The sequence below is a fragment of the Aquimarina sp. TRL1 genome, assembly GCF_013365535.1.
Classification (GTDB): Bacteria; Bacteroidota; Bacteroidia; order Flavobacteriales; family Flavobacteriaceae; genus Aquimarina; species Aquimarina hainanensis.
The window spans coordinates 4075116-4132786 of the sequence record NZ_CP053590.1 but is presented as its reverse complement, the minus strand read 5'-3'; the positions used below and the strand labels follow the sequence as shown (position 1 = coordinate 4132786).

Here is a 57671-nt window from a genome sequence, read left to right as displayed (position 1 = left end):
TTCTACTCCTGGAACCAAACAACATATTCCCCGAACAATAATATCAATTTTTACACCTGCATTACTTGCTTCGTATAGCTTATCAATCATATCATAATCACTCAAGCTATTTAATTTGAGCTTTATCCCTGCTTTTTTTCCTTCTCTGGCGTGTCTGATTTCTTTATTGATCAGCTTATATAAGGAAGATCTCGTGTAATGGGGAGAAACTAAAATGTGTTTATATCTATTTACTTTGTAATTAATTTCAAAAAACTTGAAAACTTTATTGACATCCTTCAGGATACCTTCATGTGCTGTAAATAACGTATAATCAGTATAGAGTTTAGCAGTAGATTCATTAAAGTTTCCTGTACTTATAAATCCATATCGTTTTAATTTTCCTTTCTCTTCTCTTTCTATAATACATACTTTGCAATGTACTTTTAATCCTTTTATACCAAATATAATATCTACTCCTGCCCGTTGCATTTGCTCTGCGTATCTGATATTAGCTTCTTCATCAAACCGAGCCTGTAATTCTATTTGAACAATGACATTTTTCCCATTTTTTGCAGCATTAATCAAAGCACTGGCTATATGTGATATATTAGCTAATCGATAAATGGTAATCTTAATTGTTTTAACCTTGGGGTCAATTGCTGACTCCCGTAAGAATTTAATCGTGTAAAAAAAGGTGTGATATGGTGTATATTGTAAATAGTCTTTTTTTGCAATTTTATCCAGTAAACTTCCTTGCAAACTTAGTCCGGGGATTTCTATCGGAGGTAATTTTTTATAGAGTAATTCTTGCTTATTCAAATCCGGAAAACTCATATAATCACGCCGGTTGTGATATCTTCCTCCCGGAATGATACTATCTGTACTCCCAATCCCCATTTTATTCATTAGAAATTGCAACGTGTCTTTATCTATATTTTTATCATAGACAAAACGAACCGGTTCCCCATCTAACCGGGATTTAACACTACTGGATATTTTCTGAATAAAACTTTTTCTAAGATCATTATCAAAATCCAATTGAGCATCTCTGGTTATTTTGATCATATGAGAAGTAGCTTTGCTATAATCGAAGATACTAAAGTTTATATGCAGACAATATCGGATCAAATCATCGAGCATGATAATATACTGTTTCCCATCTTTTTCAGGAAAAACCACAAAGCGATCTATATTCTTAGGGATTTCTATAAGTGCATATATTTTCTCCTGTGTTTTTTGGTTAAGGATTTTAGAAATCTTCCCTTCTTTAGGTATTTTTTCTTTAAGAACAAGTTTTACTGCCAAATAAGCCACACTATCTTTGAGATGAGGAAATTCATCCAGATCATTCAAAATATATGTTACTAATGCGGGGCTTACCGTATTGACAAAATAATGACGGATATATCCATCTTGTCCCGCAGCTACTTCATTTTCATTAATGATATAAATATTATGCGCCTTAAGCTTTTCTTTAATTATTTCAATAGTACGAAGGCTTTCTGCCTGTTGTTTTATTACTCGTTTTGTTATTTGATCTAACAGTTCTTTTGCTGTTATTCCTTTTAATACATTTTTACCATCTTTTCCTGCCTGGTCAATTCTTTTTATTGTAGCGTATCGAACTTTAAAAAACTCATCAAGATTATTAGAAAAGATACCTATAAACCGTAATCGTTCAATCAAAGGGACACTCTCATCTGCTGCTTCCTGAAGTACTCTGGCGTTAAATTGCAACCAACTTAATTCTCTATTTATGTATTGATTCTCGATATTTTCTTGCATTATTTGCGTATTTGAGGTATTATCTTAAGTGTTTTGGAAAAACAGAAAGTAAGGTGTTTCCTACATCAATTTTTCCCCATTGGTCGACATCAAACTCTATTCCCACAACCCCTGCTGTTGGCAGGTTATCAATCATTTGACTTCCAAGAAGGTTAACAAGCGAGGTTAATGCATGATTATGTCCAAAGATAATTAATGAAGTTACCTCATTATCACATTCCTTAATTACTTTCATCACTTGTGCTCCATTAAAATCATATAACTCCGGAACAAAATGCACTTGTTCATCTTTAATTTTTAGGTAAGGAGTTATAATTTCTGCAGTTTGTTTTGCTCTCGTCGCTGTGCTACAAAGTACTCTATCTACCATTTTTACTGTAGTTTCCAGCTTTTCTCCAATACGTTTAGCATCTTTAAGCCCTCTACTGTTTAATGGTCTTTTGTGATCCTCCAAGTCAAATTCCCAAGAAGATTTTGCATGTCTTATCAAATATAAGGTTTTCATCACTCCACATATTTAAAATTACTTCTTTTACTCTTATTAACTACAAGTTTAATAATTAGGAATTACAATTCTTAGTTTTAATTGACAAAAAATTATTTTTTGCTATTTCTTTTCTCTTATAAAAGATTATAACTGTTTTAACAAAAAACTGATAAAGAAATCAAAAATAAATCATAAAAAACTGATTGTAAGACACCTAAACACCTAAATCCTTTCATCGATTAAAAACAATAGTACATCGAAAAACTTACTTTTTCTTATAAATATCGCTCTTTTAGGTCTAAATTTGAATATGGTTTTCCCTTATAACAAAGGATGTTTACCCCAGTAGAAATTTCACATGCTCACGTTGTAGATCTTAGGGTAGCGAATGTAAAACAGGAAAAAGAGGAAAAGATGTCAAAAATTACGATTCCCCAAAATACGATAACCTACTTCATATATCCCCTTATATGCGTATTGTGCTGTAATCAGGTTTTTTCTCAGGTGGAAGTTCCTTTGGAAAAAAGAACTGAATTTACACTAAAAGGAGATATGACCTTTGTTTCTAATACAATTCTTGGTAAGGTTTCCAATGATAATGGTTCTGGAGTTTTTAACCCTAATAAAAGTTACAATAACGGAGGATTAAACAATCAATTCCGAATGGGGTTTATAGATATTGATAATGATGCCTCTACTTTTAATTCCAGTAGTGCTGATCTTATTTTAAGTTCTGAATGTGCTAAAATCAAACATGTTGGTTTATACTGGACTGCTGCATACGCTGATAAAAACAGAGAACACGATATTTCTTCTATAAAAATAAAATACCCGGGACATACGGCGTATAGCACGGTCTCCAACGGACAGATCATCTATGATTATTACCAAGATGAAAAATCTATCTTCAAACAGTATTCTTGTTATAAAGATATTACTAAAGAGGTTTTATCCTTACAAAACCCTATTGGGACATATACTGTAGCTAATATTCCTGCTACAACTACCGAAAAAAATAATGACAAGGCTTTAGGAAATGGTCTTGCTGGTGGGTGGACTATGATTGTTATTTATGAAGATAATTCAAAACAAAGAAAGCGTTTCTATATATATGATGGTTTTGTGAATATTGACGCCAAAGCAAAACCTGTTTCTTTTTCTTTTGATAATTTCCAAACAATCCCAAAAGGAGCCGTTAACAGCCGTATAGGTGTGATTTCTTATGAAGGAGACAAAGGAATAAAAGGAGATCGTTTCCAGGTTCTTTCACACGCGACTGGTAAATATAAGAGTTTGGTAGATGGAAGCAATCCTATGAATAACTTCTTTAATGCGAATATTACTGAAAATGGAAAAAATATAAAAAGCAGAGTCCCTGCCAGCGAAAACACTCTGGGATACGATGCTGATATTTTTGATATAAAAAATTCAAAAAACAGTATTATTGGTAATAATCAATCCAAAGCTGGTTTTAGACTTCTTACTGATAATGACGGGTATTCTGTTATGGCTGTTGCATTTAGTATAGAAATCTACGAACCTGCCATCCATATGGTAAAAAGATCTCGACACACTGCCAGTAATGAATTTATTTATCCAACAGATGAGTTATCTCCCAATCAAGAAATTACATATAGTCTAACGATTCATAATGATGGAAATGACAATGCTAAGAATACAATCATTAAAGATATTCTTCCAGAGAATGTTTCTTTTGTAAAAGGATCTCTTACATTACCTTCTAAAAGAATTAAATTTTCCTATAATGATGTTTCCAAAAATCTTACCTTCAGAGTACCTGATAAGATGCTAAAAATGACCAGTGATCCATTTGAGATCACTTATAAAGTAAGATTGAACACGGATTGTAGTAATCTAATTTCTATTGATGATCTGACAGTAACTGATCAACCTGTTATTGCAGAGTTTAATGGCTCTTTAAATGATACGAAACGATATTCTAAAGGATACAACTATATAAATAAGTGTAATCTTCCTGATTATTATCAATTTAATCTAGCTATTGATATTAGAGATCTAAATTGTCCTAACGCTATATCTCTGGCGAATCTGCCTAAGAAAAATATTCAAAAGAATTATGCTGCTATCACCGGTGGCTCCAGCGATCAGTCAAATAACACCTCTGACATCACCGAAAATTCAGGAGATGGTTTGGACGAAAAAGATATTACTAACGATAGTAATACTTCTTCCATTGCATTGAAATCACCTGTAAAATACGCTCAAAACTCTAAAACAATCAATGAACTAATTGATTTAAAAGAGATTTATTTTGATTTTGATAAGTGGGACATTACTGAAAAAGCTGCTACAGAATTAGACAGGATAGTTACCGTAATGACGAAACGATTCCCTGATATGGTTATCAAAATAGAGACTCATTCTGACAGTAGAGGAAACAAAGACTATAATCTTATTCTCTCTCAAAAAAGAGCCGAATCAATCTATAATTATTTGATCAATACGGAAATTTCTAAAGATCGTATTATTTCTTACAGAGGATATGGAGAAAATAAGCCTACCAATAATTGTGGAGACGGACAGCATTGCTCTGAGGAAGAGTATCAAAAAAACAGAAGGTCTGAATTCGTTATCGTAGAAAATATTGATAAAACAAACAAAGGAATATCAGGGAGATAATCTATCAATTTTCCAATCATTACCATCTTTTGAAAACAAAATTCGATCGTGCAATCTATTTGGTCTTCCCTGCCAAAATTCATAAGATACAGGCATAACACAATACCCACCCCAATAAGGTGGCTTAGGTAATTCTTCAACACCATCAAATTGTTTTTCGAATTCCCGCAGCTTTTTCTCCAGGTAGTCACCGGATTTAATCTTATCACTTTGGTCAGATGCCCAGGCTCCTAATTGACTTCCCCTTGGTCTGCTTCTATAGTACGCTGTACTTTTTTCTTCTGTAGTCTTTTGCACAACTCCCTTGATAATTACCTGTCGTTCTAAATTTGGCCAAAAAAAGGATAAACATACCTGATTGTTTTTAGCCATCGCTTTTCCTTTTTCAGAATTGTAATTTGTATAAAAGACAAACCCTTCTTCATCATACTGTTTTAACAAAACAATTCTTGCCTTAGGAAAACCGTCCAGACCAATAGTTGTTATCGTCATAGCATTTGCTTCTTCTACTCCACCTGCCGATTCAACCTCTTTAAACCATTGTTCAAAAAGTAATAATGGAGTGTCTGGAATATCTTTCTCTAAAAGGTATCCTTTTTCATAAGATCGACGATAGTTAGTTAAATCTCTGTTCATATCAGTTACAGCTTACTGTCTTTACATTAATAGTTAACGAATCAAAACTCAAACTCTTTTCCATCTTCAGCCACTTCTACATTTTCAAATATCTCCTTAGCTTCTTCTTTAAAAAGTTCTACTGAATCATATCGAGTAGAGTAATGTCCTAATATTAACGTCCCTATTGACGCTTTTTTTGCAATAGTCGCTGCTTCCTTAGCAGAACTATGCCCGGTTCTCTCACACAGATGCTTATGCTTTTCTAAAAAAGTAGATTCGTGATATAAAGCAGTCACCTGATTGAGTAATGGAACTTTCTTTTCATCATACTTCGTATCACTACAGAACGCATAACTCTTTATAGGAGTCGGATCTGTCGTCAACTCTTCATTAGCTATCACCCTGCCATCATCCATTACAACATCTTTTCCTTTTTTTATGGAATTATAATAGGCTTTATCAATATCGTAATTAAGCACTTTACTCAAAATCAATTTTCGATCTCCCGGTTTTTCTTTAAACAAAAAACCATTACAGTATACCCGATGTTGTAATGGTATTGTAGAAACTTCAATCCGTTCATCTTCCATAATCAATTCCGATTCAAGACTGGATAATTCATGAAAATGCAATGGGTAATCTGTCCATGAATCTGACAGCTTTAATTGCAATGTAATAATCTCTTTTATCCCTTTCGGACCATAAATATGCAGAGGAGCTTCTCTTCCAAGCATTTTGAATGTCGATACAAGACCTACCAATCCATAAAAGTGGTCTCCATGCAAATGAGAAATAAAAACATGTTTAATCCTGGAGAACTTAATTTTCTTTTTACGTAATTCTACCTGAGTTCCTTCGCCACAATCAATAAGAAAGATATGATTTCCTATTTCCAACACCTGAGATGTCGGGTTCGAAAATGTTCTTGGGGTGGCTGAATAACAACCAAGTATTGTCAGTTTCAATGGTTAAGTTCTTATGTATTTATAATTACTCGGTATTATATAGAACTTATTCTTCAAAGGAGGCTAATAAATTCATATATCGTTCTACCGATGTTTTTCTATATCCTGTAACACCTAAAACATTTCCTTCTTCATTCAACACCAACATAACAGGAAATCGCATTCGTTTGTTATATCGCTCTGCCAGTTTAAAATTTTTTTCTTCTTGTTTTTCTGATAATCGATTTTTTTTCTTTTTTGGGAAATCTGCCTTCACCATTATAAAATGTTTATCTGCAAACGTCAAAAAATTTTCATCACTAAGCACACGTCTCTCCAACTTAATACATGGGGGACACCAATCTGATCCCGTAAAGAGAAGAAAGATTTTCTTGTTATTTTCTTTCGCCAGATCTTTTGCTTGTTCTATATCATAATACCATTCTTGAGCTATTGTGGTGGAATAGCCAAAGAAAAGCAAGCTTAAGAGAAATACTATTTTTTTCATAGTAAATAAGACGATAAATACTCAAGAACATTACAAATATTAGAAATCCAAATCTCTTTCTATTTCTTCCATTTCTATCAAATCATGTGCTTCTTGCACTGTAGGAACAACCGTTATCTCTTCAGGAACCTCATTATAAGACACCTTATCTGTAACAATAACAAACGATCGATTAGATGCTCTGTGCTTATTAGAAATTCTTAAAAACTCTGTAATATCAGCCAATGATATTTCATTTATAGAAAATAGGTTAATGATTACATTGTCATTTTTAAAAGAATCATATTTTTTCTCTACTCCCTCTACAAACTCGACTACTTTTAATTTTTCCTGAGTTATTATTGTGGTAGTACCATTTTTATCAAAAATCATACTTTACTGTTTAATCTTAGACGCTAATAGATAAATCACAGCCATTCTCACTGCAACTCCATTCTGTACCTGATCCAATATAATGGCCTGATCCGAATCAGCAACATCAGTCGTGATTTCTACTCCACGATTGATGGGTCCTGGGTGCATTATTACAATCTCTTTATCCAGACTATTCAGGAGTTCTTTTGTTACTCCGAATTGCTGTGTATATTCTCTGGTTGACGGGAAATAACTAATTTCCATTCGTTCATTTTGTACACGTAGCATATTAGCCACATCACACCATTCCAGTGCTTTTCTAAGGTCTGTTTCTACTGTTACCCCTAATTTTTCAATATATTTCGGGATTAATGTCTTAGGACCACATACTTTCACTTCTGCACCTTGAAGTTTTAAAGCAAAAATATTAGAAAGTGCTACTCTCGAGTGCAAAATATCTCCTACAATTACCACTTTTTTACCTCCTACTCCTCCTAATTTCTCCCGAATGGAGTAAGAGTCTAACAATGCTTGTGTAGGATGTTCATGTGCTCCATCTCCTGCATTCACAATACTAGCATTCACATGTTTTGATAAAAATATTCCCGCCCCAGGATTTGGATGTCTCATGACCACCATATCCACTTTCATTGATAAAATATTATTAACGGTATCAATTAAGGTTTCTCCTTTTTTTACAGAAGAAGAAGCTGCGGAAAAATTAATCACATCTGCCGATAATCTCTTTTCTGCTAATTCAAAAGATAATCTGGTTCTTGTACTATTCTCAAAAAATAAATTTGCAATAGTTATATCTCGTAGTGAGGGAACTTTTTTAATAGGACGATTTATAACTTCCTTGAAATGATCTGCTGTTTTGAAGATCAGTTCTATATCTTCCTTAGTTATGTATTTTATTCCCAGTAAGTGATCTACACTTAATTCACTCATTTTCTTTTATTGTTTTCGACAATAAATGATATTATTCATTCATTATCACTTATAAAAATAACCTTTTTCTTTCTTTAATTCAACAATAACTTTCTATTAACAAAGAAGCTATCATTTATTCATTAACCAGATAAACGGCATCTTCTTCTTTATCTTCTCCCCAAAAAACCTTTACTTTTTCCTGGTTAATGGCATCGACTTGTCTACCTCTATAATTAGGTTGTATTGGTAAATGTCGGCTAAATCTCCTGTCAATAAGTGTCAGTAGTTCTATCTCTTCTGGTCTCCCAAAAGACTGTATTGCTGTTAATGCAGCTCGTATACTACGACCTGTGTACAATACATCATCTATAAACACTACCTGTTTTCCTTCTACTACAAAACTTATATCTGTTTTATTTGCTTCCAGCGGTTTTTCTCCTCTTCTAAAATCATCGCGATAAAAGGTAATATCCAGGTACCCTAATTTCACATCAGGTACCTTGTACTCTTCTTTTAGAATATTTTTAATCCTATTGGCCAGAAAAGATCCTCTAGGCTGAATTCCTATTAAAACAGTATTTGAGAAGTTCGTATGGTTTTCGATTAATTGACAAGCCAATCGATGTAGAATGATGTCTACCTCTTTTGCACTAAGTAGTAGTTTTTGACTCATAATCTCCAAATAGATATTTGGTATACAAAAGTAAGGAAAATTTAGGATTAAACGACCCTGAGAAGTTGTTTTAGTCTCATATATTTCCTAGTTAACTGATTATAAAATCATTCAATAAAAAAAGGTCACTCTTACGAGTGACCTTTTGGTATCTATAAAGAAAACTAAGATTAGTTTCCTCCTTTTTCCATTTTTGCTTTAAGATCTGCTAACGCATCGATATCTCCAAGTGTAGTCTTCTCAGAAGCACTACTTGCTGCTTTCTTCGCTGCTTGTTTAACGATCTTCGCTTCTTCTGCCTTAAATAAAGCTGTGTGAGATGCTACCACTCTCTTGAATTCTTTGCTGAATTCAATGATTTGGAATTCTGCTTCTTCACCTTTAACAAGTTTGCTTCCATCTTCTTTTTCTAAGTGACGAGAAGGCACAAAAGCAACGATGTTATCGTTAAAGTCAATTGTAGCTCCTTTATCAACGATGTCTGCAATCTTAGCAGTATGCTTAGTTCCTACAGCAAATTCCGCTTCGTACTGATCCCATGGGTTATCCTCTACTTGCTTATGCCCAAGGCTCAACTTACGTCCTTCAACATCTAACTCAAGAACAACAACCTCTAACTTATCTCCAACATTCGTGAAGTCTGATGGGTGCTTGATTTTCTTAGTCCAAGAAAGATCAGAGATATAGATTAATCCGTCAATTCCTTCTTCTAATTCTACAAATACTCCAAAGTTAGTAAAGTTACGAACCACTCCTGTATGCTTAGATCCCACAGGATACTTAGCAGTAATATCAGTCCATGGATCTGGAGTTAACTGCTTAATTCCAAGAGACATTTTTCTTTCGTCTCTATCTAATGTAAGTACTACAGCTTCTACTTCATCTCCTACTTTTACAAAGTCCTGAGCTGAACGCAGGTGTGTAGACCAAGACATTTCTGATACGTGGATCAATCCTTCTACTCCTTCTTCTACTTCGATAAATGCACCGTAATCTGCGATTACTACTACTTTACCTTTTACTTTATTTCCGATAGTAAGATCTTTATCTAACGCTTCCCATGGGTGCGCTTTCAATTGCTTAAGACCTAACTGAATACGTGTCTTAGCCTCATCAAAGTCTAAGATTACTACGTTTAATTTCTGATCTAATTCAACGATCTCATTAGGGTGATTAATTCTTGACCAAGAAAGATCTGTGATATGAATAAGTCCATCAACTCCTCCAAGATCAACAAATACACCGTAAGAAGTTACGTTTTTCACAACTCCTTCTAATACCTGACCTTTTTCTAATTGACCGATAATTTCTTTCTTTTGCTCTTCGATATCCGCTTCGATCAATGCTTTATGAGATACAACTACGTTTTTAAATTCGTGGTTGATTTTCACAACTTTGAATTCCATAGTTTTTCCTACATATGCATCATAATCACGGATAGGCTTTACATCAATCTGAGAACCTGGTAAGAATGCTTCGATTCCGAATACATCAACGATCATTCCTCCTTTTGTTCTACACTTCACAAAACCATTAACGATTTCACCTGTATCATGTGCATTATTTACTCGTTCCCAAGCCTTAATTACACGTGCTTTACGGTGAGATAATATCAACTGACCTGTAGCGTCTTCACGTACATCAATTAATACTTCTACTTTATCCCCAACTTTAAGATCAGGGTTGTAACGGAATTCGTTTAGTGAAATTACTCCTTCACTTTTTGCATTAATATCAATAATAGCATCACGATCTGTAATGTTGATTACAGTTCCTTCTACTACTTCATCATTTAATGTATCAACGAAGTTCTCTGCTACTAATTTCTCAAACTCTTCAAGCTCAGCAGTATCTACTACATCGATTCCTTCTTTGTAGTTATGCCAATCAAATTCTTTTAAAAATTGCTCTGGGTTTGATTCTTTTAGAGATACTACAGGTGCATCAGCATTCTGTGCATCTACATTTTTTGTTTCTTCAGACATTGAAGATTAAATTTGTATTCTGTACATACCTGAGAATTAACACGGAAGCTATACAGAAGCGTTATTAAAATAAATTAGTACCTTTTTAGAATTCTCTTAACCGCCTAAAAGGAGTGCAAAAGTACAATATAATTTATTACAAAGCAAAAGATTAGCTACGAACCCATCAACTCGATCTAGTATTTTACAATTTCAAATTCACTTCGCCTGTTTACCTGATGCTCTTCTTCTGAGCAATCTCCTCCACAATCAATTAATGGTTGTGATTCTCCCATTCCTAAAAACTTCATTCTTCTGGCATTGACATATCCCTCTAATGCCAAATAGTTTCTGGTAGATTCTGCTCTTTTTTCTGATAACACCTGATTATAGGAATCACTTCCTCTATTATCTGTATGAGAAATAATTTTGATGTATACACTTTTGTACTTATCTAGTTTTTTTGCAAAATCATCCAGTACTTTTTTAGAATCTTGTCTGATATTCCACTTGTTATAATCAAAATATATAGGCGGTAAGTCGAAATACAATTTCCCGTTTCGTTCTACAACCGGAGGTCCTGTCTTATCTTTTAATAACTTCTCTCTGATATCCCCTCCTTTTGGAGCTGTTTTTTTAGGAGGGATCTCTTTTTTAGGAATTGACATAGCAATCTCCTCCTCTTTTTTCTTTGGTTCCTTTCTTATTTTATCCAGATAGATCACATATATCTCTTCATTTTTTTCTTTTATAGAAAATGTTTTTTGTCTAGGTTCATACCCTTCTGAAGAAGCAGACAAATCGTATTTCCCCGGAAGGATTTTTCTAAAAAAAGTAGCGACTGAATCCAATTGATTTTCATAGATCTTATTTCCCCGGTCATCTTCTAATTTTACATCAGCATTTGGGATATATTCTTCTGTAGCAAAATCCCTTACTTCGAACTGAGCAATATACTCCCTGAGAAAAATTTCTCCTGTTTGAACAAACTCATATATATCATCTCCTGTCTTTTTTCTATTAGAAGCAAAAAAACCTTCAGTTTCATTGTAATAAGTAATTGAAAAATCATCATAACTCGAATTCAATGGAGCTCCCAGATTCACAGGCTGCACAAATCCATCTTTTTTCTTTTCACAAACAAAAATATCCAGCATTCCTAATCCCAAATGTCCATCAGAAGAAAAGAATAGATTCCCTTTACGATCGATAAAAGGAAACTGATCCCTATGGGCTGTATTTATTTTTGATCCTAAATTAATCGGAGGACCATAATCTCCACCTGGGTTAATCTCTACATAGTAAATATCAAACCCTCCAAACCCTCCGGGCATATTAGATGAAAAATACAACCGATTCTCCTCCTGATTCAATGCCGGGTGCTCTATAGAATAACTTACATCATTAAACAACAACTTTTTAGGAGCACTCCATTCTCCATCTTCCTGAAGTTCTGCTTTATATAAATGAACCGCATTATTATTAAGACTGTCGAATTTTTTCTTTCCTTTTTCAGAATTGCTTTTAGAAAAATACAGTGTTTTCATATCCCTGGAGAACGTAAAATTACCTTCGTGTAATTTAGTATTAATCACATCTGATATCCCCACTGCTTCTTCTATTGGCTGTTTGTTTTCATCCAGTTTAATCTTATAAATATCCAAAAAGGACCGGTGTGTCCACAAAAATTTTCGATCTCCGATGTTACTTGGTTTTCTGTCCGAAGTAAAGTAAATTAAGCTATCTATCTTCACTGCTCCAAACTCAGAAGCATCTGAATTAAATGTCACAGGTTCTACTGTATAATCATCTTCTTTCAATTTGAAATTCTCAATTATTTCTATCGCATCATTCTTATTAAACTTTTCTTCCTTATTCTTCTTATACAATGTCAAAAAAGTTACTGCTTTTTCATATTTCCCCATCGCTGATAATACCTGATACATCATAAAATTATACTTGTTGTCATAATTTTTATCTGCATTATAAAACCGCCCTGTGACAAGATTTTTCAGATAACGATATGCTTTTTTGAACTGAAATATATTATAGTATGAGGTCGAAATATTTCCTAACACCTCTTTGGAATAACCTTCTTTATTTAATTCTTCTTCATACTGAATTGCAGCATTGATAAAATCTCCTTTTTCAAAAAAGCGATCCGCTCTTGTTTTCTTTTGCGAAAAAGAAAAACCGGAAATCAATAATAATAGTATGAGTATTTTTTTGCTTTTCATCTGTTTGTTTTTTTGTTTAAGAGAATCAGATGGTATGACATGATTATCTCTTTTATATGTGATAAAACCTTTAATCATGTTTTTATTTTTTGATTTAGAAAAACCTTGGTGACGTATATTTATTACTAAAATTAAGAAGGTCAAAATTATACAATAAGATGATCTCGTGACTCCCATTATTATAACCACTTAAATCACTTGTACTAAAATCGTATGAATATCCTACTTTAAGACTTTCCGTCAAGTTAAACCCTGCAAGGGCAATAAACGAATCATTATACCGGTATGAGATTCCTAATTCTAATTTGTTATATAGTAACGAATTTGCAGACACATCAAATGTCATAGGGGAATCCAATACTTGTTTTATCACTACAGATGGCTTTAAACGAACATCACTAGACACATCAAATACATATCCTCCTACTGCATAGATATGTGCTTTGGACTTGGACACACTTATATCTCCTACGCTAACATTATTAGGTAATAAATTAGGGGAAGAAATTCCTGCATAAAAATTGGAATCAAATACAAATAATCCAGCTCCAATCGTTAATTCTAATTCTCCTTGATTTCCTGAAAATGCAGGATCAGAAATCACATCAGACCTGGATGGATCTATCTTAAAGCTATTAATTCCTGCTTTTAACCCATAAGATAACTTTACAGTTTCGGATAATTGAGTTATATACGCAAAATCAGCATTAAAGAAATTATTATTAATCCGTATAGCATCTCCTACTCTATCATTTACATAATTAATACTTATTTCTATTTTTGAAGTTAATGGTATATGACCAAAAACATTTGCTGTTTGAGGAGATCCTTCTATTCCTGTCCATTGTTTTCTATACAATAGTCCGGTAGATATCAGACCAGCCTGATTTGTTACATATGCCGGGTTCACTGTGCTCATGTTATACATATACTGAGAATACTGTGGCTCTTGCTGTCCATGTATCACCATCGTATATGCCACCGCTATAAAAAAGATTACTATTTTATACTTCATCATATTATCGGCTTAAATAAAAGCTTCCTTGAATTGGAAAATTATTTTCAAAATTGGGAGTAAAAATGTAGAAATAGGTTCCAGAAGGCAGATCATCTCCTAATCGCAAAGAGATATTACTTTCTCCTCTGAATTCTTCTGTATCTGCATTTCCTTCATATACCATAGAACCGTATCTGTTGAATATTTTCAGATCAAAATCAGGAAATGCTTCCGGAATATTATAAACATCTTCAATGACCAGATCAAAAGTGTCATTGATTACATCATTGTTAGGTGAGACCCCGTCTTGAAAATCCAGTGTACACAACTCTCCCTGAGCGGAGCGCTCTCCAATATTAAGAATATTAATTCTTACTTCTACGCGTTCTGATTCGCAGTTATTAGCATCGACATTTGCGATATAAAATACCTGTTCGTCCAACAAAATTGGATTGGTAATAATTGGAATCGTCCCTTCTAAGGTTTCATACCAATTATAATTCAATACATCAACAACTATATCTTCTAACCTGGCAGCGTCTAGTATACAAAACTCTTGGTCTCCTACCTGAGGTTCCGGTAAATCTACTATCTGAATAGCAACATTCAATGACGACTCTTCACATGGAGCTGTATTACTAATAATATATCTAAAATTATAAATCCCATTGGTCAGGGTTTCAAACTCAACCACTCCTTCTGAATTCAATGCTCCCGTATCATCAGTATCCTCAAAAGTTCCAGTTCTCACTGTATTTCGATCCAATAAGGAAAACAGATTAACTCTTCCATCTATTTTACAAAATGTTTCTGCCCGATCATTTCCTATGTTTTCTGGCTCTATAATAATAACATCGACAAAGGAAGCATCACTATCCAAACACCCTGCATTTCCAGGAACTTCATATCTGAATCTTCCTGCCCCCAGAATTGGCAATGTATCATCATTCTGATCAAATCTTCCCAAATGATCTGTAGAGGTATACCCATTTGGTCCTGTCCATATCCCTGTAGTATCTGGATTTCCTTCCAAATGATCAAACAAAGTCACTGTGAGGTTATCAGAGCACACCGAAGCTGTACCATCTTCTCCTGCTACAGGCAATGGATGTATAGTAAACTCCAGTGTAGCTGCATCTATACACCCCATATCACTTGTTGCTGTATAGGTAAACCTAAATGCTTCTGGAGAACTTATCTCAGGAAAGACAAAAGTATTATCAATTTCTTCTCCTGCTTCATTAGTCCACACTCCTGTATCAACAATGGTGTTTCCTCCTTCTATTTTTAGTAAACTTCTTAAATCTATTTGATTTTCTGAAATACATATATTTATTCCGTCAGTGTCTTCTCCTGCGTAGTCAAATTCTAAAACTCTTATGGTTACCTGAGTTGTCAATACACCACAAGGGAATTCGCAATGTCCTTCTTCTCCTTCTGCGGCAAAAGGATCACAAAAAGCTTCTCCTCCCGGGCAATTTATTTTCGGACTTACTCCAAATTCGAATACATACGTTCCGGATGCTGCTCCCAATGTTTGAACAGTACCTTTATGATCCTCAGATAATGGCAAATCAGAAGGACCTGAAACCATTCGCCATTTTACATACGCATCATCATTATATATAAAGTCAATACCATTTTCATTGGTAAACTCCAATAAATCAAATAAATCTATGCTTCCAGGTTCTTCATTAGCACAAACTTCCGGAATCTCTCCTGCCTGATTAAAAGGTCTTAATTGTTCAAAAAAAGTAAAAAACACAGTCTCATCATCATCTTCGCACACTGCTGAGCGTTTTTTGACACTATATGTAAACCCAAAGTCAACACATCCAAATCTAAGATTGTTTCCTCCATTAATCACATTATCATATATCTCTCTGAGGTTTATAACCGAATCTTGTTCATCTGATATTTGGTTGGTCGGATCAGCTCCCTGTGAAGACCATGTTCCTCCTACATCTTCATCTCTCAGAAACTGATCATCTCTAAGATCGATATCTGCATCATGAAGTCCTGCCAGAATATCACCTTCACAGATTAATCCTGCTTCCATAATTCCAGCACTTACTTGTCGTACTACTGAAACCCGTACCCTTGTTTCTTCACTAGTTGCACACGGAGTCATTCCGGGGACCACATATCGCAATTCAAAGATTTCCCGATTGATTGGTGGTATTGTAATTTCATATGGGATATCCGCAGAGAAAGAATGATCGTTTAATGTAAATGTACCTGTAAAAGCTGCTCCTGAGCTATTACTGATAAACTCCCATGTTCCATTGAGATGTGGTGCAGGAATTGATTCATTAGATGTTAATGCTTCGAATAAGTTTAAAGTATCTGTATCACATATTTCAATGTTTGCATTATTCGCCCCTAATGGTAATGCCACCCCTGAAAAAGGTCCCAGAATCATTGTAAAAATCACAGCAGGAGTATCCCCACAGGCAGGCGTATTAAACTCAAAAACATATTCTTCTAATGTATCCGTCACCGTAGAGTTAGGAAATGCCCATACATTTACCTCTCCGGTTACGGGGTTCAAATTACTGGCATATTTAGGAACAATGGACCAGGTTCCTCCGGTAAGGGATTGCCCTGTTACATTTTGAAATTCATCAAACAGATTAATAATTCCATCGGGAGTGCCGTTAGTATCGTGGTCTACAGTTTCCATATCGCAAACGGAAAAAGTCTCTTCCACCTCGCATTGAGCAGACACAAATTTGGGGTATAGCAACCCCAAAAAAACAATAAGTAGGTAAGTAGTTTTTTTCAAAATCAGTTATTTAGCTTAGTTTGGGAGTCCTACAAAAATATCTTTTTTTTGCAAAAAACTACTTTCTTTTCCTATTTTATTCAAAATAATTTAACTCCTTGATTTTAAAACACCTACAACATCATCTATCGTATACCCCTTTGCCTGCAACAAAATCAAATAATGAAATAACAGATCTGCTCCTTCACTTAAAAATAATTCATCATTATTATCTTTTGCTTCAATAACCACCTCTACAGCTTCTTCTCCTACTTTTTGTGCTATTTTATTCATTCCTTTATGAAACAATGATGCAACATAGGATCCTTCCGGGTTTTCACTATTCTTTCGATGCTTAATAACCTCTTCTAATTCTGAGATAAAACCATATGTCATAGTATTAGTTTCTCCCCAACAGCTGTCTGTTCCTTTATGACAGGTCGGACCAGCTGGTAATACTTTTACTAATAATGTATCCCGATCACAATCAACCAGAATATCGACCAGATTCAAAAAATTACCACTCTCTTCTCCTTTGGTCCATAGCCGCTGCTTGCTTCTGCTATAAAAAGTCACTTTTTTAGTTTTTAGGGTTTTTTGATACGCTTCTTCATTCATATACCCCAACATCAATACATTTTTAGTTGTTGCATCCTGAATGATAGCTGGCACTAAACCATCTTTATTTTTTGTGAATTCTACATCCATTTCGTTTATATCTTTTTTATATCCGTACAGGGATATCATTTTTTTTCAATGTTTCTTTTAGTGTTTTAATTGTTATTTCTTTGAAATGAAATACACTAGCTGCTAGTGCGGCATCTGCTTTGCCATAACGAAAACAATCTGTAAAGTGAGGAATTGCCCCTGCTCCTCCTGAGGCAATAAGTGGAATATTCACCGTAGTAGATAATTGCGCTAAGACTTCATTAGCAAATCCATTTTTTGTCCCATCATGATCCATAGAAGTAAACAGAATCTCACCTGCTCCTCTTTTTTCTACTTCTACAGCCCAGTCTAACAATTTCAGATCTGTTGGAACCTTTCCTCCTACTAAATGTACACACCACTGATTATGTATCTTTTTTGCATCAATTGCCACTGTAATACACTGACTTCCGAATTTATCAGATAATTCATTGATCAAATCCGGACGCTTGACTGCCGAGGAATTTATCGAGACTTTATCCGCTCCATTTTTTAGCAGGATTTCTACATCAGACACACTTGATATTCCTCCTCCTACTGTAAAGGGAATATTAATTCTTTCTGCTATTTTTAATACTAAATCTGCAAGTGTTCTCCTTCTTTCTTCTGTTGCTGATATATCCAAAAACACCAGCTCGTCTGCTCCAGATTCTGCGTACAAAGCTGCCAACGCTACCGGATCTCCCGCATCTATTAAATTTTTGAAATTTACTCCTTTTACTGTTCGTCCATTTTTAATATCCAAACAGGGTATAATACGTTTTGTAAGCATCTTTTTTATACATTAGAAATAATAAAGTCTTCCACTTCTTTCAGGGTTATTTTATTTTCATAAATAGCTTTCCCTACAATTGCTCCTTCGCATCCGATTGCTGACAATTCTCGCAAATCCTGAATTGTTGTTACCCCTCCCGATGCAATTAATTTTACTCCTTCGATTTGATTGATTATTTTTTTATACAGATCTACAGAAGGTCCTTCCAACATTCCATCTTTACTGATATCAGTACATATTACATATGTTATTTTCTTGGCTACATAAGCTCCAATAAAAGGCAATAAGGCCTCAGAACTTTCTTCCTGCCACCCATTAATCGCAACTTTTTCCTTTATAGCATCTGCTCCTAGAATGATTTTTTCTGCTCCAAAACGCTTAATCCACGAGCTGAATAACTCTTTATTTGTAACTGCAATACTTCCACCTGTTATCTGCTCGGCTCCACTCTCAAAAGCAATTCGTATATCTTCATCGCTCTTTATCCCTCCTCCAAAATCAACTTTTAATCTTGTTCTGGTCGCTATAGTTTCCAGGATTTTATAATTCACAATATGTTTTGATTTTGCCCCATCCAAATCCACTAAATGCAGGTATGTCACTCCACTATCTTCAAAAGACTTTGCTACTTCTAAAGGGTCTTCATTATATATTTTCTTGGTTGTATAATCGCCTTTGGATAATCGGACGCATTTTCCATCTATGATGTCAATTGCCGGTATTATTCTCATGATTTCTTTTTTTATAGTTTTAAAAAATTATCTAGTATTAGTGCTCCTGTATCACTACTTTTTTCCGGATGAAATTGAGTTCCGAAAAAGTTATTATACTGTAGCGCTGTTGTATACTCTTGTCCATACACAGTTTTAGCTATTGTCTCCTCTGTTAAAGAAGCATAATACCCATGTACCAAATAAACATAAGCCCGTTCATCAACCCCAGCAAATAAAGGGGATTGCAAATCATAAATCTGATTCCAGCCTATCTGAGGAACTTTTACCGTATTTTGAAACTTCTTTACTTCCGTATTAAAAATCCCTAAACCTTCTGTATTTCCCTCTTCTGTCTTATTACACATCAATTGCATCCCCAGACAAATTCCTAAAACTGGTTGTTCTAGTCCTGGAATTATCTGATCCAGTTCTGTTTCTCTTAATTTCTTCATAGCGGTTCCTGCTTCTCCAACTCCCGGAAAAATAACCTTATCCGCGTTGATTATCTTTTTTTTATCATTGGTTAGTTCTGCTGTATACCCCAGTCTTTGTATTGCAAACATCACTGATTGTATGTTTCCTGCCCCGTAATCTATAATTGTAATTTTCATATAATAATTTCATTAAACAGCAAGCTATAAAACGCCTTTAGTACTCGGTAGGATCATTTTTTCTACATCTCTTTTTACTGCCATTTTTATTGCTTTTGCAAAGGCTTTGAAAATGGCTTCAATCTTATGGTGCTCATTTATTCCTTCTGCTTTGATATTAAGATTAGCCTTAGCACCATCGGTAAAGGATTTAAAGAAATGAAAGAACATTTCAGTAGGCATCTCTCCTATCTTTTCTCTCTTAAATTCCGCTTCCCATACAATCCAGTTTCTCCCTCCAAAATCAATTGCTACTTGCGCTAAACAATCATCCATAGGAAGGCAAAACCCGTAGCGTTCCACTCCTAATTTATTTCCCAAAGCTTCCGAAAAAGCAGTTCCCAAAGCAATTGCTGTATCTTCTATTGTATGATGCTCATCTACTTCCAAATCTCCCTTAACATCAATTACTAAATCCATCTGCCCGTGTCTGGCTAATTGATCGAGCATATGATCAAAAAACGCCAAGCCTGTATTAATACTACTAACTCCTGTACCATCCAGATTGATATCAATTGCAATAGCTGTCTCATGAGTTTTTCTGGTGATAGTCGCTGTCCGGTTTTTAAGCTTTAGGAATTCATATATTTTTTGCCAATCATTACTTTCTAAGGCGATAACAGCATTTAATTCCTCTTTTTTTACGGTTATTTCACCTGTTCCTAAGTGAGTATCATCATTAATAAAGATTCCTTTGGCTCCTAAGTTCTTTGCCAATTCCACATCTGTTAAGCGATCTCCTATCACAAAAGAATTCTCCAGATCATATTCTTCTGAAAAATAAGACGTGAGCAATCCAGTTCCAGGTTTCCTTGTATTGGCATTTTCATGAGGAAATGTTCTATCCAGGAACACCTTATCAAAATATACTCCTTCATTTTCGAAAGAGGTAATGATGAAATTATGTACAGGCCAAAAGGTCTCTTCGGGAAATGCTTCAGTACCCAATCCGTCTTGATTGGTTATCATGACTAATTCATAATCAAGTTCTTTAGCTATTTTTCCTAAGTATGTAAACGCTTTTGGATAAAAAATCATTTTTTCAAATGCATCTATTTGCTCGTCTGCTGTTTCTTTAATAATGGTACCATCTCTATCAATAAACAGTACTTTCTTTTTTAATATATCAGCCATCGTTTTTACAATGTTTTTAATGTGGTTATCAAGGTATTATTTTCTTCTTTGGTTCCTATTGTAAATCGCAAGGTATTCTCACATAAAGCTTGATTGGTACGATTGCGAATTACAATCCCTCTATCCAGTAGTTCTTCATATCGCTGATTAGCATTGTCTACCTGAACTAATAAAAAGTTGGTTTCTGAAGGGTATACATGCTTTACAAACGATAATTCCTCTAAAGCTCGGGCTACTCGCTTTCTTTCTAATAGGAGTTCTTTAATTTCTTCTTCTACCGTATTTTGATCTGAAAGACGTTCTAATGCTTTTTGTTGCGTAAGTTCATTAACATTATAAGGTGGTTTAATTTTTTCTAACAAGGCAATAATTTCTTCCGAAGCATAACATATACCTAATCGTATTCCTGCCAATCCATATGCTTTTGATAAGGTTTGTGTAATAATTAAGTTAGGATATTCCCGCATCTTACGTATCCAACTTGGTTGATCTGCAAAATCAATATAAGCCTCATCAATAACCACCAATACCGCTGTTTCTTCTAATAATTGTGTTACAATCGCTTCTGCAAACGTGTTTGCTGTAGGATTGTTTGGAGAGCATATAAAAATGATTTTAGTTTGTTCATCTAAGGTCTCTATAATCTGATCTACTACTGGTTGAAATTCTGATGAAAGTGGTACTCTTCTATTGTCTACACTATTCAGATCTGCCAACACTCCATACATTCCATAGGTAGGCGGAAGCGTAATAACATTGTCTTTATTAGGTTCGCAAAAAGCTCTAAAAATCAAATCCAGCACTTCATCACTACCATTACCTAACAATATCTGGCTTTCTGTAACCCCTTTTAATTTTGCTAGTTCTTTTTTTACTTTTCGCTGTTTGGGATCAGGATATCTATTCGTTCCGTTCTCAAAAGGGTTTTCATTGGCGTCTAAAAAAATCATCTCTGTTCCATCCCCTACAAATTCATCTCTGGCAGAAGAATACGGTCTTAATTTTAGTATATTTTTCCGCACTAATTTATTTATATCTACACTAACTTTATTCATATCATGCTTCACTTTTAATTGATTGAAGTCGTAAACTAACCGCATTTTTATGTGCTTCTAATCCTTCTGCTGCTGCCATAATTTCTATCGCTTCTCCTATACGCAAAAGTCCTTCTTTTGTTATTTTTTGAAATGTCATAGCTTTCATAAAGCTATCCAGATTAACACCACTATATTGTTTTGCATACCCATTAGTTGGCAAGGTATGGTTGGTTCCCGAAGCATAATCCCCAGCACTTTCAGGAGTATAATTACCTATAAAAACAGAACCTGCATTCACGATGTTTTCTACATAAAAGGAGTCATTCGCTGTACAGATAATAAAGTGTTCTGGTCCATACATATTAATTAATGCAATTGCTTTCTCATCTGAATCGACATAAATAAGTTTAGAATTCCTAATTGCAGCTGCCGCTATTTCTTTTCTAGGTAATACTGTGCACTGTATTTCTATTTCTCGTTCTACTTTTTCTATTATTTCTTTTGATGTGGATACTAAAATCACCTGACTATCTACTCCATGTTCTGCCTGACTAAGTAAATCTGAGGCGACAAATGAGGGTATCGCTGTATCATCTGCCATGATAAGTAACTCACTGGGACCAGCTGGCATATCTATTGCAACTCCAAATTTGGTTGCTAATTGTTTTGCTATAGTTACGTATTGATTTCCCGGACCAAATATTTTATATACTTGCGGAATTGTTTCCGTACCAAATGTCATTCCTGCAATTGCTTGTATCCCTCCTACTTTACATATTTTAGTTACTCCGCATAAGCTGGCAGTATACAAGATTGCCGGGTTTAATTTTCCTTCCTTATCTGGAGGAGTACACAATACAATCTCCTTACAGCCTGCAATAACTGCTGGAATTGCCAGCATTAAAATGGTAGAAAAAAGCGGTGCTGTTCCTCCGGGAATATAAAGCCCTATTTTCTGTATTGGTTTCTTTTGCTGCCAGCAAGTAACTCCTTCTTTTGTCTCAACAACAACAGTATCTGTTTGCTGTGCCTTGTGAAATGCTTCTATATTTTCTTTAGCCAATTGGATTGATTTTTTCAAATCATCAGACACCTCCATTATACCTTCTTCTACTTCTTGTATACTTACCTTGATTTCATCTAATGACACCCCATCGAATTGCGTCGTATATTTTTTGATAATTTCATCTCCTCCATCTATAACTTCGTCAAATATTTTTAAAACTGTTTCTTCTATATCATCTATACAGGCTGTTGGTCTTTCCAATATCGATTTCCAGCTTGTTTTTTCTGGATTATATATTTTTTTCATCTGTTCTTTGTTTATTTACCCACAAGCGAGATTTAAATGCTCTGTCACTTGTGTCTAAATATTTTTTAGTAATTTCCTTTGAATGTTTGTGGAACTGGCTCCAGGTAATTTATTACCTGATAAAACTCGTCTTTATTAGTTATCACCCAATATTTTACAATACCATTTTCTCAATCGGACATACTAATATTCCTTCTGCTCCTTCTTCTTTTAATTCATCAATGATTTCCCAAAACTTATTCTTTTCTACGACAGTATGTATAGAGCTCCATCCTTCTTGTGCTAATGGCAACACTGTAGGGCTTCGCATGCCCGGAAGGATTGCTACAATTTTATCTATTTTTTCATTCGGAGCATTTAACAAAACATATTTTGAAGTTCTTCCTTTTAAAACTGCCTGTATTCTAAAGCGTAGTTTGTCTAAAATCTTTTTCGATGCTGAGCTTATCAGAGGAGATACTGCCAACACGGCTTCTGAGGTTAGCATGACTTCTACTTCTTTGAGATTGTTTTTAAACAAAGTACTTCCACTAGAAACAATGTCACAGATCGCATCAGCTAAACCTATATTAGGTGCTATTTCCACGGAACCTGAAATCTGGTGTAATTCGGCATTTATTCCTTTATCAGCCAGGTATGAATTAACTGTATTCGGGTAAGATGTGGCAATTTTTTTTCCCGTTAAGTCATTAATATCTGTATAATCTACTTCTTTGGGGATTGCCAGGGATACTCTACACTTAGAGAAATTCAATCGTTCTGCTATCTCAATCCCTTCTCCTTTTTCTACAAGAACATTTTCGCCAATAATCGCAATATCTACTACACCGTCTCTTAAGTATTGTGGAATATCCCCATTGCGCAAAAACATTACTTCCATCGGAAAATTTCTTGTTTCTGCTTTTAATTGATCCTTCCCATTATCAATGGAAATACCACAATCTTTTAAAATCTGAACAGAATCTTGATTAAGTCTTCCGCTTTTTTGAATAGCAATTCTAATTTTAGACATTTTATCTGATTTATCGTCTTTGCTGTTCAACCGGAATTTAGAGTGTATAAAAAAACCCGCTTGAACAACTCAAACGGGTTTTTAAAATATGTTTAATTTTTACACATATCATCTTTACCTCATTCGAGTGAAGAAGTAAAATGATGATGATGTAAAAATAATGCTGTCATGTTTTCTTGTTAATTACAGAGCAAACATATAAAAATAAATTTAGATAATTACCATTAATCTAAAAAAAGTGAATTTCAACTATTTTTCCTTGTAAAAATCTAAAATTTAACCATTTATATAGGTTGATTATAAACATTTTTATAACTTTAAAAGGCAAATGCTAATCAACTATTTATGAAAAACTTTATCTCTTTGCTAATTTTTTTACTGTTTGCCTGCTTAGGAATGTGGTGGTACTATTCCTGTGACTGGTGTTCTGTGAAAAAAAATAGTAGTATTACCACCGTACAAAACCAACCTGATCCTGCTGAAGAAGCTCGTAAGAAAAAGGCTTATGAAGACAGTATCGCACTTGCCAATAAACTGGCGAATGGTTTCTTTATAAAAGACCATCTCGGCAAGGATATTTTCAGATATCCGGAACAGTTACAAATTCTCAAAACAAACGACAGTGTATGCATCCCTAGTAGTGCTGATGGATATAATGATCTTTTAGCGAATTATTTAGGTAAAAACCTGGACAAGGAACTCATTGTCTATGGTTTTGAAACAAAAGAAGAACAGGATTCTGGAAAACAACTAGGACTGGATAGAGCTAATTTTGTAAAAAACCTATTTATCACCGGAGGGATTAATGCTGATCGTATTCTCACAAAATCAAAACTACATGATTACACCTATAATGATGAAGGTAAATATAATGGAGGGATCACTTTTGAAATTCATGAAGTAAGCAACAAGGATCGACTTAATGAAATTGAAAAGAGTATAGCCAATAAAACTTTATACAGCAATTTTGGTCAAAAAGATTTTAAACCCGACGCTACGCTCTCCAGTTATGCAATCGAATTAAAAAACTACCTGGTTAAATATCCTGAAAAAAAGGTGAACATTATAGGGCATACTGATGATATCGGAGAAGAAGAAGATAATCTTTGGTTTGGAAAACAACGAGCTAATAATGTAAAAAAATATCTTGTTAGTCGTGGGATTCCTTCAGAAAAACTCACTACACAATCCAAAGGAGAATCTGACCCTATCGTACCTAATGATACTCCGGAAAATCGTAATAAAAACAGAAGAATTGAAATAATTGTTAACTAAATAACTTAAAGAAATATGTTTAATTTTTTACAAGAAGCAAATTGGTGGTGTCTGCTATTATTATTGTTCCTAGCTTTCTTATTAGGATGGTTATTATCCAGATGGTCCCTTAAAAAGAAATACAAGTCGGCATTAGATCAATGTCTTAAAGAAAAAGAAACTTTAGAAAACACTAAATATAAGACGGTTAATACTACATTCTCTACTACAGCTTCTACTGATATCGAGAGCGATGACAGTATTAAAGCTATCAAAACGAGAGATCGTCAGGGAACTCCTGTAGATATCGTTCCAGCAGAAACTCCTAAATTAAACTTTGAAAGTTTTGGTCGCGCAGATGCTTCGCAAAAGGATGATCTGAAACTAATTAATGGAATTGGTCCTTTTATAGAAGAGAAGTTAAATAGTATTGGTATTTATACTTTTGACCAAATAAGTAGATTTACATCTCAGGATATAGAAACTGTTACAGAATTAATTCAATTTTTCCCAGGTAGAATAGAGCGAGATAACTGGAAAAAACAGGCTTCTAAACTCAAAGATAAAAACTAAGGATACGTGCAGTAAAAAAAGGCGGTCATATGACCGCCTTTTTTTATAGTATATCATTGGGTTAACTTCCTATTGATTCCCTAAAATCAAAGGCATTCCATCGCTTCCTGATCCTACAACTACCACCTTGGCATTTGGAGATTTTGCCAATTCTAATGTAGCCTGTATTCCTTTTTCTTTCAGGATTTTATCTGTTAATGAAGCATTGAGAATAGTATTAGCCGTTGCCTTTCCTTCGGCATCAATTTTCTGGCGTTCTGCTTCTTTTCGAGCTTTTTCTAATCTAAACTCATACTCTAATGCTTCTTGTTCTTGCTTGAGTTTTCTTTCTATCGCATCCTTAATTGTAGCCGGAAGTGTTACATCTCTAACTAAGATTTCATTTAACTGTACGTGCTGATTCTCTACGATCTTTTTTGTTTCTTCAAAAATTTCTTTCTGGATAGCATCTCGTTTGCTAGAATACAACTGTTCTGGAGTATATCTTCCTACTACACTTCTGGCAGCAGAACGAATTGTAGGCAATAAAACTCTGCTCACATAATCTTCTCCTTTTTGCTGATGCAACAATCCTAATTTATCATACTTAGGTTGAAACCATGCCGAAGCATCCAATTTAATTTCCAACCCATTAGAGGACAATACCTGCATTTTTTCAAACACTTCTTGCTGTCTTACCTCATACACTATTACTTTATTCCAGGGAGCCACCAAATGAAACCCTTCTCCCAGGGGAGCTTCATCAGTCACTACTCCTCCTCCAAATGTTTTATATAAAACTCCTGCTTCTCCTGAACCTATTGTCACTGTAGATTTAGACACAAAGATTACTCCCAATACGAGTAAAACAATAATCGGCACGCCTATTTTTGGTAGTTTTTCCATTATAATATATTCTTTAGTTATTTTTTATTTAAATAAGTCCGTTATACTTTCTCATAAACCATTCGATAGCAAGACTGCCAACAATAATCAGCACCAGGTATTTCCAATCTATTAAAGAGATGACCTTTTCCTCTTTTTTTTGTATTATCTGATACCTATCATCATGTATCAAGTCATCCAACAACTGATTTTTTTGATGTATATAGTAACTTTTTCCACCTGTATTAGTCGCTAACTGTTTTAACTTTGTTACATCTGCATTCAGAAACTGTTGTTCAACATTATATTCTAATACGGTAAAGTTTCCAGACCTGGACAGGTTTTCTCCTGCTACATGAACTGAATAAGTATACGATCCTGCCGGCAGGTCACTAACATCTACCTGATAAGCATTTTTTCTCAAAAGCATTGGAATTTCCTTTACTGAATTGGTGTTTTTATTTTCTATTCGAATGCTTACACTTGCTCTTCTGTCAAATTCGTAATTTTTAGTAAAGTAAGCTGCCTTTATTTTTATGTTAGTATTCCCATAGTAGAAAGGTTCTGCATATGTGGTCAACCTGCTTTTCTTTTTATTTGATGCCAGGTATTGAACCAATTTACCCAGGAAATTGTCAAAACTCTCAAAATTGTTCGTCAACAAAAAGTCATTTGCTCTCCATCTCCAAATATTTTCTCCCAGCAGTACTGCTTCTCTAATTCCATTGTCTTCCAAACTACATAGTAGCGGAAAGTTTGTTTCTATTCCGGATATACTTCTATACAAAAGAATATCATGTGCAACGTTTATTCGTATATCTCCAAAATTTCCTAATAATGGCGGATATTTATCAAATCCGATATCTTCTAATAAAAATGCGGAATAGTTAGCATTAAATCTGGGGGTATAGTTTTCTGTTTGTCCGGTTATCGCCTGTGTATATTTAGCTTGTATCTGGTTTAGAAAATTCCAGTTTGTCTTTGTTCCTGTAATCGTAAGAACATTTTTCTTAACTGTCTTTAACTCTTCATATAACTTTCTGAAAGTAGCATCTGGCTGATATATCACGATCAGTTGATACTCATCTAGCTTACTTATATCTGATGGTTTGACAATAGTAACACTTCTTCTTTCATTGCTTTCTATACTCTTTTTTAAAGCTCCTAAATCAGGATGTGATATTCTGCTCACCAATAACACATTTGTTTTCTGATCGATCACCTCTACTGCAAAATTCTTCGTGTTATTAATAGTGTTTTTTTCCTGATCTAAAGGAACCAGTCTTGCTTTGTATTCAAACACCCCCGGCTGTATTGTCGGTAAGGTTACTTTTATAACTTTAGAGTTTTCTTCCTTAGAAAAGGAAACAGTCGTATTGTAGATTTTCCTGGTACCTGACAGAATCTCTAAACTAGTAGTGATCGTATTATCTCCTGAATATGAAAGGATCAACTCTACCGGAAATTTATTTTTCAGATATACATATCTATTTACATTTAGCTGTTCTATTTTTAAATCTTCAACGATGGTAGTGTCTCCTAGAATAACCGGGAACACCTGTTGTGTATGTTTTGTCGTTTTGAATTGGTATTCTTTCCCATAGGTTTGATTTCCATCGGTTAACAATACGACAGGAGCTATATTACTCTTATAAATTTGATTTAACTCATCGATCGTATTATAAATATTAGTTTGCTTTCCTGTAAAATCCAGTGACAGAGAATCTTTTAAGGCATCGGTAAACGCATAGTAATCTATATCAAATCGCTCATTAAGTGATGTATTATCTTTTAACTCCTGAACCATTTTCTGCAAAATTTGATCTTGTTTCAGGTGTTTTAAAGAAGATGAATTATCAACTGCTACCAATAAGGTTGGTTTCTCATTGATGTATGTGTTTTGTGTAAATGTAGGGTCTATTAAAAGTAGTAATAAAGAAAAAACACTTAAAAAACGAAGAAAAGCAAAAAACAGATTCCTTCTAGATCTGCTTTTTGCTTTGTATAAGTATTGAAAAAGAGCTATTAATAAGGCTAGTACCCCAGCTCCTATAATCAATATTATTTGTTGTATCTGCATCTGTGAATTCTTATGATTTTAAATTGTATAACCTCTGGTTATATTCTACCTAATAAAGTTACTATTTAAAACTTCAAAGATCTCAAAAACTTTGAATATAATCCACAAGTAAATATACTCCTGATATATTAAGTCAACATTCCTCCATCTACCTGAAGTACCTGTCCTGTAACATAACTACTCATATCACTAGCTAAGAATAAACATGCATTTGCAATGTCTTCTGTGGTTCCTCCGCGTTTTAACGGGATGGCACTTGTCCATCCTTCGACAACTTTCTCATCTAGTTTAGCTGTCATTTCTGTTTCTATAAATCCAGGAGCAACTACATTACTTCTAATATTTCTAGATCCCAATTCTAATGCTACTGATTTCGTAAACCCAATGATTCCTGCTTTAGATGCGGCATAATTAGCCTGTCCGGCATTTCCTTTTACTCCTACAACAGAACTCATATTAATGATACTTCCTTTGCGTTGTTTCAGCATGGTTCTCTGAACCGCTTTCGTCATGTTAAATACACTCTTGAGGTTTACTTCTATCACTTTATCAAAATCCTCTTCTCCCATTCTCATCAATAGATTATCCTTGGTAATTCCTGCATTATTGATTAGGACATCAATACTTCCGAATGTTTCTAAAACACTTGCCACTAAGTCTTGTGCTTGCGCAAAATCGGCTGCATTACTTTGGTACCCTTTTGCTTTTACCCCTAAATCTGTTAATTCTTTTTCTAATTCATTGGCTGCTTCTACAGAAGAACTATATGTAAATGCTACATTGGCACCTTGCTTAGCAAAAACCTGTGCTATTCCTTTTCCGATTCCTCGACTTGCACCAGTAATAATAGCTGTTTTACCTTGTAAGAGATTCATTCGCTTTATTTTTATTTGTGTTTATTTATTAAAGATATCAAAGATAAGAATTACTATGTTGTGGTCAACAATAAACCCCGCGTTTTCTTGCGGGGTTTATCTATTTTTTTATTGAAAGAAATAACTATATTACAGCTTTACATTTGTATCATCTTTCTCATAATTAAAAAGATAATCAATATTCATTTCCTGAACTTTTCCTAGTTTGGATAATGCTTTCATATTGACATCTTTTTTATTTCCAATCACCATAACGTTATACGTTTCTCCTTTAATGTTTTCATTAAAAAATTTCTTGAGATCAGCTAATGTCATATTTTTGATTGTATTATAAATCTCTTCTCTATTATCATTCTCTATTCCTTTCTTTTTCAACGATTCATATGTCCAGAAAATATTAGACTTTGTAATTCGCTGTGCTGCAATTTTCTTCAAGGTAGCTTCTTTAGCTGCATTAAATTGCTCTTCTGCTTCTGGCATATTAGTCATTAAATCCATCATGGCATCCACCGCTTGAGGCATTTTGTTTGCCTGTGTACCTACATATGCATACACATAATTCGAATCTTCTTTTTTACTTGCTGTACTATAGCCTGCCTGAGCAGCATACGCTAATGATTTCGATTCTCTTATCTCCTGAAAAACAATCGAAGAAAGTCCACTTCCAAAATATGTATTAAACAATCTGGATGCTGCCATTTTTGCCGGGTCAAATTCTGATCCTTTAGCCAAAAACAACATTTCACTTTGTACCATATCATAATCCACAAAATAAACATTACCTCCTGTTTCTTTTTCTACATAGGTTGTTTTTTCTGGATACTCCAGTAAATTCTCTGGTATGATGTGATTCTTATCCAAAGAAGCAATTGCTGCTGCCACATCCTTCCCATAATAGAAAATACGTTGTTTGTAATTCTTTAATTCTTTTACTTTATTAACCAACTCTTGTGGATCAAACGCTTGTAATTCTTTTATTTTAAAGACATTTCTCAAAGGTGAATTCTCTCCATATTTTCCATAACTCATTAAACCAGACCAAAGGATATTTCCTTTTTGTGTTTTTCCATCTTCTCTACCTTTAGCTATTTTATCTATATATTTAGCATATGTTTCTTGATTCGGTACTGCGTTCGACCATAAGTGTTCTAATAACACCAAACCACTATCTAAATTTTCTTTTAATCCAGAAATTCCAACATAGGTTTTATCCGCAGCCGTACTTACATAATAATCTATACCTAATTTGTAAAATTCCTTTTTCAGCTCTTCCGGAGAGTATTTATCTGTCCCTAAATAGTCTAAATATCCAGCTGCTAATGCCGCTTTTTTATCATTATTCTGCCCCATATCAAATATGATATTAAGAGAGAATAAATCGTTATTCTTATTTTCTATATAAGCAACATTTAATCCACTTTCAGTTTTTTCTTCTTTAATTTCTTTTTTGTAATCTACGTATTTAGGCTTTAAATCTGCACTTTTTATTGCCGTAAATTCCTGTAAGTACCCAGATTGTTTGTCTCTGTTTAATTGTACTGGGGTAATTCCTGGATTTTCTACCTTGGTGATATTTTTATCCGCTCCTTTTCTTTTATAAGTAACTACGTAATTATCTTTATAAAATGCATTAGCAAAATCTACCAGCTCTTGTTTGGATATTTTTTTTAACTCATCCAAAAAAGCAACTTTATCCTTCCAATCCTCATGATGAATAAACGCATTATAATATGCTGATGCCAGGGCTGTATTATTCTCATACTGCTGCGTCTGTGTTAATTTCAAATCGTTTATTACAGCAGAAATCATCCATTCATCAAAGGCTCCTTTTTTTAGCTTTTCAATTTCTCCTAGTAATAAATCTTTTACTTCATCCAATGTTTGATCTGCTTTAGGACTACCTGTGAACTCATGAAAACCATAATCATTCAAAAAAGTTGTAAAACAGGCTGCTCTTTGTACTAATTGTTTTTGATTTAGGTTTAAATCTATTAAACCGGCAGTTCCATTTCTAAGGATCATATCAGCTAATGTCAATAGCTTCTCTTCTTTAGTTCCAATCCCTTCTGAGCGAAATGCCAGAGAAACATATTCTGCAGTTGGTCCGAATACTTCCTTGACCACTGGTGCCGTAATCGGTTCTTCTTTAGGCAATACAGGATGTTCAACTTCTTTTTTCTTTAATGCTCCAAACGTATCATTGATCTTTTTGATTGTTTCATCAAACTCGAAATCTCCTACCATTACCATTGCCATATTATTAGGGACATAATATTTATCGAAATACTTATGTATTTCTACCATGGATGGATTTTTTAAATGATCAGATGTTCCGATTGTTGTTTGTTGCCCATACGGATGATTTGGAAATAATCCATCTAACATTGCTGCAAATGCCTTTCTAAAATCATTATCCTGCCCCATGTTAAACTCTTCATATACAGCCTCTAACTCTGTATGAAATAGACGCAATACTAACTGACTAAAGCGTTCACTTTCTACTTTTAGCCATTTGTCTAATTCGTTTGCAGGGATTTTGTTTTTATATACTGTTTCTTCAAACCATGTATGCGCATTGGTTCCTTCTGCCCCTAAAGAGCTTATCATTTTATCATATTCATTAGGAATTGATATTTCGGAAGCTTTCAGAGATACTTCATCTATCTTCTTATAAATTTCTTTCTTTTTTACGGGATCAGTTTCTTTTCTGTGTTCCTCATATAAATCAGATATTTCCTGAAGCAATACTTTTTCTTTTTCATAATCCTGAGTTCCTATTTCATCTGTTCCTTTAAACACCATATGTTCTAAATAGTGTGCAAGCCCCGTTGCTTCTTTAGGATCATAATTAGAACCAGCTCTTACTGCTATGTATGTCTGAATTTTTGGTTCTTCATCATTTTGACTCAAATATACTTTTAAGCCATTATCTAAGGTATATAACCTTAAACCCGTAGGGTCATTTGTTACAGTTTCATAGGTAAATCCCGAAGGATCTGTATGTTGCTCAACAGCAACTTTTGTCACTGTTTCTGTTATTGTAGGTGCGTCCTTACAGTGACTAAGTAATAATGTCAGCACCGAGAGTAAAGTAATTTTTAAAAATTTCATATTATTCTTTATAGTTTCGGCCAAAAATCGAATAATTTTGTTTCCATAAAGCAAGATTAATATTTTTTTAATAAAAAATTAACGTTTTATTAGAGGATAAAAAAAGCCCACTTGTTATCCAAGTGAGCTTTACTTTTTATAATCTTATAATGTTCTCTATCCCAGAACTTCTGCTACTTTTTTACCTATTTCAGCAGGAGAATCTACTACGTGAATTCCACATTCTCTCATAATTGCTTTTTTAGCTGCTGCAGTATCTTCACTTCCTCCTACAATCGCACCTGCATGCCCCATAGTACGTCCAGCTGGAGCAGTTTCACCTGCGATAAATCCAACTACAGGTTTTGTAGTGCCACTTTCTTTAATCCATTTTGCGGCATCTGCTTCTAACTGACCTCCAATTTCACCAATCATAACAACACATTTAGTATCTGGATCATTAATAAGCAATTCTACTGCTTCTTTAGTAGTTGTTCCAATGATTGGATCTCCTCCGATACCAATCGCAGTTGTAATTCCTAATCCTTGTTTTACTACCTGATCTGCAGCTTCATATGTCAACGTTCCTGATTTAGAAACAATTCCTACATTTCCTTTCTTAAAAACAAAACCAGGCATAATTCCTACTTTTGCTTCTCCAGGAGTAATAACTCCAGGGCAGTTAGGTCCTATTAATCTACATCCTTTATCTTTTATATAATCTGCAGCTTTGATCATATCCGCAACAGGAATTCCTTCAGTAATAGTAATAATTACTTTGATCCCAGCATCTGCTGCTTCCATAATTGCATCTGCTGCAAAAGCTGGCGGTACAAAAATAATAGTAGTATCTGCTCCTACTTCTTTTACGGCATCAGCTACTGTATTAAAAACAGGTTTATCCAAATGTGTTTGTCCACCTTTACCAGGAGTAACTCCTCCGACTACGTTTGTTCCGTATTCGATCATTTGTCCTGCATGAAAAGTACCTTCACTTCCTGTGAATCCTTGAACAATAATTTTTGAATCCTTATTTACTAAAACACTCATTGCGTTATGATTTTTAATGTTTTTTTGAAGTTACCAAAAATACGTTTTTGACAACTATAGTTAAAATGAAAACCAAATTATTTTATGTAATTTTTTAAAAACAACTCAGTCTATTTTACTTATTACTATTCTCCAGGTAAAATCTTTATATTACCTGGAAAAATTATTCTTTTTTTTCCTTTAATCCCTCCATCATTTTAGGGATTTGTTTTAATGCGACAATCTCTTTGTATTTCGTTCTAGAATCATCTGCCGGGCTTCCGAAATATTTCTTATTCCCTTCTAAGGATTTTCCTATTCCTGATTGCGCATAGACTACTGCTTTTTCCCCAATAGTAATTCCACTAATAACTCCTACTTGTCCCCACAGGGTTACTTCATTTTCTATTACCACACATCCTGCAATTCCAACTTGAGAAGCAATAAGACATTTTTCTCCTATTACAGTATCATGACCAATATGTACCTGGTTATCGATTTTGGTTCCTTTTTTTATAGTAGTATCTGCTGTTACTCCTTTATCAATTGTACATAAAGAACCTAAATCCACATTATCTTCTATCACTACTCTACCTCCTGATACCAGTTTATCAAATCCTTCTGGTCGATTTTTGTAGTAAAAGGCATCTGAACCGATGACCGTACCTGAATGAATAGTCACATTATTACCTATAATAGTATGGTCATAAATACTTACATTCGCATGTATCACTGTATTATCTCCTATTACCACATTATTACCAATAAAAGCTCCTGGTTGGATGATGGTATTTTTTCCTATTTTGGCAGATTTTGATATGGTATGACTTGCTTGTTCAAAAGGTTTAAAAAAGGTAGTCAATTTATTAAAATCTCTAAACGGATCATCTGAGATCAACAACGCTTTCCCTTCCGGACAATCTACTTTTTTATTAATCAATACTACAGTAGCAGCGCTTTTTAGCGCTTTGTCATAGTATTTTGGGTGATCTACAAAAACAATATCTCCGGGAGTTACCACATGAATTTCATTCATTCCATATACGGGAAATGAGGCATCACCTACAAAGTCAGCAGAAATTATTGTAGCAATTTGCTCTAATGTATGTACTTGGGGGAATTTCATATTATATTAAAAAGGGAGTTACCTATTCTTTAATTCTTTCTTTATAGGTTCCTTTTTCTGTTTCTATTTTGATCTTATCTCCTTCATTAATAAAAAGAGGGACCATAACTTCCGCACCTGTTTCTACAGTAGCTGGTTTTGTAGCGTTTGTCGCTGTATTTCCTTTCACCCCAGGCTCTGTTGCTGTTACTTCTAAAATAACACTTGCAGGCATCTCTACAGAAAGCGGCATCTGATCTTCAGAATTAATAATAACTGTTACAACTTCTCCTTCTTTTAGCAGCTTAGGAGCATCTAAGGTAGATTTCTGAAGTGTAATCTGATTATAATCCTCTACATTCATAAAATGATAGGTATCACCTTCTGCGTATAAAAACTGAAACTTATGTGTCTCTACACGTACGTCTTCTATTTTGTGCCCTGCAGAAAAGGTATTATCTATTACCTTACCTGTAGTTACACTTTTTAATTTAGTTCTTACAAAAGCAGGTCCTTTCCCTGGCTTAACATGCAAAAACTCAACAATTTTATAAATATCATGGTTGTATTTGATACACAATCCATTTCTAATATCACTAGTAGTCGCCATTCTGTATATTTTTCTAGTTTATTATCTTTTTTAATTGGAGAAATATCCTTTCATTATACCTCGTTGAGAGTTTTTGATAAACTCTAACACTTCATCTCGCTCAGGTGTTGCTTCCATTTCTGCTTCTATGATAGCTACTGCCTGTGTGTTATTGTAATTCTTCTGATAAAGAATTCGATATATATTTTGTATTTCTCTTATTTTTTCTGTCGAAAAACCTCTTCTTCTTAATCCAATGGAATTAATTCCTACATAAGATAAAGGCTCTCTTGCTGCCTTCACAAAAGGAGGTACATCTTTTCTTACCAAAGATCCTCCGGTAACAAAAGCATGATTTCCTATACTACAGAACTGCTGCACTGCTGCCATTCCTGCAAGTACTACATGATCTCCTACATTAATGTGACCAGCTAATGTACTGTTATTAGAAAAGATACAATGATCTCCTATAATACAATCATGAGCAATATGGCAATATGCCATTATCCAGCAGTTACTACCAATTTTGGTTTTCATCTTATCGGTAGTTCCTCTGTTAATAGTGACACATTCTCTAATAGTAGTGTTATCGCCTATTTCTGTTATCGTATCCTCATCATTGAACTTCTTATCTTGCGGAATAGCAGAAATCACAGCACCAGGAAAAATACTACAGTTCTTTCCAATTCTGGCACCTTCCATGATTGTCACATTAGATCCTATCCATGTCCCTTCTCCTATCTCCACATTATTATGAATCGTAGTAAAAGGTTCAATCACTACATTCTTGGCTATTTTTGCTCCGGGATGAACGTATGCTAAAGGTTGATTCATCTATCTTCTTTTCTTTATTTTGATTTTACTATTTGTGCCATTAATTCCGCTTCTGTTACTAATTTTCCATTAGCGTATGCAAAAGCTTGCATATGACAAATTCCTCTACGAATTGGAGTAATTAATTCTAACTTGAATATCAGCGTATCCCCTGGCAACACTTGTTGCTTAAATTTCACTTTATCAATTTTCATGAAATACGTCAGGTAATTTTCAGGGTCTGGAACTGTACTAAGCGCTAAAATCCCTCCTGTTTGTGCCATTGCTTCTATCTGAAGTACTCCTGGCATTACAGGTGCTCCAGGAAAATGACCAATAAAAAACGGCTCATTCATTGTTACGTTTTTCAACCCAACAACATGCTTATCTGACATTTCCAAAATACGATCCACCAATAAGAAAGGATATCGATGCGGTAACATATTCATGATCTTATTCACATCCATTAACGGGGGTTGATTAAGATCGAATTGAGGTACCTTGTTCCGCTTTTCTATTTTGATGATTTTAGACAGTTTCTTTGCAAATTGAGTATTGACAAAGTGTCCTGGTTTATTTGCTATTATCTTCCCTTTAATACGGGTTCCTATCAAGGCTAAATCTCCAATAACATCTAATAGCTTATGTCTTGCGGCTTCATTTGGATAGTGTAATGTCAAGTTATCCAAAATTCCATTAGGTTTTATAGAGATTGATTCTTTTCCAAATGCTTCTTTTAATTTCTCCATCGTATCAGGACTCAATTCCTTATCGACATATACGATAGCATTATTAAGATCTCCTCCTTTGATCAACCCATGCTCTAATAGCATTTCCAGTTCATGAAGAAAGCTAAAAGTTCTCGCTTCTGATATTTCTTTTTTAAAGTCCGAAAGACGTTTTAGGGATGCATTTTGAGTGCCGAGTACTTTAGTTCCGAAATCAACCATTGTTGTTACCTGATACTCATCAGAAGGCATTACAATAATCTCACTTCCAGACTCTTCATCGACATAGGAAATCACATCTTTTATAACATATTCTTCTCGCTCTACATCTTGTTCTTCAATTCCTCCTTTTTCCAGAGCTTCAATAAAAAACTTACTGGAACCATCCATAATCGGAGGTTCTGAAGCATTTAATTCTATTAAAAGATTATCAATTTCCAATCCTACACAAGCTGCTAAAACATGCTCGGATGTCTGGATACTCACTCCATTTTTTTCGAGGTTTGTTCCTCTTTGGGTATTTACAACATAATTGGCGTCTGCTTCTATCACAGGAGAACCTTCCAGGTCTACCCTACAAAAAGCATAACCGTGATTAGCTGGTGCCGGCTTAAAAGTTAATGTTACCTCTTTACCTGTATGAAGCCCTACTCCATTTAGAGTTACTTCTTGTTTAATAGTTCTTTGCTTAGTCACAACAGCGTTATTCTTTTATATTAATCTTCTTTTCTATTTCGTATAACCTATCTACTATCTTAGGTAAATTTTTAAAATGTACGTATGATTTATTGTAATCAGAATATCCTAACGCTGGTGACCCTTGAATCGCTTCGTCATCTTTTATATTTCTCCCAATTCCAGACTGCGCTTGAATTCTTACTTTATTTCCTATTGTCAGGTGTCCTGCTATTCCTACTTGCCCACCGATCAGACAATGTTTTCCTATTTTGGTAGATCCTGCAATACCGGTTTGAGCGGCAATAGCTGTGTGTTCTCCAATCTCTACATTATGGGCTATTTGAATCTGATTATCCAATTTAACTCCTCTACGTATAATAGTAGATCCTAATGTAGCTCTATCTATGGTTGTTCCAGCTCCTACATCTACATTATCTTCTATAATAACGTTTCCTGTTTGTGGAACCTTACTGTATTCTCCTTTTTCATTGGGGGTAAAACCAAATCCATCCGCTCCTACAATAGCACCACTGTGAATAACACAATTATTACCTATTATAGATTCAGAATAAATCTTCGCTCCTGCAAATACGATAACATTATCTCCTATCGTTACATTATCTCCTACGTAAACGTTAGGGAATATTTTTGCATTTTCTCCTATGGTAACATTTTCTCCTATATATGAAAAAGCTCCCAGATAGATTTCTTCTCCATATTTGGCACTTTCTGAAATAAAGCAGGGTTGTTCTATCCCTTTTTTATTCATTTTCACCATATTATAGTATTCTAATAATTGAGAAAATGCCTTATAAGCGTCATCCACTCTAATAAGGGTAGTTTGTATCTCGGACTCTTTTTTAAATGTTCTATCCACTATCGTAATAGACGCATTTGTAGAATAAATATATTGCGTGTACTTAGGATTAGACAAAAAAGTCAAAGTTCCTTCTGTTCCTTCTTCTATTTTGGCCAATTTAGATACCTCGACAGTTTCATCTCCTTCGATATCTCCATTAAGAATACCCGCAATTTGTGTGGCTGTAAAAATCATTCTAGCAAAAGTATAAAAAATGTATTAATCTTTTTGTTTTGGGTAACAGATAAAATGCTTTGTAACAGGTTTTGATAATGCTTTTAAATTGAATTGATCTGTAGCACCCACTATATCAGCTATTTTTCTATTTTTATACAAGATATTTATGTTTTGTTTATTTTGATGGTAGGCTTGGTTAGAAATACTACCTGAAAAGACAAAATAACGAGCTTCTTCTTCAGAAATTTCATAATCTTTCGTTATTTTTTTGATGTGCTTGGCTAACTTATTCTTTTCAAAGGGTTTCTTTTTGATCTTTATTTTCAATAAATCCCGCTCTATAATCATTCTGGATAAATTGCTTAAAACAAAATCATCACATACACTCCACTCCTTCATTGCCGAAATAATATCGTAATCATCCAGTTTTGAAAAAGTATCTAATTCGTCTTCTAAAAAATTTTCTTTGGTAATTTTGTTTTTCAGAAAGAACGCTAACGCAGGACTTGCTTGTAACTCCATTCCAGATTCCGTTAGCTCTTTGGCTCTTTTTAGCACTCTGATCAGAATATTTTCGGCTACTAAACCTGTTTTATGCAGATAGACCTGCCAATACATGAGTCTTCTGGCTAATAAAAATTGTTCTACAGAATACACTCCTTTCTCCTCTACTACCAATTCATCATTTACTACAGTAAGCATTGTAATCAAACGTTCGCTATTGATATTTCCCTCTGCAACTCCCGTATAAAAACTATCTCTTTTCAGATAATCCAATCGATCCATATCCAATTGCCCTGAAATTAACTGGTGCAGAAAATTACGGTGATACTCTCCTTTAAATATTTGAATAGCAAGAGTCAGCTTGCCTGTAAACTCTTTATTTATTGCCTCCATAAACATGAGTGATATAGACTCATGATTAATTTCTTCTACGATACTGTGTTCCATAGCATGTGAAAACGGACCATGACCTATATCATGTAATAGAATGGCAATATACAAGGCTTCCTCTTCTTCTTCGGAAATAAGAACGCCTTTAAACCGCAAAGCATTGACTGACTTCTGCATTAAATTCATACACCCCAGGGCGTGGTGAAATCTGGTGTGATGTGCTCCCGGATAGACCAGATAGGACAATCCCATCTGACTAATCCTCCTAAGTCGCTGAAAATATTTATGTTCTAACAGATCAAAAATTAGTTCGCTTGGTATTGTAATAAAACCGTAAATTGGATCGTTAAATATTTTTAGTTTATTTCTTTTTTTCAAGTTTACTTTACTTTTACAAAACAAATATACATATATGCCATTCATATAACACATTTAGATACAAAATATGAATATGATTAGGCATTAAATTTATTTTAACGCACAAAAATCATTAATCGACAAACATAAATCCTACATGAACGCAATAAAAATTCTCTGGGTAGACGACGAAATCGACTTGTTAAAACCACACATCCTTTTTTTAGAAAAAAAGAATTACACAGTTACCAAATGTCAAAGTGGAACCGAAGCCATCGAGATTTTGGACAATAACAATTTTGATATCGTTTTTTTAGATGAGAATATGCCGGGGTTATCAGGTATTGAAACACTTTCTGAAATAAAAGAAAAAAATGAAAGTCTTCCTGTCGTAATGATTACCAAGAGTGAAGAAGAGTATATAATGGAAGAAGCCATTGGTAGTAAGATTGCTGATTATCTAATTAAACCTGTGAATCCTAATCAAATTCTATTGAGTTTAAAAAAGAACCTGGACCACTCTCGTCTTGTTTCTGAAAAAACTACGGCTAATTACCAACAGGAGTTTAGAAAAATAGCAATGGACCTCGCGATGGTTAATAGTTTTGAAGAATGGTCAGATTTATACCAGAAACTACTTTACTGGGAATTGCAATTAGAGGATATTGAGGATTCCGGAATGTTTGAGATTCTTGAATCTCAAAAAGTAGAAGCTAATTCTCAATTCTTTAAGTTTGTTCAAAAAAATTATGAGGATTGGTTTAACAATTCGGAAGATGCTCCTATAATGTCGCACACACTCTTCAGAAAAAAGGTTATTCCTGAAATCTCCAAAGAGCAACCCACCATCTTAGTAGTAATTGACAACCTGAGATATGATCAATGGAAAGCTTTCGAACCTGTAGTAAATAATTATTACAAGAAAGAAGAAGAAACTTCTTATTATAGTATTCTCCCTACCGCTACTCAATATGCACGTAATTCAATTTTTTCTGGTTTAATGCCTTCTGAGATGGAAAAAAGACATCCGGATTTATGGCTTAATGACATTGATGAAGGAGGAAAAAACATGAACGAAAATGAATTCCTTACTGCACAACTACAACGATTAGGGGTAAACATCAAACATGAATATTACAAGATTACCAATGAGCGTTCTGGAAAAACACTAGCTTCTAATTTCAAAGGATTAAAAGACAACGACCTGACTGTTATTGTATATAATTTCGTAGATATGTTATCTCATAGCAAAACAGAAATGGAAGTTATAAAAGAACTGGCTTCTAATGACAAATCCTATAGATCCCTTACACTAAGCTGGTTCAAAAACTCTCCTTTATTAGAAATGATACAACAGGCACAGCAATTAGGTTTTAAACTATTAATCACTACCGATCACGGAACAATCAATGTAAAAAACCCATCCAAAGTAATAGGAGATAAAAACACCAGTCTTAACCTCAGATACAAAACCGGAAAAAGCCTGACATACGAGGAGAAAGAAGTCTTATCTGCTACAAACCCAAAAAAAATACATCTTCCTTCTATCAATATGAGTAGTTCTTTTATTTTTGCAAAAGGAGACTATTTCTTCGCTTATCCTAATAACTACAATCATTATGTTAGTTATTACAGAAACACCTACCAGCATGGAGGCGTTTCTTTAGAAGAAATGATTATCCCATTTATTGTACTAAAACCTAGATAATACTATTATTGTATAAAAATCAATTAAGAAGGATTATCTCCTTCTTAATTGAATTGAAACAGCAATTTTACTACTAAATGAAAGCACCACTAGAGTATACGATAGAAGAAATTTCTGATATAGCGTCTAAAATCATTCAAGACAGTGATTCTAAAGTACTTTTATTTACCGCAGAAATGGGTGTAGGAAAAACCACCCTCATTAAAGAAATCTGCAAACAGCTTGGTGTTTCTTCGCCCATCACCAGCCCTACGTACTCATTAGTCAATGAATACGAGGGAACAGATTCTGTTATTTATCACTTTGATTTTTACCGAATCAATGATGAAGAAGAAGCCTACGATATCGGGTTTGAAGAATATTTAAACACCGATAGCTGGATATTTATCGAATGGCCCGACAAAATAAAAAACTTACTTCCTCAAAACACTAGATCAATACAAATCAACACCTTACCAAATCAAAAAAGAGCTATTATTTTCTAATTTTTTATATGAATTCATCTTTATCATTAAAAAATTTAACATAAAAACTTTTTTTAATATAAAAATTAAACACTATTTTTATTCGTGTCTTTTTACAAGTAAAAAACATTTACTTTAAAAAACACCTAAACAACGAATAGGCATAAAAAACCTATTAACAGATACATTATTGATGTACCCCCGGAATATTCAAATTTCATATTTGTGTATTTCTTTTTCACACTAATTACATTAAATAATTTAATACTATGAACAATTTAATCATCATTAAGGGCTTGTATTTCATAATGAGTATAAATTTGATCAATGTAATATCATCAAAACAACTTATTTCTAGCACAACAACCCCAATCCATCAAAATGACAACTCAATCAACCAATCACAATTCATCGAAAAAAGCAAAATCAAAGTACCTAGACACAAGTAGTACCATTGCTATTATTATAGCATTTATTCCGTTTCTATTCTATATAAGCGATATTTTTCCTGAAGGAAAAATTTGGGAGACTTCTTTTTTTACTTATCAAAGTAAATATTATGAAAGCGTTCATGTTTTTATTTGGGTCTTAATGGGTAAATTCATCCCTTTAATTCTTCTCACACTCTGGTATTTCACTTGTAAACACTGGTGGCACAAAGTCATCCTGATTCCAATCATCTTGTATTCTTTTCAGATCATATCAATTATTACTGATGATTTGGAACTCAATAAAACAGACGAAATATACTATCTGCTCCCCTGTCTTGTCTTTATATTGTGCGTAACATATACTATCAGAGTCAAGATATTTGATAAAATACACAATATTGACCTGACAGAACTGAATTATATTGATAAGAGTAAATGGTGGCAACGCAATAAAAACTAAACCCCGAAAATCGATAAATTACTCATACAAAATACTACTTTCATAAAACCAAATAGAATTTTCTATTTGGTTTCTAACCTTTTTTATTCGTAATTTGGAATATTCAATTTTAGACTAATGAACAAACCGAGTTCTCCCTTCACCAAAGAACAACTACTTCCTCAGGAAGAGATGATTGAAGTAGCTAAACAAAAAGGCAAGCTCTTTATAGGTATTCCTAGAGAGACACATTATCAAGAAAAACGTGTATGTCTGACACCAGATGCTGTTGCCGCACTTACTAGTCATGGTCATCGAGTACTTCTGGAAACCAATGCAGGTATTGGCGCTAGTTTTTCTGATAGAGAATACAGTGAAGCCGGAGCAGAGATCACAAATGACAGAAAAAAGGTTTTCGGATGTCCCATTCTTCTAAAAGTTGAACCTCCTTCTCTGGAAGAACTGGAATTAATCAATCCACAAACGGTACTTATTTCAGCTTTACAATTAAAAACACAATCCAAAAGTTTCTTTCAGGCACTTACCAAAAAACGCATCACAGCATTAGGTTTTGAGTTTATCAGAGATAGTGATGGTGCATATCCGGCAGTGAGAGCTCTCAGTGAAATAGCAGGAACAGCTGCTGTACTGATCGCTTCTGAGTTAATGAGTAGTGCCAGCAGAGGAGGATTAGGTCTTATGATGGGTAATATCAGCGGAGTTCCTCCTGCAGAAGTAGTGATTATCGGAGCAGGAACTGTTGGTGAGTTTGCTGCAAGATCCGCTATTGGATTAGGAGCAAATGTCAAGGTTTTTGATAATTCTATTACAAAATTGAGATGCTTACAAACCAATCTGGGAAGACCCTTATACACCTCGACTATTCAACCTAAAAATCTCATCAAAGCATTGCGAAGATGTGATGTAGTTATTGGTGCTGTTCGAGGAAAAAACCGATCGCCTATTATTGTTTCTGAGGAGATGATAGAAAAAATGAAAACAAAAGCGATTGTTATTGATGTTAGCATTGATATGGGTGGGTGCTTTGAAACCAGTGAAGTTACAACCCACGACAATCCTACTTTTGAAAAACACGGTGTTATCCATTATTGTGTACCTAATATTCCTGCCCGGTATGCCAAAACTTCATCTGCCTCTATCAGTAATATTTTCACCCCTTATTTATTACAAATAGGAGAAGAAGGAGGAGTAGAAAATGCCGTACGTTTCGACAAAGGTCTCAAAAGTGGTCTTTATTTTTACAGAGGAATTTTAACGAACAAATCTGTTGCAGACTGGTTTGATTTATCTTACAGAGATATCAACTTATTAATCATCTAAAAACTAGTTTGATCAATTCCTGAATTTAATTCTAAAAATAAGCTTATAAAAACTACTGCTTTTTATTACTTTTGCGCCAATCGCTATACAAGCAGTTACCATGAAGTTACTACATAGAATTGGATATTATTTAGGAGGATTTGCAATCGGTATTATTTTGTTATTCTTTTTTCTTGGAGGAAAGAAAACTTCTTGTGCATATGGACCGAATGCCCGTGTTCTAAAAAACATAAGAATAAAAGAAAGGGCATTTTCCCCAAGTGTTTTATCTAAAATACAGGCTAAGGAAATCGATACTGCTGATATTTCTGTTTTATTGAACGATGGTAATGTGAATTTTTCCAAAAGCAATACCAAACTAGACTCTTGCAAAACATATTTTATAGAAGGTTTCATCAACGAAAAAGAGATTGAGATGCTTGTTCGGAATTGTGACTCTACCGCCACTATACAACATATAACTCCTATAAAATAATATAAAAAAATCCCTGAAAGCAGCTTCCTTCAGGGAGTCATAAAACATGCTTCCCTTACCACAACACCTCAAAGCATTGGCGGGGTAAGTTCTAAAGTATGTAAATTTCGAATATCGATTAAATCATGGTATTTTTTTACACATCACCCAAAAATCAAATACTTCATCTCCAATAGTAAAAAGATGCTCTCCAATTATCCGGTATTGATATTTTTTATAAAACCGAATTGCTTTCGTGTTTATTTTTAGCACTGACAACCACACTTTTGTAAGCCCTTCCTGCTGGAGCTCATCCAATATAAATTGATGTAACTTTCCTCCTATCCCCTGAGCTATACTATCCGGTGATACATATATTCTTTGCAGTTTACCTACTCCTGTTTTTTCATCAATAAACACTGAAGGAGATGTTGTTTTTACCTTGGCATATGAAATAAGCTGATTTTCTATATATACTACCCAATAGTTATTTTCTTCTTTTGCTACACTCTTAGTTATTTTTTCTTTAGAAAATGCCGTTTTTAAATAATCATCCAGAATCGCTTCTTTTTTAAACAATTTTCTATATGCTATATCAAACGTTCTTCTTCCGAACTCACAAATATTACTCACGTCTTCATGCGTTGCTCTTCTTATTTCTAATGCCACCTCACTTATGATTTATATTATCTATTATTCGCTACATATGTCAATACAGAATCAGGAATTACTATTCCTTCGGCCAGTTTTTCATCTGATTCCGGTCTCCCGGCAACTTGTTTTATCGGAACAACCCCTGCCCAATAATCAGAATTCATATCCGATTTTTCATCAATCACTCCTTCGGCTCTTATTTTAGCAGAAGCTGTATCTATTGTTACTGCAATCACCAAGGTAGCATCGAATTCTTTTTTATTAGGTTTTCGTACACTCTCCCAATGCCCTGCAACCATATGGTTCATTATACATTCTAATGCTTTCATTTTTTCATCAGCATCCTGAACTTCTCTAACTGATCCAAAAACATTTACTGATCTGTAATTCGCAGAATGATGAAATGCAGAACGCGCTAATACCAAACCATCTAAATGTGTTATGGACAGACATACTTTTCCCGTTTCCAAAATACCTCTCATCATCCTGTTTTTTAAAGAACCATGAATATATATAATATCCTTATCCCTTCCATAGGCAGTAGGGATAACAATTGCATTGTTCTCCCATACATATCCAATATTACACATAAAGGTATCATCCAAAATTTGATACACTGTATCCTTCTCATATGTTGCTCTCTTGGACCCTCTTACGACTTTATTTAATGCTGAAACTGAATGATTGCACATAGTTTTATTTTTAAATTCATTACAAAAATAATAGCTTTGTGGACTCTTACATTACCCCAGTTTTTAATTTTATAATAGTCCGGTTATGTTTCCATATAAAAATAGTATCACCATCGATCGCAAAAACAACAGACCCATCTATCTACAATTATGTGATCAAATCATTTCATTCATTAGAGCTGGCAAACTCCCTCCTTCCACCAAACTCCCCGGCTCCAGAAGATTGGCTGATATTTTGGGGATTCATAGAAAAACAATGGTAGCTGCTTTTGACGAATTAATTGCTCAAGGCTGGATTGTTAGCATTCCATCCAAAGGAACTTTTATCAATAGCGAGCTTCCTATTATTTCTCCTGTAAACTTAAATTCTTCGTTCGATGCTAAAAGTAAAAAACAGCTTTCTGGTTTTGATTTTTTTCACAATACGTACATTGATGATACAGATCTTTCTCTCGAAAATGACTTTTATTTGATTGGTGATGGTGTTCCCGACAATCGATTAGCTCCAATCGATGAGATTGCAAAAACATATAGAAATATCAGTAAAAAGGAATACCACAAAAAACTACTGGGGTACAGTTCTATCTATGGAAATAAAGAATTGCGAAAAACCTTAGTCACTTATTTAAATCAAAGTAGAGGGCTTGATATTACAATTGACAATATTTTAATTACCAGAGGAAGTCAAATGGGGCTTTATCTCTCTAGCCAACTTCTGCTACAGCAAGGAAAAACAATTGTTGTCGGAGCAACAAATTACAGTACCGCAGATAACACTTTCGAATATTCCAATGGAAAAATTGAACGCATAAAAGTTGATCAAAACGGGCTGAACACTCAGCAATTAGAGATGATTTGTAAGAAAAAACAAGTAGATGCTGTCTATGTAACTTCTCATCACCATCATCCTACTACCGTTACCCTCTCTGCAGAAAGAAGGATGCATTTATTGTTATTAGCAGAAAAATATTGCTTTGCAATTATAGAGGATGATTATGATTATGACTTTCATTATGAGAATTCTCCTATACTTCCATTAGCCAGTAATGATTATCATGGAAATGTAATCTATATCGGAGCTTTTTCAAAAATAATAGCTCCTGCTATGCGAATAGGATATTTGGTCGCTCCCAAAGATTTTATTCTCGAAGCTGCCAAATTAAGACGAATCATCGATAGACAAGGAGACACTCTCTTAGAAGAAACCCTAGCTACCATGATTAAGGTTGGCGATGTACAACGTCACTGTAATAAGGTAATAAAAATCTACAAACAAAGAAGGGATTTATTCTGTAAACTCTTAAAAGATAAGCTGAGTGACTATTTATCTTTTGATATTCCTAATGGAGGAATGGCGATTTGGGTAACCCTGGATAAAAAATACAATTGGGAACCTATTTCTGTTGAAGCAAAAAAAAGAAAATTATACATAAGTGACTGGAAAAGATATGATATGATCAATTCAGGTCACAATAGTATTCGCCTGGGCTTTGCCTCTTTTAATGAAATAGAGATTCCGATTATTATCGACCGATTACACGAAGCAATTCTTGCGGCTACTACACTATAATTATTATTCTATGATTAAATCATATGGATAGAGTAACCCTTGTAAGTTTTGATTTGAAAATATTGCTTTTTTCAGAGAATTATTCTGAGGATTAACCTGATAATTATACGCTTCCCTAAAATCTACTTTATCTAAAACTGTTTCCGAGAAAACCGCATTTTCCAAATTAGATTTCTTAAATACCGAAGATGTGAGATCTGCATTAGAAAAATCTGCCTCCGTGAGATTACAATTATCAAAAACTGTATGCCTTAATTTTCTATAAACAAAGGTACTGTATTCCAAAGTAGAATTTTTAAATATCACAGAGAACAACAAGTCATCTACCTCAGAGAAATCAACTCCTACTAACTTGCAATTCTGAAAAATTACCTCCTTAAGTGCTATCTTTTTCATCACCACTTGTGTAAAATTGCAATTCTCAAAGGTGCAGTCTAAAAATGAAATATTCGAAAAATTATGTGACGAAAAAATACAGGTATCAAACACACATCCATCATATTCTGTCCCCTTCATTTTCTGAACAGAAAAATCAACACCTTTATAAGTTTCATCTATACACATGCCTCTTAATTAATTCTCCAGGGAGGATTTTTTCTATTGACGCCTCCGTAAAACAGAATAATCCGATTCCCATCCGGATCCCGGAGTCTTGCTTCGCGCCACAAATAAGACTGATCTGTTGGCAACTCATCAAAGGATATCCCTGCTTCAATAAGTCTTTTCACCTCCTCATCCAGTCTTTCTGTTTCAAAATAAACAATTACTCCTTCTCCTGATAATAAAGAGTCTACCAAATGAACGGAAAAAGTAGCATCGCCTTCGAGACACTCAAAACGAGCATATCTAGGCAATGCTTCTACTATTAGTTTTAGCCCCAACTTTTTATAAAATGATACTGATTGCTCTACATTTAAAGATGGAACTGTTACCTGATTCAGGTTCATATAACTTATAATTTTCTTCTTTTCTTTTCTCTGGAAAGAAGATCAAGCTCTCTACTTGTTTGTCCAGCTACAGAGGTATTTTCTTCTGCCCTTCTTATCAAATACGGCATTACATCTCTTACCGGACCAAATGGCAAATACTTAGCAATGTTATACCCTTCTGCCGCGACATTAAAACTGATATGATCACTCATTCCATACAACTGACCAAACCAAACATTAGGGTCATTTTTAGTAATTCCCTTTTCATCCATAATATTCATTGCCAACACCGTGCTATGCTCATTATGAGTCCCTATAAACACAGAGATATCTTCAATATTATCTAAAATATAACGCAATGTCGTATCAAAGTTAACATCTGTCGCTTCTTTATTTACACAGATTGGCGAAGTATATCCTTTTTCTTTTGCTCGCTCATTTTCTTTTTCCATATAAGCGCCGCGAACTATCTTCATCCCTATCTTGAATCCGTATACACGTGCTTCTTCATGCAATCGTTTTAGGTACTCTAATCTATCATGACGATATAACTGCAAGGTATTATAAACAATTGCTTTTTCCTTATTGTATTTTTTCATCATTTTAGCGACCAAATCATCTGCCGCATCCTGCATCCAACTTTCTTCTGCGTCAATAAGCAATGGCAAATCTGCATCATATGCTCTTTTACAAACAGCATCAAAACGCGCTTCAATACGCTCCCACTCCTGTTGTTCTTCTTCTGTTAATTTTTCTCCTTCGGTTATTTTCTGCCAAACCAAGAATCTTCCAAAACCAGTCGGTTTAAATACTCCAAAAGGAATTGCTTTTTTATCAGCTGCAAAATCTACAATTTCCAGAATTTTCTCCAACGCGCTATCGAATTGTGCTTCTTCTTCTTTTCCTTCTACTGAATAATCCAATACCGAACTAACTCCTTTTCCATACATTTTATCCACCACGGGAATACAATCTGATTCATTAACACCTCCACAAAAGTGATCAAAAACGGTCGCTCTGATTAACCCTTGAACAGGTAAATGTGCTTTTAACGCAAAATTTGTTACCGCCGTTCCTATGCGTACCAATGGTTCATTAGAAATCATTTTAAAAAGAAAATAAGCTCTCTCTAATTCTGAATCGCTTTTTAATGCAAAAGCTGTTTCCGTATTATCAAAAATCTTTACTTGTTTCATCAAAATAACAATTTTGTCTTCCTAGGGTTAAAAATTTTATGTGTTTATCAAAAAAACACCCAAACAAATGACAATTTCATATGTTTGGATTATTATCTGCAAATATAGAACTTGAAAGTTTATTTTATTATAAATTCTATTTATTTTCACACCTTCTTAAAATTAATATCAATCTATGAAACCTATAGTTTCTAAAGACTCTATTGTCTACTTTAATGAAGACTGTTATACTGCCTTAAATTCCTACCTGGAAAAAGCAAATCATTCTACTATTTTTATTTTAGTAGACAGCAATACCCATGAGTACTGCTTACCTACCTTTATGAGTAAAATAGAAAAAAGCTACTCCATTGAAGTAATTGAAATTGAGGCAGGGGAAATCCATAAAACGATTGAAACCTGTAGCGGGGTATGGAATGTACTTTCTGAGCTTGGAGCTGATAGAAAAAGTCTGTTGATCAATCTTGGAGGAGGTGTTGTTACAGATCTAGGTGGTTTTGTAGCCTGTACTTTCAAAAGAGGAATTAATTACATCAATATCCCCACTACACTATTATCTATGGTAGATGCTTCTGTAGGAGGAAAAACAGGAGTTGACCTAGGGAACCTTAAAAATATGGTGGGGGTCATCAGTGAATCTGAAATGGTACTTGTAGACACGAACTATCTAGGAACATTGCCCGCAGAACAAATGAGAAGTGGTCTGGCCGAAATGTTAAAACACGGTCTGATCAAAGATCAAACATATTGGAAAAAAATGAGTGATCTCTCGAAACTTACTACTGAAGATCTCGATCTCCTTATCTACGATTCTGTTATCATCAAAAATGAGATTGTAACCATAGATCCTACAGAACAAAATATAAGGAAATTCCTTAACTACGGTCATACAATAGGGCATGCGATAGAATCTTTTTACTTAACTCACCCTGATCTTCCTACATTATTGCATGGAGAGGCTATTGCTATAGGTATGATCATGGAAGGTTTTTTATCTCATCATCTGTTAGACCTCTCCAAGGAAGCACTGTCTGAAATCACGGAAATTATCTTGCAAACTTTTCCCAAAGTATCAATCCCTAAGCAATATGAGCAAGAAATCATCAATTTATTAATTCACGATAAGAAAAATGAAAACGGCACTATTTATTTTGTATTGCTAAACAAAATCGGAGAAGCCACTTATAACTGTAATGTTCCCAATGATTTAATACAAAAATCATTCGAATACTACGGTAATATAACAACATAATTATCATTGGTGACATTGGTTATTTAATCAATTTTGAATAATTTTAAGAGCAACTATAAACTCTTAAACCATACTCAATTGAAAAAAAGACTTATCAAACTTGTCGCATATTTTTTAGGAAGTCTTTTTGTTCTTTTGTTAGCAACTGCTGGTATTATTTATGTTTCTTTGCATAAAAAAATCCCAGAAGGGACTCCTGGTAATGAAGCAGATACTATTGCCATAAAAATACAAGATGCTGTACATCATACAGCGTACTTAAATACAGATTACATACAATGGACTTTCTTAAACAAGCACCATTATTTATGGAACAAAAAAATGAATATTGTAGATGTAAGATGGGGTGACTATGAAGTTAATCTACATCTTAATAATCTGAAAAAAAGTACTGTTTTTGAAAATAACATTCCCTTCACCTCACTTATAAAAGAAGAAATCTTACAAAAAGCATTAACATATTTCTATAATGACTCTTTTTGGATTGTTGCTCCCCATAAATTATTTGATGAAGGCACAACCAGAAAAGTAGTTTCTTTAGAAAATGGTAGCAAAGGACTCCTTGTTACTTATACTGCCGGGGGATTAACCCCAGGAGACTCTTATCTATGGAAATATAATGATGCATACCTCCCGACTAGTTTTATAATGTGGGCATCCATACTACCTATTGGAGGAATTGAAGCTACCTGGGAAAACTGGACATATACAGATAGTGGTGCTTACTTTTCATCAACACATAAAATTTTAGGTTTTGGAATACCCATCAGTAACCTCAAAGCCTGGAATGATTAGAAAAACAAGCTGATATAAAATTTATACAATACAATCAATAAGGTAACTGATATTACATTCAAGATAAACCCTACACGAACCATTTCTGATACCTTAACATAACCACTGGCAAATACAATAGCATTCGGAGGTGTCGCCATTGGTAGCATAAACGCACAACTTGCAGCCATTGTGACCGGGATCAACATGTATAATATAGGTTCTCCCATTCCTGCTGCAATTCCAGCTACTACAGGTACAAAAATAGCCACCAATGCTACATTGCTCATTAATTCAGTCATAAACAACATAACCACAATAAGCAACGACACTACTAATAAGCTACTAATTCCTGTGTATGTAGAAATTAATGATGCAATATCCTGGATAATTCCAACTTTTGATAAACCACTAGCTAATGCCAATCCTCCTCCGAATAAGATCAAAATTCCCCAAGGTAATTTTTCTGTATCCCTCCATTGAAGTGCAAATTCTCCTTTAGAAAAACCAAAAGGAATCACAAATAAACACAATGCACCAATCATACTAATCCCGGTATCAGTAAGGTGTAAACCTGGAAAAGTAGCATTAATCCCTGTTCGACTAATCCATAAAGAAATGACAATACAAAAAATCCAAAGCACTTTTTTTTCTGTAGGGTTCACTCTCCCTAACTTTTCTGCTTCTTCCTTTAATACACTTGCCGATCCATCGAAATGATCTAAATGATTCGGAAACATCCATTTTACGACAACGAAATAAACGACACTAATCATTACCGCAGAAAAAGGCAATGCTAATAACATCCAATTGATAAATGAAATTTCTATTTGATATTCATTTTCTAAAAAACCAACTAAAATAGAATTTGGAGGAGTTCCAATAATGGTTGCAACACCTCCTACATTAGCAGAAAATGCAATTCCCAGCATAATACTCAATGCAAAATTCCTGTCATTCTTAGTAAAACCATCTTCATCATTAATCAGTAATTGAATAACGGATAATGCCATAGGTAACATTACTACTGTACTAGCAGTATTACTAATCCACATACTCATAAAAGCTGTAGAAATCATAAACCCCAAAATGATTTTATTAGGGCTTGTCCCTGTCAACCGGATAATAAACAGTGCTATTCTTTTATGCAGATTTACCTTCTCCAATGCTAATGCCATTACAAATCCTCCAAAAAATAAAAAAACAATAGGGCTACCATAGCTCTGTGCCACCTCTTTTATATCAGAAATTCCTAATAACGGGAATAGTATTAAAGGCAAAAAAGCTGTTACAGAAATAGAAACAGCTTCTGATATCCACCAAATAACCATCCAGGCAGCAACAGATACAACCTTATCCGCAAGTGGAGAAACCAATTCATACGGTTGTAACATCAATAGTAAGTATACTAAAGGACCTAAAAGTAATCCTGCTTTTTTATAAATTGTATATTTCATAATGATTTATCAAGAAAAGTTTATCTGCTGCCAGCTACTATTTACTTTTGCTACCAACAAAATTCTGTGACTTGTTTTTGAAAAGCACATTAAATGTTGTCAAGCTACCATATATTCTGGTTATATACTGCTGTAGATCTATTTTCTCTTTTTCATCTAATCCAGAACTATTAATTTTTTGTTCCATCACCCGTAATCTATCACGCACCATTACTATTTTATGAAAGAAAGTATCTATTGGCAATTCCTTAGGGGATAAATTAGTATCTCCAGGTTCTAAAATAAGATTACCACCCTTCCATTTATCTGCTATCGGAACAATTTCTGAAACATCACTATAGCGCTTTAACACATCCCTCAGGATTCGTTCTACATCACTAAAACTTACACTATCCACCTCATCTTCTACTCCTTCTATAACCTCAAACTCATCCTCTATTTCAATTGTTTCCAACCCATTATCTATAAAAGTTACCCAATACATTCTGGATGTTACATTTGTTACCACTCCTAATCCATACGTTGGATGTTTTATTCTGGAACCTATTCCTAATATCATTTTTTCTGTGTTTTTAAGCTAAAATAATAACAATATCTTATTTTTAAAATTGTTTTTTTAGAAGGAGAAATCTTTCCAAAAATAAAGCGAGGGACTCCCTCGCTTTACTCTATCCGTTGAAGAAAATAATTTAGTTTTTGACAATCTTTTCTACGATCTCATGCCCATCAATTTTGATGGAAACAAAATAAATCCCTTTTGATAAACCGTTCATATAAATCTTCTTCTTTGCAATCCCCTGATTGTTAGCAACCACATCAATACGGTTAACTATTTTTCCTGTTTCATTCTTGATAATAACTTCTTTTTTTTCTTTTTTAGTCAGTGCTATTTCTATTTCAAAAACATCCCCTACAGGATTCGGGTATATAACTACTTTTTTAGTATTTCTTATCTTTCTCAGTTGTACAGACCTAAAACAGTTCCCCTGCACCACAAAATTCCGTTCATTACAGGTAACTGTAAAATCTGCTATAATATCCACCGGAGATTTTTTAACAACCCATCTGGTACCTGAGAAAGGAGTATAACGGATTCTTTCTCCAGATCGTACATATGTCTTAGGAACAAGATACCCCTCATTATACCAAAATAATCTTACGGTACAATTAGTATTATTCATAAAAGTTACCTCTACCGGATCTCCTATTTCACACCCATTAGGATTCGAAGAACATGTAGCTTGTGTTTCATACATCACTTTTCCGCATTTTATAACAAAGGATTCCACTACCTCGGTAAATGTTTTTTTCACCAACCAGTTTACACCAATTTTAGTAACATAGGATACTGTTTGCCCTGGATCAACAAAGTCTCTTGGTGTCAACACTCCGTTTTCATCAGAAACGTATCGCACACGACATTGGGTAGTGTTTTTAAACGTTACTTTTACGGAACTTCCCACAGAACAATCTCCTCCTCCCGGATCTGTAGTATCACAGTTCTTAACACAATGAGAATTATCAATATGATACCGTATGACATTGCCAGGCTGTCTACCAAACCCTTTAGACAAGTTTACTCCTACATTATAATTCAGGTGGCAATAGCTCATAATAGTTCCCCCATTTCTTGGCATCGGACCTCTTCTGCAATAACCTTCCGGAGGCTGGCAACCATCGATAGGAGTATCATTCCCGTTCCACACACAAGCGTGTGTATGATCTGAACCAAAATTATGCCCTAACTCATGAGCTATAACAGATACTGTCCACGAATAGGTAGGTACATTTTGATAATTACTTTCAATTCCGGAGACTCCATATCTCTGAGGACCACATAAAGCTTGTAACCAGGCAACTCCTCCTGAATGATTATATGTTACATAATGCCCTAAATCTCCATTCAACCCATGACGGTTTTTATAATATGTATATGCATCTATCCCTGAAAAAGGCTCAGGTCGTGTCCAAACATTAATTCCTGATAATTTCAATGTTATTCCTTCATTTTGATACAAAACAGCTACTTGATTAAACACATTCTGTATGAAAGAAGATGCATTTTCTACTCCACCTTTATGCTTATATATGGAAAAACCTACATCAAAAAATATCTTAGGACATCTTTTTACACTACCATTCTTAGCTGAAGATTGTCGTTCATAATTTAGCTGCTCTTCGGTATATTTTTCCACGCGTTCTTGTACATCACACGAAAAATTTTGGTATTTGATCAAGTCTTTATCTTCATATATGATATACTCCTTACTCTTATCCAAAGCGCCAATTACTATATTTCCTTGTTCCCCTTCAACACTTATAATACCGGATACACTATTATTTGACAAACTTATTGCAGCTACAGAGTTTTCTTTCCCCTTTACAATACCTCTGTAATATGTCTTATTTTGATCTATTTTGTATTCTTTGCCAGAAGGCATCTCTACAATTTTAAAATCATCTGAAACTAATTCTTCTTTTATTAATTCCAAATCAATTGAAGAATCTCCTCTTGGTATTTTCAGACGTATTGTTCTTAATTCTTTATTTATAAGTTTTTTTAAAGAACTCTTTTTGAAAGAAAACAAAGTGTAGTTTTTAAGCTCATTTGGTATTGGGTTGCTTTTCTCAGAAATCTCTTTTTTTGCAAAAATATCAACCTCTTCAAATAAACTTCCTATCTTTTTTTCATGGTGTATTCGCTCCTGAATACGCATTGAAGTACTCTGCGCATTTATGACTGCATGACAGCCTATTATCAGCATTACTAAATATCTCATGTTTTGTGTGTTTTTATGTTTTTAGTATTTCACTTTCTCATAATTTTTTAACTAACTCAACTAGCTAAAATTCGGGCGAAACTAGTAAAACTATTCCTACAAAAAAGAAGATATCTAGTACTATATCATAACATTAACTAAAATGAAATTTTCTTAACACGATATTTTGTTAACAACACTTTCATAATTATTAAATATTCAAAAATTACTGTTAAACCGTAAAAAAGGCGAAGTATATACTTCGCCTTTTCTATTATGGGACCATATTTTCTAAAAAGATTATTTCACAAAAACCTTTTTAGTGAGCGTCTGTTTTGTATTGGTTACCTGAACAAAATAGATTCCTGCAGATAACTTACTAACATCAATTGTTTTTACCACTAAACCATCTGGTGGTGTATCTAATGACATAACTTCTAATGTTCTTCCATTTATATCTTTAATTCTGATATGAGAAGATTTAACTCCAAGATTACTTATCTCTAATGTAAGAAGATCATCAACTGGATTAGGATATGCTTTGATACTAAATTCCTTAGCTATATCCAGATCATCAAATGATGTGAACTCAGTAGAGAACGCATTTCTAGATCCTCCACAAGTACCAATTCTTCTCCATCCAGAAGCTGTTAATTCATATAAACTTCCTCTGTAAGTAACTTTATCTCCTATAGAATATACTGTACCTGGAGAATAAGGTCTTACTCCATCACAAGGATCATTTGTAGATGTACAAGGTCCTAGGTTTCTCCATCCGGAAGCTGTTAACTCATACAAGCTTCCTCTGTAAGTAACTCGATCTCCTATAGAATACACAGTACCTGGAGTATAAGGTCTAACCCCGTCACAATTACCTCCTGGTCCGCCTCCACAGGATCCTGAAGAGGTATATTCCGTTTGATTACATGTAATAGAGAAGTTATCCTTAGTCTCTCCGGAAGACTTTTTAGCCTGCCAGTTACTTCCTACTGTTGTATTTGCTCTATAGGTACCTCCTGCATTAGCTGACCCTTTACGAACATTATTCTCATAATACTCTAGTGTACAGTCTGAGCTATTTCTAAAGGTTACAGATACCGGATCTCCTGTATTACACCCACCTCCATCACAAGACTGTAAACAACTTGCTCTGGCAATAGCATTATGAATAACGTTTTTAGGCTGTGTTCCAAATCCTTTGTTAAAGTTCACTCCCACACTTGTTTGTGGGCAATAACTCATGATTGTTCCTCCACCTGAAGGAAGTCCTGGTAATCGACAATTACCTTCTACACGACCAGCACACCCGTCAATAGCAGTGTTGTTTCCATTCCATAC

At 34.2% G+C, this 57671-nt stretch carries 51 protein-coding genes (2 of these 51 cut by a window edge); 11 read left to right on the top strand and 40 right to left on the bottom strand.

All coding sequences use genetic code 11. From position 1 onward, the window contains the following. Positions 1–1767 carry the 5' portion of a polyphosphate kinase 1 gene (gene ppk1 / locus HN014_RS16950; protein ID WP_176030038.1) on the bottom strand. 339 nt of this gene lie to the left of the window's left edge, so only the first 1767 of its 2106 coding nucleotides appear in the window; it begins with the start codon at positions 1765–1767; its stop codon lies beyond the left edge, outside the window. 19 nt (positions 1768–1786) lie between these two features. Then, on the bottom strand, positions 1787–2272 hold the full coding sequence (locus HN014_RS16945; protein ID WP_176030037.1) for a histidine phosphatase family protein: 486 nt from the start codon (positions 2270–2272) through the stop codon (positions 1787–1789). A 396-nt stretch (positions 2273–2668) separates the two neighbouring features. Here HN014_RS16945 and HN014_RS16940 point away from each other — a divergent pair, with 396 nt between their 5' ends. Further along, entirely contained in the window at positions 2669–4915 is a 2247-nt protein-coding gene (locus HN014_RS16940; RefSeq protein WP_176030036.1) for an OmpA family protein, read from the top strand. Here the strand turns inward: HN014_RS16940 and pdxH are convergent. From pdxH to hisG, 18 genes are all read right to left on the bottom strand, one after another. Next, positions 4904–5551: a pyridoxamine 5'-phosphate oxidase gene (pdxH, locus tag HN014_RS16935; RefSeq protein ID WP_176030035.1), complete on the bottom strand. Its 648-nt coding sequence runs from the start codon at positions 5549–5551 to the stop codon at positions 4904–4906. The two genes, HN014_RS16940 and pdxH, sit on opposite strands and share 12 nt — an antisense overlap. 41 nt (positions 5552–5592) lie before the next feature. Then, positions 5593–6498 carry a ribonuclease Z gene (locus tag HN014_RS16930; RefSeq protein WP_176030034.1) on the bottom strand — a complete coding sequence of 302 codons (906 nt, stop codon included), beginning with the start codon at positions 6496–6498 and terminating at the stop codon, positions 5593–5595. A gap of 46 nt (positions 6499–6544) precedes the next feature. Then, on the bottom strand, positions 6545–6985 hold the full coding sequence (locus HN014_RS16925) for a thioredoxin family protein (RefSeq protein WP_176030033.1): 441 nt from the start codon (positions 6983–6985) through the stop codon (positions 6545–6547). Between the two features lie 39 nt (positions 6986–7024). Further along, positions 7025–7357, bottom strand: coding sequence for a ribonuclease Z (locus tag HN014_RS16920; RefSeq protein ID WP_176030032.1), 333 nt, complete (start codon positions 7355–7357; stop codon positions 7025–7027). 3 nt (positions 7358–7360) lie between these two features. Further along, positions 7361–8290 (bottom strand): aspartate carbamoyltransferase catalytic subunit, encoded by a 930-nt coding sequence (locus tag HN014_RS16915; RefSeq protein WP_176030031.1) that lies wholly within the window; start codon positions 8288–8290, stop codon positions 7361–7363. Positions 8291–8405: 115 nt separating this feature from the next. After that, positions 8406–8945 (bottom strand): bifunctional pyr operon transcriptional regulator/uracil phosphoribosyltransferase PyrR, encoded by a 540-nt coding sequence (gene pyrR, locus HN014_RS16910; protein ID WP_176030030.1) that lies wholly within the window; start codon positions 8943–8945, stop codon positions 8406–8408. Positions 8946–9115: 170 nt separating this feature from the next. Then, positions 9116–10930: a 30S ribosomal protein S1 gene (rpsA, locus tag HN014_RS16905; protein WP_176030029.1), complete on the bottom strand. Its 1815-nt coding sequence runs from the start codon at positions 10928–10930 to the stop codon at positions 9116–9118. Between the two features lie 176 nt (positions 10931–11106). Further along, complete coding sequence (locus HN014_RS16900; protein WP_176030028.1) at positions 11107–13146, bottom strand: OmpA family protein; 2040 nt, start codon at positions 13144–13146, stop codon at positions 11107–11109. A gap of 94 nt (positions 13147–13240) precedes the next feature. Further along, the gene (locus tag HN014_RS16895) at positions 13241–14164 is read right to left on the bottom strand and encodes a type IX secretion system membrane protein PorP/SprF (protein WP_254884028.1); all 924 of its coding nucleotides are present in this window, start codon (positions 14162–14164) and stop codon (positions 13241–13243) included. A 1-nt stretch (position 14165) separates the two neighbouring features. Then, positions 14166–16928, bottom strand: coding sequence for a gliding motility-associated C-terminal domain-containing protein (locus tag HN014_RS16890; RefSeq protein WP_176030027.1), 2763 nt, complete (start codon positions 16926–16928; stop codon positions 14166–14168). A 90-nt stretch (positions 16929–17018) separates the two neighbouring features. Continuing rightward, positions 17019–17615 (bottom strand): bifunctional phosphoribosyl-AMP cyclohydrolase/phosphoribosyl-ATP diphosphatase HisIE, encoded by a 597-nt coding sequence (hisIE, locus tag HN014_RS16885; protein WP_176031145.1) that lies wholly within the window; start codon positions 17613–17615, stop codon positions 17019–17021. A 16-nt stretch (positions 17616–17631) separates the two neighbouring features. Further along, positions 17632–18387 carry an imidazole glycerol phosphate synthase subunit HisF gene (gene hisF, locus HN014_RS16880; protein WP_176030026.1) on the bottom strand — a complete coding sequence of 252 codons (756 nt, stop codon included), beginning with the start codon at positions 18385–18387 and terminating at the stop codon, positions 17632–17634. A gap of 5 nt (positions 18388–18392) precedes the next feature. Next, positions 18393–19121 (bottom strand): 1-(5-phosphoribosyl)-5-[(5-phosphoribosylamino)methylideneamino]imidazole-4-carboxamide isomerase, encoded by a 729-nt coding sequence (hisA, locus tag HN014_RS16875; protein ID WP_176030025.1) that lies wholly within the window; start codon positions 19119–19121, stop codon positions 18393–18395. Positions 19122–19132: 11 nt separating this feature from the next. Then, on the bottom strand, positions 19133–19714 hold the full coding sequence (gene hisH / locus HN014_RS16870) for an imidazole glycerol phosphate synthase subunit HisH (protein ID WP_176030024.1): 582 nt from the start codon (positions 19712–19714) through the stop codon (positions 19133–19135). A 24-nt stretch (positions 19715–19738) separates the two neighbouring features. Then, positions 19739–20887 (bottom strand): bifunctional histidinol-phosphatase/imidazoleglycerol-phosphate dehydratase HisB, encoded by a 1149-nt coding sequence (hisB, locus tag HN014_RS16865; protein ID WP_176030023.1) that lies wholly within the window; start codon positions 20885–20887, stop codon positions 19739–19741. 5 nt (positions 20888–20892) lie between these two features. Continuing rightward, the gene (gene hisC / locus HN014_RS16860) at positions 20893–21942 is read right to left on the bottom strand and encodes a histidinol-phosphate transaminase (RefSeq protein ID WP_176030022.1); all 1050 of its coding nucleotides are present in this window, start codon (positions 21940–21942) and stop codon (positions 20893–20895) included. Between the two features lies 1 nt (position 21943). Further along, positions 21944–23236, bottom strand: coding sequence for a histidinol dehydrogenase (hisD, locus tag HN014_RS16855; RefSeq protein ID WP_176030021.1), 1293 nt, complete (start codon positions 23234–23236; stop codon positions 21944–21946). Positions 23237–23390: 154 nt separating this feature from the next. After that, positions 23391–24248 carry an ATP phosphoribosyltransferase gene (gene hisG, locus HN014_RS16850; protein ID WP_176030020.1) on the bottom strand — a complete coding sequence of 286 codons (858 nt, stop codon included), beginning with the start codon at positions 24246–24248 and terminating at the stop codon, positions 23391–23393. A gap of 345 nt (positions 24249–24593) precedes the next feature. Between hisG and HN014_RS16845 the strand changes: the two genes are divergently transcribed. Continuing rightward, the gene (locus tag HN014_RS16845; RefSeq protein WP_176030019.1) at positions 24594–25523 is read left to right on the top strand and encodes an OmpA family protein; all 930 of its coding nucleotides are present in this window, start codon (positions 24594–24596) and stop codon (positions 25521–25523) included. Positions 25524–25538: 15 nt separating this feature from the next. Continuing rightward, positions 25539–26075, top strand: a complete 537-nt coding sequence (locus HN014_RS16840; RefSeq protein ID WP_176030018.1) for a hypothetical protein — start codon at positions 25539–25541, stop codon at positions 26073–26075. A 69-nt stretch (positions 26076–26144) separates the two neighbouring features. Here HN014_RS16840 and HN014_RS16835 read toward each other — a convergent pair whose 3' ends face one another. The 11 genes from HN014_RS16835 to HN014_RS16785 all read right to left on the bottom strand — a co-directional run bounded on the left by HN014_RS16835 (position 26145) and on the right by HN014_RS16785 (position 40234). Then, positions 26145–26960 carry a prohibitin family protein gene (locus tag HN014_RS16835; protein WP_176030017.1) on the bottom strand — a complete coding sequence of 272 codons (816 nt, stop codon included), beginning with the start codon at positions 26958–26960 and terminating at the stop codon, positions 26145–26147. A 28-nt stretch (positions 26961–26988) separates the two neighbouring features. Further along, on the bottom strand, positions 26989–29019 hold the full coding sequence (locus tag HN014_RS16830) for a VWA domain-containing protein (RefSeq protein ID WP_176030016.1): 2031 nt from the start codon (positions 29017–29019) through the stop codon (positions 26989–26991). A 128-nt stretch (positions 29020–29147) separates the two neighbouring features. Further along, complete coding sequence (gene fabG / locus HN014_RS16825) at positions 29148–29894, bottom strand: 3-oxoacyl-[acyl-carrier-protein] reductase (protein ID WP_176030015.1); 747 nt, start codon at positions 29892–29894, stop codon at positions 29148–29150. Between the two features lie 129 nt (positions 29895–30023). Next, positions 30024–33005 carry an insulinase family protein gene (locus HN014_RS16820; RefSeq protein WP_176030014.1) on the bottom strand — a complete coding sequence of 994 codons (2982 nt, stop codon included), beginning with the start codon at positions 33003–33005 and terminating at the stop codon, positions 30024–30026. Positions 33006–33161: 156 nt separating this feature from the next. After that, complete coding sequence (sucD, locus tag HN014_RS16815) at positions 33162–34034, bottom strand: succinate--CoA ligase subunit alpha (protein ID WP_176030013.1); 873 nt, start codon at positions 34032–34034, stop codon at positions 33162–33164. A gap of 163 nt (positions 34035–34197) precedes the next feature. Further along, positions 34198–35139 (bottom strand): UDP-3-O-(3-hydroxymyristoyl)glucosamine N-acyltransferase, encoded by a 942-nt coding sequence (locus HN014_RS16810; protein ID WP_176030012.1) that lies wholly within the window; start codon positions 35137–35139, stop codon positions 34198–34200. 22 nt (positions 35140–35161) lie between these two features. Beyond that, entirely contained in the window at positions 35162–35728 is a 567-nt protein-coding gene (gene efp, locus HN014_RS16805) for an elongation factor P (protein WP_176030011.1), read from the bottom strand. Between the two features lie 30 nt (positions 35729–35758). Beyond that, positions 35759–36541 (bottom strand): acyl-ACP--UDP-N-acetylglucosamine O-acyltransferase, encoded by a 783-nt coding sequence (lpxA, locus tag HN014_RS16800; RefSeq protein WP_176030010.1) that lies wholly within the window; start codon positions 36539–36541, stop codon positions 35759–35761. Between the two features lie 14 nt (positions 36542–36555). After that, positions 36556–37944, bottom strand: coding sequence for a bifunctional UDP-3-O-[3-hydroxymyristoyl] N-acetylglucosamine deacetylase/3-hydroxyacyl-ACP dehydratase (locus tag HN014_RS16795; protein ID WP_176030009.1), 1389 nt, complete (start codon positions 37942–37944; stop codon positions 36556–36558). Positions 37945–37951: 7 nt separating this feature from the next. Beyond that, positions 37952–38980: a UDP-3-O-(3-hydroxymyristoyl)glucosamine N-acyltransferase gene (gene lpxD / locus HN014_RS16790; RefSeq protein ID WP_176030008.1), complete on the bottom strand. Its 1029-nt coding sequence runs from the start codon at positions 38978–38980 to the stop codon at positions 37952–37954. A 24-nt stretch (positions 38981–39004) separates the two neighbouring features. Continuing rightward, positions 39005–40234 carry an HD domain-containing protein gene (locus tag HN014_RS16785; protein ID WP_176030007.1) on the bottom strand — a complete coding sequence of 410 codons (1230 nt, stop codon included), beginning with the start codon at positions 40232–40234 and terminating at the stop codon, positions 39005–39007. 136 nt (positions 40235–40370) lie between these two features. Here HN014_RS16785 and HN014_RS16780 point away from each other — a divergent pair, with 136 nt between their 5' ends. The 5 genes from HN014_RS16780 (at position 40371) to HN014_RS16760 (ending at position 45071) form a co-directional block, all read left to right on the top strand. Next, entirely contained in the window at positions 40371–41921 is a 1551-nt protein-coding gene (locus HN014_RS16780) for a bifunctional response regulator/alkaline phosphatase family protein (RefSeq protein WP_176030006.1), read from the top strand. A 77-nt stretch (positions 41922–41998) separates the two neighbouring features. Further along, positions 41999–42406, top strand: coding sequence for a tRNA (adenosine(37)-N6)-threonylcarbamoyltransferase complex ATPase subunit type 1 TsaE (gene tsaE / locus HN014_RS16775; RefSeq protein WP_176030005.1), 408 nt, complete (start codon positions 41999–42001; stop codon positions 42404–42406). Between the two features lie 360 nt (positions 42407–42766). Continuing rightward, positions 42767–43276 carry a hypothetical protein gene (locus HN014_RS16770; protein ID WP_176030004.1) on the top strand — a complete coding sequence of 170 codons (510 nt, stop codon included), beginning with the start codon at positions 42767–42769 and terminating at the stop codon, positions 43274–43276. Between the two features lie 117 nt (positions 43277–43393). Then, complete coding sequence (locus HN014_RS16765; RefSeq protein WP_176030003.1) at positions 43394–44596, top strand: alanine dehydrogenase; 1203 nt, start codon at positions 43394–43396, stop codon at positions 44594–44596. A 100-nt stretch (positions 44597–44696) separates the two neighbouring features. Beyond that, positions 44697–45071: a DUF4258 domain-containing protein gene (locus HN014_RS16760; protein ID WP_176030002.1), complete on the top strand. Its 375-nt coding sequence runs from the start codon at positions 44697–44699 to the stop codon at positions 45069–45071. 123 nt (positions 45072–45194) lie between these two features. Here HN014_RS16760 and HN014_RS16755 read toward each other — a convergent pair whose 3' ends face one another. Together HN014_RS16755 and HN014_RS16750 are read right to left on the bottom strand one after the other, a co-directional pair. After that, on the bottom strand, positions 45195–45719 hold the full coding sequence (locus HN014_RS16755; protein WP_176030001.1) for a GNAT family N-acetyltransferase: 525 nt from the start codon (positions 45717–45719) through the stop codon (positions 45195–45197). 17 nt (positions 45720–45736) lie between these two features. Next, on the bottom strand, positions 45737–46396 hold the full coding sequence (locus tag HN014_RS16750; RefSeq protein ID WP_176030000.1) for a pyridoxamine 5'-phosphate oxidase family protein: 660 nt from the start codon (positions 46394–46396) through the stop codon (positions 45737–45739). Between the two features lie 85 nt (positions 46397–46481). On the opposite strand from HN014_RS16750, the gene HN014_RS16745 reads away from it, so the two are divergent. Continuing rightward, positions 46482–47966, top strand: a complete 1485-nt coding sequence (locus HN014_RS16745) for a PLP-dependent aminotransferase family protein (protein WP_176029999.1) — start codon at positions 46482–46484, stop codon at positions 47964–47966. A gap of 3 nt (positions 47967–47969) precedes the next feature. On the opposite strand, the gene HN014_RS16740 is transcribed toward HN014_RS16745, so the two are convergent. From HN014_RS16740 to HN014_RS16730, 3 genes are read right to left on the bottom strand one after another with little or no spacing between them, the layout of a single operon-like run. After that, on the bottom strand, positions 47970–48530 hold the full coding sequence (locus tag HN014_RS16740; RefSeq protein WP_176029998.1) for a pentapeptide repeat-containing protein: 561 nt from the start codon (positions 48528–48530) through the stop codon (positions 47970–47972). Positions 48531–48535: 5 nt separating this feature from the next. Continuing rightward, on the bottom strand, positions 48536–48913 hold the full coding sequence (locus HN014_RS16735) for a VOC family protein (RefSeq protein WP_176029997.1): 378 nt from the start codon (positions 48911–48913) through the stop codon (positions 48536–48538). A 5-nt stretch (positions 48914–48918) separates the two neighbouring features. Beyond that, positions 48919–50091 (bottom strand): proline dehydrogenase family protein, encoded by a 1173-nt coding sequence (locus tag HN014_RS16730; RefSeq protein WP_176029996.1) that lies wholly within the window; start codon positions 50089–50091, stop codon positions 48919–48921. Between the two features lie 175 nt (positions 50092–50266). Between HN014_RS16730 and aroB the strand changes: the two genes are divergently transcribed. After that, positions 50267–51343, top strand: coding sequence for a 3-dehydroquinate synthase (aroB, locus tag HN014_RS16725; RefSeq protein WP_176029995.1), 1077 nt, complete (start codon positions 50267–50269; stop codon positions 51341–51343). Between the two features lie 78 nt (positions 51344–51421). Continuing rightward, the gene (locus HN014_RS16720) at positions 51422–52138 is read left to right on the top strand and encodes a hypothetical protein (protein WP_176029994.1); all 717 of its coding nucleotides are present in this window, start codon (positions 51422–51424) and stop codon (positions 52136–52138) included. Here the strand turns inward: HN014_RS16720 and HN014_RS16715 are convergent. The 4 genes from HN014_RS16715 to HN014_RS16700 all read right to left on the bottom strand — a co-directional run. Beyond that, positions 52135–53574 carry a DASS family sodium-coupled anion symporter gene (locus HN014_RS16715; RefSeq protein ID WP_176029993.1) on the bottom strand — a complete coding sequence of 480 codons (1440 nt, stop codon included), beginning with the start codon at positions 53572–53574 and terminating at the stop codon, positions 52135–52137. The two genes, HN014_RS16720 and HN014_RS16715, sit on opposite strands and share 4 nt — an antisense overlap. 37 nt (positions 53575–53611) lie before the next feature. After that, on the bottom strand, positions 53612–54133 hold the full coding sequence (locus HN014_RS16710) for a hypothetical protein (RefSeq protein WP_176029992.1): 522 nt from the start codon (positions 54131–54133) through the stop codon (positions 53612–53614). Positions 54134–54263: 130 nt separating this feature from the next. Next, positions 54264–56354 (bottom strand): M12 family metallo-peptidase, encoded by a 2091-nt coding sequence (locus HN014_RS16705; protein WP_176029991.1) that lies wholly within the window; start codon positions 56352–56354, stop codon positions 54264–54266. Between the two features lie 279 nt (positions 56355–56633). Continuing rightward, positions 56634–57671 carry the 3' end of a M12 family metallo-peptidase gene (locus HN014_RS16700; protein ID WP_176029990.1) on the bottom strand. Its footprint extends 1095 nt past the window's final position, so only the last 1038 of its 2133 coding nucleotides appear in the window; its start codon lies off the right edge, out of view; the stop codon is at positions 56634–56636.

Excerpts from the sequence above, each read along its gene's own strand:
- HN014_RS16945 (WP_176030037.1), bottom strand. The coding sequence starts at position 2,272 with ATGAAAACCTTATATTTGATAAGACATGCAAAATCTTCTTGGGAATTT.
- hisA (WP_176030025.1), bottom strand. The coding sequence starts at position 19,121 with ATGAGAATAATACCGGCAATTGACATCATAGATGGAAAATGCGTCCGA.
- efp (WP_176030011.1), bottom strand. The coding sequence starts at position 35,728 with ATGGCGACTACTAGTGATATTAGAAATGGATTGTGTATCAAATACAAC.
- HN014_RS16810 (WP_176030012.1), bottom strand. The coding sequence starts at position 35,139 with ATGAAATTCCCCCAAGTACATACATTAGAGCAAATTGCTACAATAATT.
- HN014_RS16925 (WP_176030033.1), bottom strand. The coding sequence starts at position 6,985 with ATGAAAAAAATAGTATTTCTCTTAAGCTTGCTTTTCTTTGGCTATTCC.
- HN014_RS16705 (WP_176029991.1), bottom strand. The coding sequence starts at position 56,354 with ATGAGATATTTAGTAATGCTGATAATAGGCTGTCATGCAGTCATAAAT.
- HN014_RS16940 (WP_176030036.1), top strand. The coding sequence starts at position 2,669 with ATGTCAAAAATTACGATTCCCCAAAATACGATAACCTACTTCATATAT.
- HN014_RS16760 (WP_176030002.1), top strand. The coding sequence starts at position 44,697 with ATGAAGTTACTACATAGAATTGGATATTATTTAGGAGGATTTGCAATC.
- HN014_RS16730 (WP_176029996.1), bottom strand. The coding sequence starts at position 50,091 with ATGAAACAAGTAAAGATTTTTGATAATACGGAAACAGCTTTTGCATTA.
- hisG (WP_176030020.1), bottom strand. The coding sequence starts at position 24,248 with ATGTCTAAAATTAGAATTGCTATTCAAAAAAGCGGAAGACTTAATCAA.
- HN014_RS16715 (WP_176029993.1), bottom strand. The coding sequence starts at position 53,574 with ATGAAATATACAATTTATAAAAAAGCAGGATTACTTTTAGGTCCTTTA.
- lpxD (WP_176030008.1), bottom strand. The coding sequence starts at position 38,980 with ATGATTTTTACAGCCACACAAATTGCGGGTATTCTTAATGGAGATATC.
- pdxH (WP_176030035.1), bottom strand. The coding sequence starts at position 5,551 with ATGAACAGAGATTTAACTAACTATCGTCGATCTTATGAAAAAGGATAC.
- HN014_RS16765 (WP_176030003.1), top strand. The coding sequence starts at position 43,394 with ATGAACAAACCGAGTTCTCCCTTCACCAAAGAACAACTACTTCCTCAG.
- hisD (WP_176030021.1), bottom strand. The coding sequence starts at position 23,236 with ATGAAAAAAATATATAATCCAGAAAAAACAAGCTGGAAATCGATATTG.
- HN014_RS16835 (WP_176030017.1), bottom strand. The coding sequence starts at position 26,960 with ATGGAAAAACTACCAAAAATAGGCGTGCCGATTATTGTTTTACTCGTA.
- fabG (WP_176030015.1), bottom strand. The coding sequence starts at position 29,894 with ATGAATCTCTTACAAGGTAAAACAGCTATTATTACTGGTGCAAGTCGA.
- HN014_RS16920 (WP_176030032.1), bottom strand. The coding sequence starts at position 7,357 with ATGATTTTTGATAAAAATGGTACTACCACAATAATAACTCAGGAAAAA.
- HN014_RS16820 (WP_176030014.1), bottom strand. The coding sequence starts at position 33,005 with ATGAAATTTTTAAAAATTACTTTACTCTCGGTGCTGACATTATTACTT.
- aroB (WP_176029995.1), top strand. The coding sequence starts at position 50,267 with ATGAAACCTATAGTTTCTAAAGACTCTATTGTCTACTTTAATGAAGAC.
- HN014_RS16840 (WP_176030018.1), top strand. The coding sequence starts at position 25,539 with ATGTTTAATTTTTTACAAGAAGCAAATTGGTGGTGTCTGCTATTATTA.
- HN014_RS16745 (WP_176029999.1), top strand. The coding sequence starts at position 46,482 with ATGTTTCCATATAAAAATAGTATCACCATCGATCGCAAAAACAACAGA.
- HN014_RS16900 (WP_176030028.1), bottom strand. The coding sequence starts at position 13,146 with ATGAAAAGCAAAAAAATACTCATACTATTATTATTGATTTCCGGTTTT.
- HN014_RS16770 (WP_176030004.1), top strand. The coding sequence starts at position 42,767 with ATGACAACTCAATCAACCAATCACAATTCATCGAAAAAAGCAAAATCA.
- HN014_RS16830 (WP_176030016.1), bottom strand. The coding sequence starts at position 29,019 with ATGCAGATACAACAAATAATATTGATTATAGGAGCTGGGGTACTAGCC.
- HN014_RS16740 (WP_176029998.1), bottom strand. The coding sequence starts at position 48,530 with ATGTGTATAGATGAAACTTATAAAGGTGTTGATTTTTCTGTTCAGAAA.
- sucD (WP_176030013.1), bottom strand. The coding sequence starts at position 34,034 with ATGAGTGTTTTAGTAAATAAGGATTCAAAAATTATTGTTCAAGGATTC.
- HN014_RS16845 (WP_176030019.1), top strand. The coding sequence starts at position 24,594 with ATGAAAAACTTTATCTCTTTGCTAATTTTTTTACTGTTTGCCTGCTTA.
- HN014_RS16735 (WP_176029997.1), bottom strand. The coding sequence starts at position 48,913 with ATGAACCTGAATCAGGTAACAGTTCCATCTTTAAATGTAGAGCAATCA.
- pyrR (WP_176030030.1), bottom strand. The coding sequence starts at position 8,945 with ATGAGTCAAAAACTACTACTTAGTGCAAAAGAGGTAGACATCATTCTA.
- hisF (WP_176030026.1), bottom strand. The coding sequence starts at position 18,387 with ATGCTTACAAAACGTATTATACCCTGTTTGGATATTAAAAATGGACGA.
- lpxA (WP_176030010.1), bottom strand. The coding sequence starts at position 36,541 with ATGAATCAACCTTTAGCATACGTTCATCCCGGAGCAAAAATAGCCAAG.
- hisC (WP_176030022.1), bottom strand. The coding sequence starts at position 21,942 with ATGAATAAAGTTAGTGTAGATATAAATAAATTAGTGCGGAAAAATATA.
- rpsA (WP_176030029.1), bottom strand. The coding sequence starts at position 10,930 with ATGTCTGAAGAAACAAAAAATGTAGATGCACAGAATGCTGATGCACCT.
- HN014_RS16895 (WP_254884028.1), bottom strand. The coding sequence starts at position 14,164 with ATGATGAAGTATAAAATAGTAATCTTTTTTATAGCGGTGGCATATACG.
- hisH (WP_176030024.1), bottom strand. The coding sequence starts at position 19,714 with ATGAAAATTACAATTATAGATTACGGGGCAGGAAACATACAATCAGTG.
- tsaE (WP_176030005.1), top strand. The coding sequence starts at position 41,999 with ATGAAAGCACCACTAGAGTATACGATAGAAGAAATTTCTGATATAGCG.
- hisIE (WP_176031145.1), bottom strand. The coding sequence starts at position 17,615 with ATGGATGTAGAATTCACAAAAAATAAAGATGGTTTAGTGCCAGCTATC.
- HN014_RS16710 (WP_176029992.1), bottom strand. The coding sequence starts at position 54,133 with ATGATATTAGGAATAGGTTCCAGAATAAAACATCCAACGTATGGATTA.
- HN014_RS16915 (WP_176030031.1), bottom strand. The coding sequence starts at position 8,290 with ATGAGTGAATTAAGTGTAGATCACTTACTGGGAATAAAATACATAACT.
- hisB (WP_176030023.1), bottom strand. The coding sequence starts at position 20,887 with ATGGCTGATATATTAAAAAAGAAAGTACTGTTTATTGATAGAGATGGT.
- HN014_RS16750 (WP_176030000.1), bottom strand. The coding sequence starts at position 46,396 with ATGTGCAATCATTCAGTTTCAGCATTAAATAAAGTCGTAAGAGGGTCC.
- HN014_RS16780 (WP_176030006.1), top strand. The coding sequence starts at position 40,371 with ATGAACGCAATAAAAATTCTCTGGGTAGACGACGAAATCGACTTGTTA.